The sequence below is a fragment of the Sphingobium fontiphilum genome, from assembly GCF_014196635.1.
GTDB lineage: Bacteria > Pseudomonadota > Alphaproteobacteria > Sphingomonadales > Sphingomonadaceae > Sphingobium > Sphingobium fontiphilum.
Window position 1 is genome coordinate 125,001 of record NZ_JACIEB010000005.1, and the last position, 55,402, is coordinate 180,402.

Annotated in this window: 59 protein-coding genes (2 of these 59 only partly in view); 32 read left to right on the forward strand and 27 right to left on the reverse strand. The window is 64.6% G+C overall.

Annotated elements, in window-relative coordinates; genetic code table 11:
• On the forward strand, positions 1–390 hold the 3' end of the coding sequence (locus GGR44_RS11425; protein WP_183955715.1) for a lipopolysaccharide biosynthesis protein. 1,098 nt of this gene lie to the left of the window's left edge; 390 of the gene's 1,488 nt are visible here — the last part of the coding sequence; its start codon lies beyond the left edge, outside the window; the stop codon is at positions 388–390.
• A gap of 19 nt (positions 391–409) precedes the next feature.
• On the opposite strand, the gene GGR44_RS11430 is transcribed toward GGR44_RS11425, so the two are convergent.
• Positions 410–838, reverse strand: coding sequence for a CBS domain-containing protein (locus GGR44_RS11430; RefSeq protein WP_183955716.1), 429 nt, complete (start codon positions 836–838; stop codon positions 410–412).
• Between the two features lie 77 nt (positions 839–915).
• Here GGR44_RS11430 and GGR44_RS11435 point away from each other — a divergent pair, with 77 nt between their 5' ends.
• Entirely contained in the window at positions 916–1,215 is a 300-nt protein-coding gene (locus tag GGR44_RS11435; protein ID WP_183955717.1) for a hypothetical protein, read from the forward strand.
• Complete coding sequence (locus tag GGR44_RS11440) at positions 1,205–1,591, forward strand: acyl-CoA thioesterase (protein WP_183955718.1); 387 nt, start codon at positions 1,205–1,207, stop codon at positions 1,589–1,591. Before GGR44_RS11435 ends, GGR44_RS11440 begins: the two co-directional genes overlap by 11 nt.
• A 3-nt stretch (positions 1,592–1,594) precedes the next feature.
• On the opposite strand, the gene GGR44_RS11445 is transcribed toward GGR44_RS11440, so the two are convergent.
• The 6 genes from GGR44_RS11445 to hisS all read right to left on the reverse strand — a co-directional run bounded on the left by GGR44_RS11445 (position 1,595) and on the right by hisS (position 9,029).
• On the reverse strand, positions 1,595–3,118 hold the full coding sequence (locus GGR44_RS11445; protein ID WP_221214363.1) for a DUF4139 domain-containing protein: 1,524 nt from the start codon (positions 3,116–3,118) through the stop codon (positions 1,595–1,597).
• Positions 3,119–3,161: 43 nt separating this feature from the next.
• Positions 3,162–4,547: a DUF4139 domain-containing protein gene (locus GGR44_RS11450; RefSeq protein ID WP_183955719.1), complete on the reverse strand. Its 1,386-nt coding sequence runs from the start codon at positions 4,545–4,547 to the stop codon at positions 3,162–3,164.
• Positions 4,548–4,688: 141 nt separating this feature from the next.
• A complete protein-coding gene (locus tag GGR44_RS11455) occupies positions 4,689–5,471 on the reverse strand; it encodes a DUF4167 domain-containing protein (protein ID WP_183955720.1) in 783 nt (260 codons plus the stop codon).
• Positions 5,472–5,791: 320 nt separating this feature from the next.
• Positions 5,792–6,622, reverse strand: a complete 831-nt coding sequence (gene prmC, locus GGR44_RS11460) for a peptide chain release factor N(5)-glutamine methyltransferase (RefSeq protein WP_425511319.1) — start codon at positions 6,620–6,622, stop codon at positions 5,792–5,794.
• A 2-nt stretch (positions 6,623–6,624) separates the two neighbouring features.
• Positions 6,625–7,716 (reverse strand): peptide chain release factor 1, encoded by a 1,092-nt coding sequence (gene prfA / locus GGR44_RS11465; protein WP_183955722.1) that lies wholly within the window; start codon positions 7,714–7,716, stop codon positions 6,625–6,627.
• On the reverse strand, positions 7,716–9,029 hold the full coding sequence (gene hisS / locus GGR44_RS11470; protein ID WP_183955723.1) for a histidine--tRNA ligase: 1,314 nt from the start codon (positions 9,027–9,029) through the stop codon (positions 7,716–7,718). Before hisS ends, prfA begins: the two co-directional genes overlap by 1 nt.
• 145 nt (positions 9,030–9,174) lie before the next feature.
• Here hisS and GGR44_RS11475 point away from each other — a divergent pair, with 145 nt between their 5' ends.
• The gene (locus tag GGR44_RS11475) at positions 9,175–11,106 is read left to right on the forward strand and encodes a M61 family metallopeptidase (RefSeq protein ID WP_183955724.1); all 1,932 of its coding nucleotides are present in this window, start codon (positions 9,175–9,177) and stop codon (positions 11,104–11,106) included.
• A 37-nt stretch (positions 11,107–11,143) separates the two neighbouring features.
• The gene (ppa, locus tag GGR44_RS11480; RefSeq protein WP_183955725.1) at positions 11,144–11,686 is read left to right on the forward strand and encodes an inorganic diphosphatase; all 543 of its coding nucleotides are present in this window, start codon (positions 11,144–11,146) and stop codon (positions 11,684–11,686) included.
• Between the two features lie 65 nt (positions 11,687–11,751).
• Here the strand turns inward: ppa and yczR are convergent, their stop codons facing one another.
• The 3 genes from yczR to GGR44_RS11495 form a co-directional block, all read right to left on the reverse strand.
• The gene (yczR, locus tag GGR44_RS11485) at positions 11,752–13,218 is read right to left on the reverse strand and encodes a MocR-like transcription factor YczR (RefSeq protein ID WP_183955726.1); all 1,467 of its coding nucleotides are present in this window, start codon (positions 13,216–13,218) and stop codon (positions 11,752–11,754) included.
• A 118-nt stretch (positions 13,219–13,336) separates the two neighbouring features.
• A complete protein-coding gene (locus GGR44_RS11490; protein WP_183955727.1) occupies positions 13,337–13,666 on the reverse strand; it encodes an antibiotic biosynthesis monooxygenase family protein in 330 nt (109 codons plus the stop codon).
• A gap of 61 nt (positions 13,667–13,727) precedes the next feature.
• Entirely contained in the window at positions 13,728–14,354 is a 627-nt protein-coding gene (locus tag GGR44_RS11495) for an ankyrin repeat domain-containing protein (RefSeq protein WP_183955904.1), read from the reverse strand.
• Between the two features lie 41 nt (positions 14,355–14,395).
• Between GGR44_RS11495 and GGR44_RS11500 the strand changes: the two genes are divergently transcribed.
• The 4 genes from GGR44_RS11500 to GGR44_RS11515 all read left to right on the forward strand — a co-directional run bounded on the left by GGR44_RS11500 (position 14,396) and on the right by GGR44_RS11515 (position 18,671).
• Positions 14,396–15,037 (forward strand): SCO family protein, encoded by a 642-nt coding sequence (locus tag GGR44_RS11500; RefSeq protein ID WP_183955728.1) that lies wholly within the window; start codon positions 14,396–14,398, stop codon positions 15,035–15,037.
• Entirely contained in the window at positions 15,034–15,459 is a 426-nt protein-coding gene (locus GGR44_RS11505; protein ID WP_183955905.1) for a YcgN family cysteine cluster protein, read from the forward strand. Before GGR44_RS11500 ends, GGR44_RS11505 begins: the two co-directional genes overlap by 4 nt.
• Positions 15,460–15,547: 88 nt before the next feature.
• On the forward strand, positions 15,548–16,207 hold the full coding sequence (locus GGR44_RS11510; protein WP_183955906.1) for a M48 family metallopeptidase: 660 nt from the start codon (positions 15,548–15,550) through the stop codon (positions 16,205–16,207).
• A gap of 52 nt (positions 16,208–16,259) precedes the next feature.
• A complete protein-coding gene (locus GGR44_RS11515; protein ID WP_183955729.1) occupies positions 16,260–18,671 on the forward strand; it encodes a ligase-associated DNA damage response DEXH box helicase in 2,412 nt (803 codons plus the stop codon).
• Positions 18,672–18,712: 41 nt separating this feature from the next.
• On the opposite strand, the gene GGR44_RS11520 is transcribed toward GGR44_RS11515, so the two are convergent.
• Both GGR44_RS11520 and pdeM read right to left on the reverse strand, forming a co-directional pair.
• The gene (locus GGR44_RS11520; RefSeq protein WP_183955730.1) at positions 18,713–21,517 is read right to left on the reverse strand and encodes a TonB-dependent receptor; all 2,805 of its coding nucleotides are present in this window, start codon (positions 21,515–21,517) and stop codon (positions 18,713–18,715) included.
• 149 nt (positions 21,518–21,666) lie between these two features.
• Complete coding sequence (gene pdeM, locus GGR44_RS11525) at positions 21,667–22,365, reverse strand: ligase-associated DNA damage response endonuclease PdeM (RefSeq protein WP_183955731.1); 699 nt, start codon at positions 22,363–22,365, stop codon at positions 21,667–21,669.
• Positions 22,366–22,430: 65 nt separating this feature from the next.
• Here pdeM and trhO point away from each other — a divergent pair, with 65 nt between their 5' ends.
• On the forward strand, positions 22,431–23,285 hold the full coding sequence (trhO, locus tag GGR44_RS11530) for an oxygen-dependent tRNA uridine(34) hydroxylase TrhO (protein WP_183955732.1): 855 nt from the start codon (positions 22,431–22,433) through the stop codon (positions 23,283–23,285).
• On the opposite strand, the gene GGR44_RS11535 is transcribed toward trhO, so the two are convergent.
• Entirely contained in the window at positions 23,246–24,232 is a 987-nt protein-coding gene (locus tag GGR44_RS11535; protein WP_183955733.1) for an aspartyl protease family protein, read from the reverse strand. The genes trhO and GGR44_RS11535 overlap by 40 nt on opposite strands.
• Before the next feature lie 229 nt (positions 24,233–24,461).
• Here GGR44_RS11535 and rho point away from each other — a divergent pair, with 229 nt between their 5' ends.
• The 3 genes from rho to GGR44_RS11550 are packed head-to-tail and all read left to right on the forward strand — an operon-like array spanning position 24,462 to position 26,735.
• Positions 24,462–25,718 (forward strand): transcription termination factor Rho, encoded by a 1,257-nt coding sequence (rho, locus tag GGR44_RS11540; protein ID WP_183955734.1) that lies wholly within the window; start codon positions 24,462–24,464, stop codon positions 25,716–25,718.
• Between the two features lie 7 nt (positions 25,719–25,725).
• A complete protein-coding gene (locus GGR44_RS11545; protein WP_183955735.1) occupies positions 25,726–26,016 on the forward strand; it encodes an antibiotic biosynthesis monooxygenase family protein in 291 nt (96 codons plus the stop codon).
• A complete protein-coding gene (locus GGR44_RS11550) occupies positions 26,013–26,735 on the forward strand; it encodes a YjbE family putative metal transport protein (protein WP_183955736.1) in 723 nt (240 codons plus the stop codon). The genes GGR44_RS11545 and GGR44_RS11550 overlap by 4 nt, the downstream gene beginning before the upstream one ends.
• Before the next feature lie 86 nt (positions 26,736–26,821).
• Here GGR44_RS11550 and GGR44_RS11555 read toward each other — a convergent pair whose 3' ends face one another.
• Entirely contained in the window at positions 26,822–27,772 is a 951-nt protein-coding gene (locus GGR44_RS11555; protein WP_183955907.1) for a quinone oxidoreductase family protein, read from the reverse strand.
• A 14-nt stretch (positions 27,773–27,786) separates the two neighbouring features.
• The gene (locus tag GGR44_RS11560; RefSeq protein ID WP_183955737.1) at positions 27,787–28,485 is read right to left on the reverse strand and encodes a dienelactone hydrolase family protein; all 699 of its coding nucleotides are present in this window, start codon (positions 28,483–28,485) and stop codon (positions 27,787–27,789) included.
• 144 nt (positions 28,486–28,629) lie between these two features.
• Between GGR44_RS11560 and GGR44_RS11565 the strand changes: the two genes are divergently transcribed.
• From GGR44_RS11565 to GGR44_RS11630, 14 genes are all read left to right on the forward strand, one after another.
• Entirely contained in the window at positions 28,630–28,881 is a 252-nt protein-coding gene (locus GGR44_RS11565) for a DUF6489 family protein (RefSeq protein ID WP_183955738.1), read from the forward strand.
• 31 nt (positions 28,882–28,912) lie between these two features.
• Positions 28,913–30,196, forward strand: a complete 1,284-nt coding sequence (mnmE, locus tag GGR44_RS11570) for a tRNA uridine-5-carboxymethylaminomethyl(34) synthesis GTPase MnmE (protein WP_183955739.1) — start codon at positions 28,913–28,915, stop codon at positions 30,194–30,196.
• A gap of 70 nt (positions 30,197–30,266) precedes the next feature.
• The gene (gene mnmG, locus GGR44_RS11575) at positions 30,267–32,117 is read left to right on the forward strand and encodes a tRNA uridine-5-carboxymethylaminomethyl(34) synthesis enzyme MnmG (protein ID WP_183955740.1); all 1,851 of its coding nucleotides are present in this window, start codon (positions 30,267–30,269) and stop codon (positions 32,115–32,117) included.
• Positions 32,114–32,746 carry a 16S rRNA (guanine(527)-N(7))-methyltransferase RsmG gene (gene rsmG, locus GGR44_RS11580; protein WP_183955741.1) on the forward strand — a complete coding sequence of 211 codons (633 nt, stop codon included), beginning with the start codon at positions 32,114–32,116 and terminating at the stop codon, positions 32,744–32,746. The genes mnmG and rsmG overlap by 4 nt, the downstream gene beginning before the upstream one ends.
• Positions 32,743–33,525 (forward strand): ParA family protein, encoded by a 783-nt coding sequence (locus GGR44_RS11585; protein WP_183955742.1) that lies wholly within the window; start codon positions 32,743–32,745, stop codon positions 33,523–33,525. Before rsmG ends, GGR44_RS11585 begins: the two co-directional genes overlap by 4 nt.
• Entirely contained in the window at positions 33,522–34,460 is a 939-nt protein-coding gene (locus GGR44_RS11590) for a ParB/RepB/Spo0J family partition protein (protein WP_183955743.1), read from the forward strand. Before GGR44_RS11585 ends, GGR44_RS11590 begins: the two co-directional genes overlap by 4 nt.
• Positions 34,461–34,509: 49 nt before the next feature.
• Positions 34,510–37,110 carry an aminopeptidase N gene (pepN, locus tag GGR44_RS11595; protein ID WP_183955744.1) on the forward strand — a complete coding sequence of 867 codons (2,601 nt, stop codon included), beginning with the start codon at positions 34,510–34,512 and terminating at the stop codon, positions 37,108–37,110.
• 52 nt (positions 37,111–37,162) lie between these two features.
• Positions 37,163–38,605, forward strand: a complete 1,443-nt coding sequence (gene tldD / locus GGR44_RS11600; RefSeq protein ID WP_183955745.1) for a metalloprotease TldD — start codon at positions 37,163–37,165, stop codon at positions 38,603–38,605.
• Between the two features lie 40 nt (positions 38,606–38,645).
• Positions 38,646–39,209: a DUF924 family protein gene (locus tag GGR44_RS11605; RefSeq protein ID WP_246344579.1), complete on the forward strand. Its 564-nt coding sequence runs from the start codon at positions 38,646–38,648 to the stop codon at positions 39,207–39,209.
• 165 nt (positions 39,210–39,374) lie between these two features.
• Positions 39,375–39,713 (forward strand): P-II family nitrogen regulator, encoded by a 339-nt coding sequence (locus GGR44_RS11610; RefSeq protein WP_183955747.1) that lies wholly within the window; start codon positions 39,375–39,377, stop codon positions 39,711–39,713.
• 13 nt (positions 39,714–39,726) lie between these two features.
• The gene (locus GGR44_RS11615) at positions 39,727–41,160 is read left to right on the forward strand and encodes an ammonium transporter (protein WP_183955748.1); all 1,434 of its coding nucleotides are present in this window, start codon (positions 39,727–39,729) and stop codon (positions 41,158–41,160) included.
• Positions 41,161–41,366: 206 nt separating this feature from the next.
• On the forward strand, positions 41,367–42,032 hold the full coding sequence (locus GGR44_RS11620; RefSeq protein ID WP_183955749.1) for a pyrimidine 5'-nucleotidase: 666 nt from the start codon (positions 41,367–41,369) through the stop codon (positions 42,030–42,032).
• A gap of 2 nt (positions 42,033–42,034) precedes the next feature.
• Positions 42,035–42,874 (forward strand): 2,3,4,5-tetrahydropyridine-2,6-dicarboxylate N-succinyltransferase, encoded by an 840-nt coding sequence (dapD, locus tag GGR44_RS11625; RefSeq protein ID WP_183955750.1) that lies wholly within the window; start codon positions 42,035–42,037, stop codon positions 42,872–42,874.
• Positions 42,875–43,204: 330 nt separating this feature from the next.
• Positions 43,205–43,585, forward strand: coding sequence for a hypothetical protein (locus GGR44_RS11630; RefSeq protein WP_183955751.1), 381 nt, complete (start codon positions 43,205–43,207; stop codon positions 43,583–43,585).
• 71 nt (positions 43,586–43,656) lie between these two features.
• Here the strand turns inward: GGR44_RS11630 and GGR44_RS11635 are convergent, their stop codons facing one another.
• The 11 genes from GGR44_RS11635 to GGR44_RS11685 all read right to left on the reverse strand — a co-directional run bounded on the left by GGR44_RS11635 (position 43,657) and on the right by GGR44_RS11685 (position 50,710).
• Positions 43,657–44,136 carry an MmcB family DNA repair protein gene (locus tag GGR44_RS11635; protein ID WP_183955752.1) on the reverse strand — a complete coding sequence of 160 codons (480 nt, stop codon included), beginning with the start codon at positions 44,134–44,136 and terminating at the stop codon, positions 43,657–43,659.
• Between the two features lie 93 nt (positions 44,137–44,229).
• Positions 44,230–44,892, reverse strand: coding sequence for a cell wall hydrolase (locus GGR44_RS11640; protein WP_183955753.1), 663 nt, complete (start codon positions 44,890–44,892; stop codon positions 44,230–44,232).
• Positions 44,893–45,071: 179 nt separating this feature from the next.
• Entirely contained in the window at positions 45,072–45,404 is a 333-nt protein-coding gene (locus tag GGR44_RS11645) for a DUF1491 family protein (RefSeq protein WP_246344580.1), read from the reverse strand.
• Complete coding sequence (locus tag GGR44_RS11650; RefSeq protein WP_183955754.1) at positions 45,397–45,903, reverse strand: PaaI family thioesterase; 507 nt, start codon at positions 45,901–45,903, stop codon at positions 45,397–45,399. The genes GGR44_RS11645 and GGR44_RS11650 overlap by 8 nt, the downstream gene beginning before the upstream one ends.
• The gene (locus GGR44_RS11655) at positions 45,863–46,327 is read right to left on the reverse strand and encodes a PTS sugar transporter subunit IIA (RefSeq protein WP_246344581.1); all 465 of its coding nucleotides are present in this window, start codon (positions 46,325–46,327) and stop codon (positions 45,863–45,865) included. Before GGR44_RS11655 ends, GGR44_RS11650 begins: the two co-directional genes overlap by 41 nt.
• A 151-nt stretch (positions 46,328–46,478) precedes the next feature.
• Complete coding sequence (gene hpf, locus GGR44_RS11660) at positions 46,479–47,072, reverse strand: ribosome hibernation-promoting factor, HPF/YfiA family (RefSeq protein WP_183955756.1); 594 nt, start codon at positions 47,070–47,072, stop codon at positions 46,479–46,481.
• Positions 47,073–47,143: 71 nt separating this feature from the next.
• Positions 47,144–47,845, reverse strand: coding sequence for a DNA polymerase III subunit epsilon (gene dnaQ, locus GGR44_RS11665; protein ID WP_183955757.1), 702 nt, complete (start codon positions 47,843–47,845; stop codon positions 47,144–47,146).
• 29 nt (positions 47,846–47,874) lie between these two features.
• Complete coding sequence (coaE, locus tag GGR44_RS11670) at positions 47,875–48,468, reverse strand: dephospho-CoA kinase (protein ID WP_183955758.1); 594 nt, start codon at positions 48,466–48,468, stop codon at positions 47,875–47,877.
• 3 nt (positions 48,469–48,471) lie between these two features.
• Complete coding sequence (gene aroE / locus GGR44_RS11675) at positions 48,472–49,293, reverse strand: shikimate dehydrogenase (RefSeq protein WP_183955759.1); 822 nt, start codon at positions 49,291–49,293, stop codon at positions 48,472–48,474.
• Positions 49,290–49,886, reverse strand: a complete 597-nt coding sequence (locus GGR44_RS11680; RefSeq protein WP_183955760.1) for a Maf family protein — start codon at positions 49,884–49,886, stop codon at positions 49,290–49,292. The genes aroE and GGR44_RS11680 overlap by 4 nt, the downstream gene beginning before the upstream one ends.
• Positions 49,883–50,710, reverse strand: coding sequence for a pyruvate, water dikinase regulatory protein (locus tag GGR44_RS11685; protein WP_183955761.1), 828 nt, complete (start codon positions 50,708–50,710; stop codon positions 49,883–49,885). The genes GGR44_RS11680 and GGR44_RS11685 overlap by 4 nt, the downstream gene beginning before the upstream one ends.
• Before the next feature lie 287 nt (positions 50,711–50,997).
• Between GGR44_RS11685 and hemE the strand changes: the two genes are divergently transcribed.
• Together hemE and GGR44_RS11695 are read left to right on the forward strand one after the other, a co-directional pair.
• A complete protein-coding gene (hemE, locus tag GGR44_RS11690; RefSeq protein ID WP_183955762.1) occupies positions 50,998–52,038 on the forward strand; it encodes a uroporphyrinogen decarboxylase in 1,041 nt (346 codons plus the stop codon).
• Positions 52,038–52,478: a CopD family protein gene (locus GGR44_RS11695; RefSeq protein WP_183955909.1), complete on the forward strand. Its 441-nt coding sequence runs from the start codon at positions 52,038–52,040 to the stop codon at positions 52,476–52,478. Before hemE ends, GGR44_RS11695 begins: the two co-directional genes overlap by 1 nt.
• Here GGR44_RS11695 and panC read toward each other — a convergent pair whose 3' ends face one another.
• Entirely contained in the window at positions 52,479–53,342 is an 864-nt protein-coding gene (gene panC, locus GGR44_RS11700) for a pantoate--beta-alanine ligase (protein ID WP_183955763.1), read from the reverse strand.
• 110 nt (positions 53,343–53,452) lie between these two features.
• On the opposite strand from panC, the gene GGR44_RS11705 reads away from it, so the two are divergent.
• The 3 genes in view from GGR44_RS11705 to pgmG are tightly spaced (at most 34 nt apart) and all read left to right on the forward strand, a layout consistent with a single transcriptional unit that may run on beyond the window.
• Complete coding sequence (locus GGR44_RS11705) at positions 53,453–54,256, forward strand: division plane positioning ATPase MipZ (RefSeq protein ID WP_183955764.1); 804 nt, start codon at positions 53,453–53,455, stop codon at positions 54,254–54,256.
• On the forward strand, positions 54,256–54,708 hold the full coding sequence (locus GGR44_RS11710; protein WP_183955765.1) for a J domain-containing protein: 453 nt from the start codon (positions 54,256–54,258) through the stop codon (positions 54,706–54,708). The genes GGR44_RS11705 and GGR44_RS11710 overlap by 1 nt, the downstream gene beginning before the upstream one ends.
• A 34-nt stretch (positions 54,709–54,742) precedes the next feature.
• Positions 54,743–55,402: the 5' end (the start) of a phosphoglucomutase/phosphomannomutase PgmG gene (pgmG, locus tag GGR44_RS11715; protein WP_183955766.1), read on the forward strand. The gene runs 723 nt beyond the window's last position; 660 of the gene's 1,383 nt are visible here — the first part of the coding sequence; its start codon is at positions 54,743–54,745; its stop codon lies beyond the right edge, outside the window.

Genomic DNA, 55,402 nt, shown 5'->3' on the forward strand with positions numbered 1-55,402 from the left:
ATCTCCGCCATCGGCGCGATCTTGATGCCGCTGTCTTTCCTGATCGGGATTCAGTTCGGCGCGATCGGCCTCGCCTGGGCGTGGCTCGGCGCCTTTCCGCTGCTCACCCTGGCGACGGCGCGCCTGGCTGGCGCACCCATGGGTCTTGGCCTGCTGGACCTCGTTCGTGCAGCCGCGCCGGGCATCATTTGCTCGGTGCTGATGTCGTTCGGCGTGATGGCGCTCGATTCGCAGCTTCCGCCCCTGCCCGCCCCGGTCCGGCTAGGCGTTCTGGTGCCGGCGGGCGGCCTGTTCTTTCTGGCCGCGCTGATGATCGTGGCGCGCGAATCGCTGGCGGAACTGTTCCGTCTGGTGATTCGGCGCGCCCCGCCGGAGCAGGCGCCCGCCTGATCGGCCCGCGCCCGCCTTTTCAGACGCTCTGGATGTAGGTGCGCAGCGATTCAGCTTCCGATTCGATGCGTTCGATCCGGTATTTCACCAGATCGCCGATCGAAACGAGGCCGACCAGCCTTTCGTCAACGACCACCGGCAGATGGCGGATGCGGCGCTTCGTCATCATCGAAAGGCCGTGCAGCACCGGCGTTTCGGGCGAAATCGTGATGGCAGGCGCGGTCATCAGAGCGCTGACCGGACGATCCAGCACAGCGGCCCCTTCGCTCGCCACGCGATAGACAAGGTCGCGTTCCGAAAAAATGCCGACCACCCGATCATTATCGACCACTGGCACGCAACCGATGCGCCGTTCCGCCAGCAGGCGGACGACCGAATGAACGCTTTCATGGGCGTGGACATGGACAACCTCGTCGCCCTTGCCTTTCAAAATCTCAGCTATGGTCATGGGCATCCTCCTTTGGATTTTGTGGACATTTTGTCTCTGTCCTTGATGATCCCACTTTCGCACCCCAAAGAAAAGAGATGACTCGCAAATTTGCCCTCGACGATCCGCAGATTGCGGCGACCGCCTGGCGGCGCTTCCGCCGGCTGATGGGATGGATGGCGCTGGGCGGCACGGTCTGCGTCGGCGCGGCCTTGCTGGCGCTTTGGATATGGGCGGGGCCGCTGCCCATCCACATGATCATCGCGACGACTCTGGGCGTCTGGCTGACCTTCATGCTGGGCACCGGATTGATGGCGCTCGCCTTCCTGTCGGCGGGCACGGGACATGATGAGCAGGTAATGGACCGGCTGAAAGAAGAGGTGCCGCTTGACGATTGATAACGTGAAGGGGCGGGAGCCCATCTTGCGGGTCGTGCCGCAACCGCGCGACATCAATGCCAACGGTCACATCTTCGGCGGCTGGATATTGAGCCAGATGGACATTGCCAGCGGCATCGTCGCCCAGCGGGAGGCGCGGGGCGCGGTGGCGACGGTCGCTGTCGACCGCATGGAGTTTATCGCGCCGATGCTGCTGCAGGATCTGGTGTCGGTTTACGCCTGGGTCGAACGGCGCGGGCGCACGTCGCTGGCCATTCGAATCGCCGTCATCGCGACTCGCGGCGTGGATGAGGAAAAGATACCGCTGACCGAGGGTCTCTTCACTTTCGTTGCGCTGGACGAGAATCACCGGCCCCGGCCGCTTCCCGAAAAATAGGGTTCAGGGCCGCAATTTCCGGCTAAAACTGTAAGCGGCCGTGCCGTTGGCCGGGACGTCGAGCCGCAATATCCAGTTGTTGCCGCGCCGTTCCATCCCTTCGGGCTCCGGGGTGATGTCCGGAAGCAATGTGATTTCCGCGACAACCGGGAAGGGGCGGGCGTTGCTGACCTCAATGCTCCAGTCGGCCCGCTTGTCTGATTGAACGATTCGACGCGAGGTGATCTGCACGTCGTTGCTTTGGCCGATGTCATAATCGACGCGCTCGCCCACCGCCTTGTCGCCGATATCGGCTTCTCCGACATAGAGGCGCGCGTCGCCAACCCGTTCGAACACAGCCGCGCTGCCCGATGGCAGCGGCAGGCCGAGCCCGTCCTCCTTCCGGTTCTGCACCCGCAGGCGGATCGTCATCGGCCGCGAGCCGTCGCCATCATCGAGGCGATCGGCATAGAGCGTCTCCACCTTCACCCCGGACTGGCTGAGCAAGGTCACCTGTTTCTGCGCCTGCGCCGATATGTTGACGCGCACCGGCACGCGATAGAATTTGAGATCGCCCAGATCCTCCTGCACCGCCATCACCGGAGGCGGCGGCGGGGGTGGCGGAGGTGGTGCCATGGCATAGGCGCGCGACCTCCGTTGCGCCGTGACGATGATTTCCTGCGCGCCATCCGCCATCATCGGCTCGGGCAGATTGGGCGGCACCAGCCCCCAGGCCGGATGGGTGCTGGTGATGTCCATCGGCCAGCAACTCAGATGCAGCGGCTTGATCTCCGCGCGCGTGTCGAAAGCGCGCGGCGCGCGATGGGGCTGCCCGGCGATGACATTGAGCTGCGCGTCGGGAAAGCCCGTCACCCCGCCATTGGCGACCGTCAGCCAGGCCATCAGGTCCATCCGCCCCGGATCGCTGCCCCGGTCGGCCACATAGTTGGCGGACCAGTCGAATCCTTCGGCCAGATAAGTGAGTTCCACCCGCGCCTTGCGCGCCCGGTCGCTGCGGATGATGGCCGACAATGTCGGGCGCGGCGACAGGTCGACCGGCACTTCCTTATACAGCATCCGTTCGGGCAGGCCGCTGCACCCCAGCGCCTCATAACCCTGCGCGGTCTGGACGATGACGCCGCCGGTCGGCCCGGCGCTGATGATCGCGTCCTGCTGCGTCACCTTGCCGGTCGCGCGATCGGTGCGGCGCAGGGTGACGCTGCGTTTCAGATAGGCGTCGACCAGCCCGCCAGGCGACAGCAGCCGGGCGTCGCGATTCTTTTCCCGCACCCCGCCGGGCATGCCGGAGAGGACGGCGGTTTCGGGCAACAGTCCCTCGGCCACGCCTTCAAACCGCACCACCGATTCGCCCTGCGGCAGGTAGACCGTTCGGATTTCATGGATCAGCGCATAGCCCTGCGGCCAGTTCCGGTTGATCGGCCCCTTGCCGCGCCATGGCGCGCGATAGACGGTGACCGACACCGAATCGATCTTTTCCGATCGCACGGTTCCGCCCCGCGCCGGGGCCGCCAGCCCCGCCGCCAGCATCAGGATAAGAAGGATCAGCCGCCGCACGTTCGCGCCCGCGCGATCAGTAACGCGATTCAAATGTGACGATCAGGTCGGTCGATCCGTTGGCGGCCACCGGCACGCTCCATTCCATCCGGTCGGCCGACACCCGCTTGCCCTCCAGGCTTTGCGCCAGCACACGGACATCGCCCCACAGCCCGTCCTGCGCCAGGTCGACGCTCACCGTTTCGGGCCGGGCGTTGGTGATGGTGTAGCGCATGCGCGTTTCCCAGCGCGAACCACCCTTCTTCGTGCGCTGCTCGACGGTAGCCCGCACCTTCACGTCAAAGGCGTCGCCCGTCCGCAGCGCCATGGACGACCCCATGGGCGTATGATCGATCCGGTTTTCACCGATGAACTGGGGGTCGCCGCGCGCATCGCGCATATAGACGCGGATGGTGCCTGCGGGCAGTTGATCGCCCAGGCCGCCATTTTTCGAGGTGGAGAATTTGAGCACGCTCGCCGCGCTCATCGGATCATTGGAACTCGCCAGCCAGCCATTTACATATTCATAGGTCGCGCGCGCGGGCGCGCCCTTCACGTCGAGGAAGCTAACCTGTTTCTGCTGCGCGTTGGCGATGGTCGTGCGGTCAGGCAGGGGATAGAGATAATAGTCGCCCAACCGCTCGCGCGGGCCGCTCTCCGTTCCCGCCGCGTCCATCGCCCCGCTGGGGAATTGCCAGCTTGTGCGCCCGCCGCCGCGCGCGGGATTGCCCGCGACCAGCAAGGTGCGGGCATCGGCGAATGTCGTGCCGGTGTTGTTGGTCAGCGTGACCCAGCCCTGCATGTCCATCGCGCCCTTCGCCGCGTCGAACAGCGCGACATAATCTGCGGTCCACCCCATGTTCGGCGTCAGATAGGAAAGGCGCGCGGGCACCGGGCCGCCGCGCGCGGCGTTGACCGTCACCGACAATGTGGGGCGCGCGCGCAAATTGGGCGGCACCCGGTCGAACACGACGCGCACGGGCAGGCCATCGTCGCGCAGCACCTCGATACGCTCGCCGATCTGCATGACGATGCCGCCATTGGCGGCCAATATTCGCGCGCGCTCCCGCGTTTCAGCGCCGGTCGCGGGATTGGTGCGGATCAGGGTGACATCCTGCCCGACCGCCTTGTCCATCAGCTTGTCGGGCGACAGCAGGTCATAATCGAAATTCTGTTCGACGATCGACAGGCCGGGGCCGGACAGAGTGACCGTTTCGGGCCGAATCTGCGCCGACACATCGGGAAATTCGATACGGCTCGTCCCGGCCGGGACGGAAAGGGGCCGGACATCCTCCACCATCGACAGGCCGTTATTATAGATGGTGACGGCGACCGCGCCCTGCGCTGATCCGCCTGTCTGGGCGACGGCGATACCGGACGACGGGGCCAAGGCAGCCACAACCCACAGAAAAGCGCGCTTCATCGGTCGTCCTCTCATCATCATCGTCCGACACTTCTTGTGGCGCAGCATTGTGATGTTGAAAAGACATGAAAAAAGGGGCGCTCCACAAAGAAGGCCCCCTTTTCATTCCATGGCGTCCAATCACTTGGCCCGCCTGCGCCTTCATTCGGCGGCTTCGGTGGCCTCGCTTGCCGCCGCGCGGGGACGACGGGTGCGCTTGCGCGGCGCAGGTTCGGCTTCCACCTCATCCTTTTCCGCGCGGGCGATGGAAGGCGGCAGCACGGCGAGGTCAAGGCCGGTCGCTTCGCCGTCGTCAGTGCTTACCGACGCGGCGGCCTTGCGCGGGCGACCACGACGCGGGCGGGGAGCTTCCTCAGCATGCGGCGCGGGTTCGGCGGGCACCTGCGCGTTTACCGGCGCGTCATCGGCCTGCTCCTCCGCCGCAACCGGACGGTCCTGTTGCCGGTCGGGACGCTGGCGATCATTGCGGTCGCTCCGTTCCCGGCGGTCCTGCCGATCCTGGCGGTCGCCACGGTCCTGACGGAGACGATTGCCACGATCCTCGCCACGATCCTGACGCTCGACGCGGTTGTCGCGGCCCTCATCGCCCTGATCGTCCATGACATCGAAATCGTCGGCATCATCGTCGAAATTGTCGCCGGCCGGGCGATAGCGCTGCTGCTGTTCTTCCTGCCGGGCGCGATTGTCGGCCAGCACGCGGAAATAATGGTCAGCGAACTGCAGATAATATTCGGCGTTCACCCGGTCGCCCGCCATCTGGGCATCGCGCGCCATATTCTTGTATTTTTCCAGAAGCTGCGCGGCGTTGCCCCGGGCGCGGTTGTCGATCCGGTTGCCATTGTCGCCACCGCCCCGGCCAGTATTGTTGGGGCGTCCGTTGTTCCGGCCGCGATTGCGGCGGCCGGCCTGCCTGTTGTTGATCAAGACGTCGTCCTTGTCTTCACTGAAGCCCTGTTCACTGGAACATCATGTTCAGTCGTCTTCCCCAAACACGGCCATATCGGCCGCGTGCACGGCTCCGCCGGTCAGGTTGGCGGCGACAAGCGCACCAACCATGCCCATTGCTGCCAGAGGCGCCGGACAGCAGCGCCGTCATGACTTTCAGGAGCTTGAAACAATGGTTCTTACAGGCGGCGGCCAAAGCAACCCTTCACGCGCGAAACCATTGTTCAATTCTCATTTAGACGCTTGCGCCCCATAAACCAAGCGATTTTCGCTTGCACGCGGAAAAGCCGCACCAAAGTTCACGCCGGGTCCGCCGCCAGCCGCGCGATCAGGCAGCGCACATGCCCGCCAAGGTCGCGGCGCATGGCGACCGACAGGCCCTGCGCCGCCAGCAGGGCGCCAACGCTCTCGCTCTGGTCATAACCGATCTCTATCGCGGCCATGCCGCCGGGCGTCAGCAGGCGGGGCAGGGCAGGGGCGATGCGGCGATAATTGTCGAGCCCGTCCGCCCCGGCGAACAGCGCGCCATGGGGTTCATGGTCGATCACATCGCGGGCCAGGACCGCGTCCGCGACGATATAGGGCGGGTTGGCGAGGATCAGGTCGAACCGCTCCTCTATCCCCGCCGCCCAGTCGCCGGTCCGCATGTCGGCGCGATCCGCCATGCCCAGCGCCACAGCATTGGCGCGCGCGACACCCAGCGCCGCGTCCGACATGTCGACGCCGATGCCGGTCGCGACGGGCCACTGGTCGAGCGCCGCGAGCAGCAATGCGCCCGACCCCACACCCAAATCCAATATGCGCGACGGCCCGGCCGTGCCCGCGAAATGATCGACCGCCGCCTCGATCAGCGTTTCGCTGTCGGGGCGCGGGATCAGCACGGCGGGGGTGACCGCCAGGGTGATCGTCCAGAAATCGCGGCTACCGGTGATATAGGCCAGCGGCTCCCCGCCCGCGCGCCGCTCCACCAGCGCGGCGAAACCATCGGGCGGATCAAGATCGCGCTGGCGCATCAGCATGTCGGCCCGGCCGATGCCCAGCGCATGGGCCATCAGCAGTTCAGCGTCCAGCCGCGCCGTATCGCTGCCGCCCGACAACCGCGCGGCGGCTTCGCGCAGCAGATCAGGGATGTTCACCCCACCCCGTCCAGTTGCGCCAGACGCGCGGCTTCATCCTCGGCCACCAGCGCGTCGATGACTTCGGCGAGGCCCGGCCCTTCCAATATTTCGGGCAGGCGGTGGAGGGTCAGGTTGATGCGGTGGTCGGTCACGCGCCCTTGCGGGAAATTATAGGTTCGGATGCGTTCGGACCGGTCGCCCGATCCCACCATGGCCCGCCTCGCGCCCGCCTGTTCGCTGTGGGCGCGTTCGCGCTCCGCCTCATAGAGGCGCGCGCGCAGCACCTGCATCGCCTTCGCCTTGTTCTTGTGCTGCGAGCGTTCGTCCTGCTGCGTCACCACGATGCCGCTGGGCAAATGGGTGATGCGCACCGCGCTGTCGGTGGTGTTGACATGCTGCCCGCCCGCGCCCGAGGCGCGGTAGATGTCGATCTTGAGGTCGGAGTCGGCGATCTGGACATCGACTTCCTCCGGTTCGGGCAGCACCGCGACGGTCGCGGCGCTGGTGTGGATTCGCCCGCCGCTTTCGGTGACGGGCACGCGCTGCACCCGGTGGACGCCGCTTTCGAACTTCAGCTTCGCGAACACGCCCACGCCGTTGATGCTGGCGACGATTTCCTTGTAGCCGCCCTGTTCCGACGCATTGGCGGAGATCAGCTCCATCTTCCAGCCCTGGGCGTCGGCATAGCGTTGATACATGCGGAACAGGTCGCCCGCGAACAGGGCCGCTTCGTCGCCGCCGGTCCCCGCGCGGATTTCCAGCATGGCGGGCCGGGCATCGGCAGCGTCGCGGGGCAGCAATTGCAGCGCCAGCGCCCGCTCTGCGGCGGGAAGCTGGGCTTTGAGGAGCTGCATCTCCTCCTGCGCCATGGCGCGCATGGCGGCGTCGGCATCGGGATCATCGCCCCCGGCCATGGTCTCCAGCGCCATCAGCTCCTGCCGCAAGCGCCGCACTTCATGCGCGGCGCGGGCGACCGGTTCGATTTCCGCATATTCCTTCGACAGCCGTACAAACGCATCGGGGGCAAGGTCGGCGCGCGTCATCGACGCCTGCACCTCATCCTTGCGCGCCTCGATCTGCGCGATGCGTTCGGCGGAAATGTGCATTAGAACTTTCTGACCAGCGTAAACTCGCGCGTTTCAGCATTCTCAGTCCACGAAAATGCAGAGTCTAAGGCTGTACGCAGCCTTTTGCGAACGGGCGGCGCTCCTGCTTTCAAATCCCGCAACCTTATGACAGCGAACGCCTCGGTGTCAGCAGAGCTAATCGTCAGACCGCGATATGCTGAACTTCGCTTTGCCTTGTCGTAACGCTTCTTGGACGAACCGCTAAACGCCATATCGCATCGAAGGCCTGCCCGCCTCAGAACCGACTGAATAAATATGGCTGCGTGCACATCCTCGTCGGAGTCTGGTAGCATGACCAACTCCGTGGCCTCTATCTCCAGAACCTCCACCAGCATCGCCAGCCGCTCGATCCCCGCCGCCCAGCCGACAGCGGGCGTGCTCGGCCCGCCCAGATTCTCGATCAGGCCATCATAGCGCCCGCCGCCCAGCACCGTGCCCTGCGCGCCAAGCCGATCGGTCACGAATTCGAACGCGGTGTGGCGATAATAGTCGAGGCCGCGCACCAGCCGGGGGTTGCGTTCCCACGCGACGCCCGCCGCGTCGAGGCCCGCCGTCACCTTCTCGAAAAAGCCGCGCGCCTCGTCAGTCAGATAGGCGTCGATGTCCGGCGCGCTGTCGGCGACCGGGCGGTCGCGCGGGTCTTTGCTGTCCAATATGCGCAGCGGGTTGCGCGCCAGCCGGTCAACGCTTTCCTCCGACAACTGGTCGCGATGGCCCATGAAATGGGCGACCAGCGCCGCGCGCCAGGCTTCGCGGCTTTCCGCGTCGCCCAGCGTATTGAGCGTCAGGGTCACGCCTTCGCTGATGCCCAGTTCCTTCAGCAACTGGTCGGCCATCACCAGCAATTCCACGTCCGCGCCCGGCTCGGCCGCGCCGATGATTTCGGCGTCGAGCTGGTGGAACTGGCGGAACCGGCCCTTTTGCGGCCGTTCATAGCGGAACAGCGGGCCGTGGGTCGCGACCTTCAGCGGCGCATATTGCTGCCAGCCTTCGGTGATATAGGCGCGGCTGATCCCGGCGGTGAATTCGGGGCGCAGGGTGATGCTGTCGCCGCCGCGATCCGTAAACGTGTACATTTCCTTCGACACGACGTCGGTGCTTTCACCCAGCGACCGGGCGAACACCGCCGTCTGTTCGAACACAGGCACTTCCACCCGTTGGAAACCGTAGAGGCGGCGCACCCGGTCGAATGTCGCGACGACATGGGCGAAGCGTTCCGCAAAGGCTTCAGGCGTGCCGCCCAGCATATCCTGTGTGCCGCGCACCGGCCGCGGCGTTTCGATTTTTGCCATGGGACAGCGCCTTTAGCGGCAATTCCACCTTAAGGAAACGCGCTTTTTGGTCGGGGTCCAAGGGGGGTGGACGGGCGCGATCCGCGCCGCCATCTTATGACGCATATGGCCGTCCGGCCGACACCGTCTTTCGGAGAAACAGCCCATGATCCGCAGCCTTGCTGCCGCCCTTATCCTTTCGACCGCCATCGCCGGCCCGCTCGCCGCGCAGGAGGCGATCCGGTCGAAGCCGACCGCCCTGCCAGTGAACGACGCCACCCCCGCGCCGAAGGACGCGCCCTATCCGGGCGGCACCATCCGGCTGGAGGTCGACGCAACCGACATGGTGCAGCGCATCCTGCGCGTGAAGGAAACCATCCCCGTGGCGCAAGCCGGGCCGATGACCCTGCTGATGCCGCAATGGCTGCCGGGCAATCATGCGCCGCGCGGGCAGATCGAAAAGCTCGCTGGCCTCACCATCACCGCCGACGGCAAGCCGGTCAGCTGGGTCCGCGATCCGTTGAACGTCTATGCCTTCAACATCGACGTGCCGCAGGGCGCGACCAGCATCGTCGCCCAGTTCCAGTTCCTGTCCGCCACCCAGCCCAATCAGGGTCGCGTGGTGGTGACGCCCAAGATGCTGAACATCCAGTGGGAATCGGTCTCGCTTTATCCGGCCGGCTATTACACCCGGCAGATCCCCGTCCAGGCGACCGTCAAATATCCCGCCGGTTGGCAGGCGGCGACAGCGCTGCGCGGCGCCCGCACCGGCGACAGCGTCGCCTATGAGGTCATCGATTATGAAGCGTTGCAGGACTCGCCCGTCTTTGCCGGCGCCCATTTCAAGGCGGTGGACCTGGGCGGCAACGTAACGCTGAACATCGTGGCGGACGATGCCGACGAACTGGATTTCAAGCCCGACCAGATGGCGAAGCACAGGAAGCTGGTGGCCGAAGCGGGCAAGCTGTTTGCCGCCTATCATTTCGACCATTATGATTTCCTGCTCGCCATCACCGACGAAATGGGCGGTATTGGCCTGGAACATCATCGGTCTTCCGAAAATCAGGTGGAGCCGGGCTATTTCAAAAGCTGGGACAAGGGCGATGCGCTGCTCGACCGCAACCTTCTTCCGCATGAATTCACCCATAGCTGGGACGGCAAGTTCCGCCGCCCGAACCTTTTGTGGACGCCCGATTTCCGCACGCCGATGCAGGACAATCTGCTGTGGGTCTATGAAGGGCAGACGCAATTCTGGGGCTATGTGCTGGGCGCGCGGTCGGGCCTGTTCACCAAACAGGAGACGCTGGACGCCTATGCGCATATCGCCGCGCGGCTCGACACCGCCAAGGGCCGCGAATGGCGGCCGCTGGAGGACACCACCCATGATCCCATCATTTCCGCCCGCCGGCCCAAGGGTTGGACCAGCTGGCAGCGGTCGGAGGATTATTATAACGAAGGGCTGATGATGTGGCTGGAGGCCGACGCCATCATCGGCAAGGCGACGCGCGGCACGAAAGGCCTCGACGATTTCGCCAGGGCCTTCTTCGGCATCAAGCCGGGCGACTGGGGCCAGGTGACCTATGATCGCAAGGAACTGATCGACACGCTGAACGGCGTCGCTCCCTACGACTGGGCGGGCTTCTTCCACAAATATGTCGACACGCCGACGCGCGAAACGCCCAAGGGCGGCTTGACCCTGGGCGGATACAGCCTGGTCTATCGCGAAGAACCCGGCGCCATCACCAAGGCGGCCGAAGGCGCACAGAAGATGGTCGACCAGAGTTTCGGCGTCGGCCTGATCGTCAAGAATGACGGCGAGATCAGCAGCGTGATCTGGGACAGCGCAGCGTTCAAGGCGGGGCTGGCCACGGGCACGAAGATCATCGCGGTGAATAGAGACGAATATTCGGGCGACGTGCTCAAGGCCGCGATCACCGCGGCGAAAGATCCCGCCAGGCCGGTTCAGCTCATCCTAAAGCAGGACAAATATTACCGCACTTTGACCCTCGATTATTCGGGTGGGCTGCGCTATCCGCGCCTCGAAAAGACAGGAGAGGGCGAAGGCAGCCTGGACCGGTTGCTGAAACCGAGAACATGAACCACCCGCGCAACAACGCATTTTAAAGGGCCCATCCATGAACATCGAACTGATCCCGGTCGGCGACGATCCGCCCAACAGCCTGAACGTCATCATCGAAGTGCCGGTCGGCGGCGAGCCGGTGAAATATGAATTCGACAAGGCGTCGGGCGCCCTGTTCGTGGACCGCATCCTGCACACGCCGATGCGCTATCCGGCGAACTATGGCTTTGTGCCGCACACGCTGTCGCCCGATGGCGATCCGCTGGACGCGCTGGTCATCGCCCGGTCGCCCTTCGTGCCCGGTTCGGTCGTGCGCGCCCGCCCGATCGCGGTGCTCAATCTGGAAGACGAAGCGGGCGGCGACGAAAAGCTGGTCTGCGTGCCCGACAACAAGACCTTCCCCTATTATTCCGATGTGGACGAGAAGGACGACCTGCCCGGCATCGTGATGGAGCAGATCGAACATTTCTTCACCCACTATAAGGATCTGGAAAAGACCAAGTGGGTGCGCATCGGCACCTGGGGCGGGGCGGAAGACGCCAAGCGCATCACGATGGAAGCCATCGACCGCTACAAGGCGGGAAAGAAGGCGGCGTAAGGCGCGCTTTGCAGAACAGGGAAAAAGGGCCGTCCGGTTGGTTCCGGGCGGCCTTTTTTTCATCCTCAGATCAATCGGTCGGCCTCCAGCGCCAGCGCCAGCGGATCGCGCGCGCGCGGCCGCCGCACATGCAGGCGCGCGTCGGCCTCCGCCAGTCGCTCGACCGCGCCGGTCAGCATCGCTTCGGAAAGTGTGAAAGGCAGGCGCAGGAAGCGTTCGAACGCGCCGTTGACGCCGAATCGCGGCCCCGGCGCGATGCGCACGCCATGGCTTTCGGCCAGCGCCGCCAGCGCCGTCGCCTCCGGCCGGGGCAGTTGCGCCCATAGCGACAGGCCGCCGACGGGCGCCTCCACCCGCCAATGGGGCAGTTGCCGCTCCAGTTCCGCCATCAGGTGATCGCGCCGGTTGCGCAGCATCAGCGCCCGGTCGCCCAGCCCCACGCCGTCCATCATCAGCCGAGCGACGACCAGCTGGTCGAGCACGGGGCTCGCCATATCCAGCGTGGTGCGAATGCGGCCCAGCGCGGCGATGGTCTGCGGATCGGCGCGAATCCAGCCGACGCGCAATCCGCCCCAATAGATTTTACTGGCCGATCCCAGTGTGATGACATTGCGCCCCTGTGGATCGTGCACGGCGACGGGCGGCGGAGCGACGCCCTCCAGCCCCATCGCGACCATGGTTTCGTCGACGATCAGCGGTGTGTGGTTGCGCTGCGACGCCGCGACCAGTGCGCGCCGCGTCGCCGGATCCATGCAGCGCCCGGTGGGATTGTGGAAATCGGCGATGACATAGGCAAAGCGCGGCGAGGTCTGGCGGAACGCCGCCTCCATCGCGTCGACATCCCATCCCCGCACCGGCAGACCCACGGGCACCGGCACGACATGGGCGCGCTGCAAAGCCAGTATCGCATTATGATAGGTCGGATGGTCGATCACCGCCCGGTCGCCCGGCCCGGCCAGCAGCCGCAGCAGCAACGAAAAGCCATGCTGCGCCCCGTTGGTCACCATGACCTGATTCGGCCCGGTCGGGCATCCCCGGCGGGTGAAATGGTCGGCCACCGCCTGACGCAGCGGCATCAGGCCCAGCGGCTCATAGCCAATGTCGCCGAACCAGCCGGGCAGTTCCGCCAGCGCCGCCTGATAGGCGCCGCCGACCGCGTCCGCCGCGGGCAGCGCGGCATGGGTCCAGTTCAGCACATTGTCGCCGACCGGTCCGTCCGGCTCGGTCGCATCGGGGCGCGTGCCGCCGGGGGGCATGCGGGTGACGCTGCCCGATCCCTGGCGGCTTTCCAGATAGCCTTCATCGCGAAGCCGGTCGAAGGCGGCGGCGATGGTGGTGCGGCTGAGCCCCAGCGCGGCGGCCAGTTCCCGTTCGCCGGGCAGCCGGACGTTGAGCGCGATCCGCCCGTCGAGCACCAGCATCCGCAGCGCCTGCGCCAGCTGGCGATAGGCGGGTTCGCCGCTGTCGGCGGCGCGCCATGCGCCGAGCAGGCGGATGAGCGAAGGCGGGCGCAGGGCAGAGGTGGTGGACATGGCGGCATTCCCGATCTTGGGTGGCTGTGCAGTCCACTTATCGAAGCTGCAGGCCCATGTCACAGGAGAACAAGGCCATTTGCCAGTCCAATATCACCAAAAAGGCATCAGCCGTCGCTCAACCGGTCCGATCCAGCATATCCTCCGCCACTTCCATCAGCAACAGCGGCTCGGGCGGGCTGTCTTCGATGGCATCGACAAAGGCGGCGCGGGTGGCCGGTTCGTCATAGACCATTTTGGCGTCGAAAGCGGCCTGCCATGCGGCCCTGTCCGGCCATTCGGCGACACCGATGAAGCGGATGCGGCCATCGCTGCGCTCTTCGCGGTGCAGGCGCGAGCCAAGACTGCCATAACGGGCGCGGATCAGTTCCGTGCCCCGGCGCCAGGCGGCGCGAAACTGCGCTTCCTTGCCCGGATGCACGAACCAGCCATAAACGGCGACAAACATGATGCTTCTCCCGCCAGCGACAACGCGGCGGGCTGGGGAAAGGTCCGGCGGCGGCCGAAAGTCAGAACACCGGGCCTTGCACCGGCCCCTTGGGCGCGGCGGGCTTGGCCGCGCTCAGCGCCTCGACCAGGCCGGGCGTGCGGCCGTCGCGCTGGGCATAATCGCGGGCCGACATGCCCGCGATGGTGTCGCGCTTGTCGGGATTGGCCCCTTTCGCCACCAGCAGGCGGACGAGGCCGACATCGCGTAACTGCACTGCGCGGATCAGCGGCGTTTCGCCGCTGTCATTGGTCTTGTCGACCTGTGCGCCGACGCTCAGCAAAAGGGTGACGCCATCTTCGAACCGGCCCTGCACTGCGCGCATCAGCGGCGTATTGCCGCTATTGTCAGTGAGGTTGGGATTGGCGCCCTTGCTCAGAAGGAAGCTGAGCCAGGTCGCATCACGCCGGGCGATCACCAGATGCAGGGCATTTTCGCCAGTGGTGATGTCGCGGCTGTTGATGACGGTCGAACCGGGCTTTTGGAGCAGCGTAGTCGCTTTCTCGCCGTCGCGATCCTTGACCGCCTTCAGGAAATTATAGGCATCGGAAAACTGCGCCATCGCCGGCGCAGGCAACGCCATGGCGGGAACCGTCATCGCCGCCAGCAGCGCCGCACGCACCAAAGCCGAAAACCGTCCCTGCTTCATCATTCGCCCCGTTATATTTGCAAATCGGCCTTTAGCAGGGCATGGCTGGATGCGCCATGAACAAAGCCCTTTTTTCCGCCATCCTGCCGGTCCTTGCCCTGCTTTCCGCCTGCAATATGGGGGCGGGCGGCGACGCATCAAGCCAGCAGGGCGATCTGGCCGGCGCCCGCATCGGCGGCCCCTTCACCCTGACGAATCAGGATGGCAAAACCCGTCGCTGGAACGATTTCAAGGGCCAGTATCGACTTGTCTATTTTGGTTACACCTATTGCCCCGACATCTGCCCGACCGACCTCAACAGGATCATGCAGGGCTTTGCCCGGTTCGAAAAGGCGAGCCCCGCGCTCGCCGCCAGGGTGCAACCGATGCTGATCAGCGTCGACCCGGAACGCGATTCGCCGGCCGTCCTCAAAACCTATGTCGCAGCCTTCCACCCGCGCCTCATCGGCCTGACCGGAACGCCCGACGCCATCGCCACGGTGGCGAAGGATTTCGCCGTCCTTTACGGCAAAGAGGAGAGCAAGGGCGCGAGCGGCTATCTCGTCAACCACAGCCGCACGCCTTATCTGTTCGGGCCCGATGGCCTGCCGATCGCGCTGGTGCCGGTCGACGATCCGGGGACGCCGCAGGACGATGGCGCGCCCGATCAGGTCGCCGCCTTTCTGGCGAAATGGGTGAAATGAATTTCTGGGAACAGCCGCTCGATACGCTGAACCGCCAACAGTGGGAGGCGCTCTGCGACGGTTGCGGCAAATGCTGCCTGCACAAGGCCGAGGATGAGGATACCGGCCGCATCTATCCCACCAATGTCGCCTGCCGTCTGCTCGACCGGCAAAGCGGGCGCTGCACCAATTATCGCAAGCGGCGTAATTTCGTGCCCGATTGCGTACAACTGACGCCCGAAAAGACGCGCAGCATCACCTGGCTGCCGCGCACCTGCGCTTATCGCCTGCGCGCGGCGGGGGAACCGTTGCCCGACTGGCATTATCTGGTGAGCGGCGACCGCGAAGCCGTTCACCGCGCCGGCCAGTCGGTCCGCGGCTGGACCGTGGCGGAGACGGACGCCGGCGATTGGGAACATCATCTTGTCGACCGGGAAATCTGAACCCGGCGGCTTTGCCCGGCTGGCGCGCGCGCTGAGGCGCGGCGGAACAGCTGAACAGACGCCCCTGTTGACCATCGACGGCGCCGCCATGCCGGTGCGGGTGCGCCGGTCGGCCCGGGCGCGCAGCTATCGCCTGTCGGTCGACCATGCGCGCGGCGAATTGCGCCTGTCACTGCCCACCCGCGCCTCGCTGGCCAAGGCGCTGGCGTGGGCAGGGCAGCATGAAGCCTGGGTCCGCGAACAGATGGCCGCCCGCCCGGCGGGCGTGGTGCTGGCCGATGGCGCGGTCTTTCCATTGGAAGGCAGGGACGTGCGCATCATCTGGCGCGCCGACGCGCCACGCCAGATGATGCTGGACGCGGACAGGCTGATCGTCGGCGGGGCGGCCGAGTCGGTCGGCCCACGCGTGCTGCGCTGGTTGAAGGCGCGCGCGCTGGCTGCGCTGGAGGCGGACACGCGCGACCTTGCCGCCCGCCATGGCCTGGCCGTCGCGCGAATCGGCATTGGCGACCCGCGTTCGCGCTGGGGCAGCTGCTCGTCGGACGGGTCCATCCGCTACAGCTGGCGGCTGATCCTCGCCCCGCCCGACATACGCCGGTCGACCGTGGCGCATGAACTCGCGCACCTGCTCCACATGGATCACAGCCCCGCCTTCCACGCCGCCCATGCCCGCATATTGGGCGCTGACCCGAGGCCGGCGCGCGCCTGGCTGAAGGCGCACGGCGCGGCGCTGCATCGCATCGGGTGAGTTCCCACCACGCCCATGGCATCGCGGGATCACGCGCCCTAAATGAAGGACCGTGACCGCCCAACTTCCCCCGTCCATAACCGGCTGGTTCGCCGCCCGCGGATGGTCGCCGCGACGGCACCAGATGGCGATGCTGGCGGCGGCGCGGGCCGGCCGCCATGCGCTGCTGGTCGCGCCAACCGGGGCGGGCAAGACACTGGCCGGGTTCCTGCCGACTCTGACCGACCTGATCGAACGACCGACCGACGGGCTGCACACCCTCTATGTCTCGCCCTTGAAGGCGCTGGCCGTCGACGTGCGGCGCAACCTGCTCGACCCCATCGCCCAGATGAGCCTGCCCATCCGCGTCGAAACCCGCACCGGCGACACCCCTGCCGATCGCAAGGCACGCCAACGTGTGCGTCCGCCGCAGATATTGCTCACCACGCCCGAATCGCTGTCGCTGTTGCTATCGCATGAAGACAGTTTCCTGCTGTTCGCCGATCTGCGGACCATCATCATTGATGAAGTCCATGCCTTCGCCACGCAGAAGCGGGGCGACCTGCTGGCACTGTCGATGGCGCGGTTGCAGGCCATCAACCCCGGCCTGCGCCGCGTCGCCCTCTCAGCAACGGTCGCCGATGCCGACGCCTATCGCGCCTGGCTGGCCCCCCATGCCGCCATCGAATCGGTGGAGGCGGTGATGGGGGAGGCGGGGGCCGATCCCAATGTCGCAATATTGATCCCAGAAGGCCGGGTGCCATGGTCAGGCCATTCGGGCAAATATGCCGCAGGCCAGGTGATGGCCGAGATCGCGCGGCGGCGCACGACCCTGGTCTTCTGCAACACGCGGGGGCTGGCTGAACTCATCTTTCAGGAACTCTGGTCGGTCAACGACGCCAACCTGCCCATCGCCATCCATCATGGCAGCCTGTCGGTGGAGGCGCGACGCAAGGTCGAGGGAGCGATGGCGGAGGGGCGGCTGCGCGCGCTGGTCGCCACCGCTTCGCTGGACCTCGGCGTCGATTGGGGCGATGTCGACTGCGTCATCCAGATGGGGGCGCCCAAGGGCAGCTCGCGCCTGTTGCAGCGGATCGGCCGCGCCAATCACCGGCTCGACATGCCGAGCGAGGCGATCCTGATTCCCGGCAACCGCTTCGAATATCTGGAGGCGCGCGCCGCTTTGGATGCCGTCGAGGCTGGGGAACGCGACGCCGACGATTTTCGCCCCGGCGGCCTCGACGTGCTGGCCCAGCATGTCATGGCCATGGCCTGCGCCGCGCCCTTCCACGAGGAGGACATGCTGGCCGAAATCCGTTCGGCTCTGCCCTATGCCGACCTCTCCGCCGAAGCCTTCGCCCATGTGGTGCAGTTCATCGCGGGCGGCGGCTATGCCCTGCGCGCCTATGACCGTTTCCAGCGGCTGACCCAGGAGGCGGACGGCGCATGGCGGGTCAGCCATCCGCGCTTCGTGCAGCAGCACCGGCTGAACGCGGGGATCATCGTCGATCAGCCCGCGCTCGCGGTGCGCTTCGCCAATGGGCGAAAACTGGGCACGGTGGAGGAGATGTTCGCCGCCACGCTGCGGCCGGGCGACTGCTTCTTCTTTTCCGGCATGGCGGTCGAAGTGGTACGGATGGACAGCGCCGACCTGACCGTGCGAGCGACCAGCCGGTCGGCGCGCATCCCCAGTTGGGGCGGCACGCGCATGGCGATGTCGACGCGGCTGGCCGACCGGGTGCGGCGTTTTCTGGCCGATCCCGGGCAATGGCGCCGCTTTCCCGACGATGTGCGCGAATGGCTCAACATGCAGCAATATCGGTCGGTGCTGCCGCAACCGGGGCAATTGCTGGTCGAAACCTTCCCCCATGAAGGGCGGCATTATATGGTCTGCTACAGTTTCGAAGGGTGGAACGCGCACCAGTCGCTGGGCATGCTGCTGACCCGGCGGATGAATGCGCAGGGGTTGATGCCCATGGGCTTCGTGTCGAACGACTATGCGCTCGCCATTTACGGCCTCAAGCCCGTGACCGATCCGGCCAGCCTGTTCACGCCCGACATATTGGACCATGAATTTGTCGAATGGGTGGAGGAATCAAGCCTGCTCAGGCGCGCCTTCCGCGACGTGGCGGTGATTTCCGGGCTGATCGAGCGGCAGCATCCCGGCAAGCGCAAGACCGGGCGGCAGGTGACCTTTTCCACCGACCTCATCTATGACGTGCTGCGCAAATATGAGCCGGGCCACATGCTGCTGAAGGCCGCATGGGCCGATGCGCGGGCGCGGATGACCGATGTCGGGCGTCTGGGTGACCTCATTGACCGGGCGGCGGGAACGATGGTGGTGAAGGCGCTGGACCGGGTCAGTCCGCTGGCCGTGCCCGTGCTGATCCTGATCGGGCGGGAACAGGTGGCGCAGCATGATGTCGACGACGCGCTGCTGATCGAGGCGGAGGCGCTGATCGCGCAGGCGATGCGCGCCGATTGATCCGCGCCGGCTTTTGCCCCCCCGGCGCGGATCGGATCAGGTCAGAACTGGCCGCGCAGGGTGATGCCCCATGTGCGCGGCTCCGCCAGATAGGCGGAGATGAGCTGGTTCGCCATCGGCGCGCCGCCAGCGAACTGGCCAGTCGTCGATGTCGACGGGCTGCTCGACTGGAGCGGGCTGGAGAAGGCGACCTGGGTATAATCCTGGTTGAAGATATTCTGCCCCCACAGCTCGATCGCCCAGCGCTGATCCTTGCCGCGGATACCGACGCGGGCGTTGACCACGGCATAGCCGTCCTGCACCTTTTCGGGGAACAGGTCCGAACCTGTATTATAATCGCCGGTCATGCGGCCATCGACATAGAAGAGAGCGGACAGGCCCGAAGACCCGATTTCCGGCGTCCAGGCGAAGCTGGCGGTGGTCACCACCTGCGGCGCGTTGGAGTTAATGGAGCCGGGCAGCAGGAACAGGGCCGGATCAAGCGGCACGCTGCCGTCGCCGCTGCCCACCAGCCGATTGGCGAATTTGGCGCGGGCATAGGTGAAGCCGCCCGACACCCGCACATTGCGCGCGGGCGATGCGGTCAGCTCCAGTTCCACGCCCTGGCTGATGAGGCCGGGGCCGACATCGCCGCTGGCGCAGGCGCGGGTCGCCGACAGAGCGCTGTCGCAACCATTGATATTCTGAACGATAAAGCTGGTGCCGTTGAAGGTGTTGAGCTGGAAATTGCTGAATTCCTGACGGAAGGCGGCGATGTTCGCGCTCCATTTGGGCTGGGTGTATTTCAGGCCCACTTCAAAGGCGTCGACGGTTTCCGCCGCGAACCGCAGGGATGCGACATCGGCATTGCTGCGCGGCGAGAATACGGAGGGGATGGCGTTGAGGCCGGTATTGCCAAGCTGGAAGCGATCGAGATTATAGCCGCCCGCCTTATAGCCGCGCGAATAGCTGCCATAGACGAGCAGGCTGTTGATCGGCTTCCACGACACCACCGCCGTGCCGGAAAATTCGCCGTCGCCAACCTTGTCGTTAAGGTCGAGCGCGTTGAGCGTGGTCGACCCGTTGCCAAGGCAGCCCAGCGTCAGGATGCCGCCCGCCAGCGCCGCGGCGCTGCCCAGTTGCGGGTTGGTGGCGAGGCCGGGCAGGGCGGAGGACTGCAACGCCGCGCAGGTCGCGTTATTGTTATTGAGGTCGGCGGAAAACCGCTTGCTTTCATGGGTGTAGCGCAGGCCCAGCGTGACATCGAGCGTGTCGGTGACATGCACGATATTATGGGTGAAGAGCGCCCAGTTCTTGCTGGTCTGATAATAGCGCGAGCCGACATCCCCCGTGCCCGACGGGATCGCCGCCAGCGCGGTCAGGCCATTGCCCAGCCCTGTGGAGATCGCCCCCGCCTGCGCCGCCGCGACGGGTGCGGGCAATCCGGCGCCCAGGAAGGCGGCGTTCAGCGCGGCGTTCAGCCTTGCCTGCGTCCCCGCGATCAGCGGCGCGGTGGCGAGGCCATTGCCGCAGGCGGCCAGTTGCGCCTGGGTGAAATTGCTGGTCGCGGCCGAACCCGCCATCAGGCGGCAGGCGGCGAAACGGCCATAATCGGCGCCGAAGCGGATATTATCCTGCAAGGTCAGCTTTTCATGGGCGAAATAGCCGCCCACCAGCCAGTCAAGCATATTGTTGAAGGCCGACCCCTGCACACGCAATTCCTGCGTGAAGGTGCGGAACTGGCGGAACGTGCCGGGATCGCGATAGAGCAGGTCGGCGGCATTATAGTCATAATCGCCATAGTCGCGGGATTTGTAATCGCGATAGGCGGTGATGCTGGTCAGCTTCGCGCCGCCCAGATCATAGTTGATCTCGCCCGAAACGCCCCAGTCGCGCAGCTTCGACACATAGTCGCGGCCCGGCGTGATCCGCAATTCGCGGTCATAGGGATCGGCGGGGATCGGGCCAGCCTGTCCGGCCATGATCGCGGCGATGCGGTTGAAAGAAGCGGTCGTATAAGCGCCGGCGCCGTTGGGCAGCCGCTCGCGCGTTTCGATATAGGCCGCGCCGCAACAGCTTTCGTCGCGCTTGGTATAGTCGGCGATCAGGCGGATCGACAGCGCGTCGCTCGGCTCGAACAAGGTCTGGCCGCGCAGGAACAGGCGGTCGCGATCATTGGTATCGCCGACCTTTTCGCCTGCCGCATCGACAAGGTCGAAGAAGCCGTCGCGCCTGGACCAGACGCCGTCCAGGCTCATCGCGATGCTTTCGGAGAGCGGACCGGTCACACGGCCCGCCAGCCGCCAATAGTCATAATTGCCGTAGGTAACTTCCCCCTTGGCGCCAAAGGTGAATTCCGGCTTCTTGCTGACGATGTTGAGCAGGCCCGCAGAGGCGTTGCGGCCGAACAAGGTGCCCTGCGGACCGCGCAGCACCTCTACCCGCTCGATCTCGCCCAGTTCGTTGAGGCCAGCGCCCGTGCGCGAACGATAGACGCCGTCGATGAACACCGCGACCGAGCTTTCGAGGCCCGGATTGTCGCCGACCGTGCCGATGCCGCGAATGCGGGCCGACCCGTTGGCTTCAGAGCCGGTGGACGACACCAGCAGCGAAGGCGCAAGCTGGTTGAGGGTGCGGATGTCGCTTGCGCCGCTATTCTGCATCGACTGGGCGGTCACCGCAGAGACCGCGATCGGCACGTCCGACAGCGGGCTGGCGCGGCGCGTGGCGGTGATGATGATGACGTCGTCTTCAGCCGGAGCCTGCTCTGCGCCCTGGGGCGCTGCGTCCTGCGCCATGGTGGGCGTCGCCGCTCCAGCCAGGATGAAAGCGCACACGGAAGCCAGCAAAATCGGTTTGTTGGTCATGGACTGTCCTCTCCTGCCGCGTGATATTTTTTCACGTCGGTCTAGCGATGCATGTTTATGATGCCACACCCGCGAAATGGCAAGAGAAGCTAGGAAATCTGCGGAACAGAGCATGGCGACGACCCCCCTTTTTGTCGCGCTGTGCTAAATCAGCAACTCTTAAATTGCCGTTTCCGTAACGTCTCCTGCTGGAGAGGAAATTGCAAGAGTTTCTCGCCGGCGACCACCAAAGCGCGCGCATCCGGGCCGACGGCGGCGGCGATGGCCGTATCGGCGGCATCCAGCCCCCCGGTCATGGCGCCAAAAGCGGGCAGAATCAGCTTGCTCCGCCCCCGCACGAAACAGCGTCGCGCCACCGGGCGTCCCCGCACCGACAGCCGAAATTTGGGATGGAAATGCCCTGAAATTTCGGGCCTGGCGTCGTCCGCCCGCGCCTCGTGGCGCAATTGGATGCCATCGACCAGCATTGCTTCGACCGCCATGCCGCCGGGCAGGCCGCCCGCCAGCATGGCGTCGTGATTGCCCGAAATCCAAGTCCAATCGACCCGCTTCATCAGCGCGGCCAACCCTTCGCGCACGGGCCGCGCCAGTCGTTCGGCCGCACCGGAGTCGTGAAAGGCGTCGCCCAGCGAAAAAACCGCACGCGCGCCCGTCCGCTCGATCAACCCGATCAACGCATCCAGCGTCGCCTGGCTATCATGCGGCGGCAGGAACTGGCCGAAGCGCGCATACCAGCTCGCCTTTTCGAAATGCAGGTCGGCGACCAGCAAAGCCCGCCGCGCTGGCCAGTAGAGCGCCGCTTCGGACAGCGCCAGAAAGGATTGATCCGCGAACGAAAGGGGAACCATGGCTTCCCCTATGGGCGCGACGCCCGACGCTGGCAAGAGTGCGCCGGGGGGCGTATAGGCGCGCCATGACGCTCCCGGACCAGACCACCGACCTGACCATCGCCGCGCTTTACTGCTTCGCCGCGTTCGACGCGCCGGAGGATGTCGCCGAGCGATTGCGCGCCCGATGCGACGATCTGGCGATCAAAGGCACGCTGATCCTTGCCAGCGAAGGGATCAATGGCACGGTCGCGGGATCGGCGGCGGGCATCGACGCACTGATTGCGGCGATCCGCGCGCTGCCGGGATGCGCCGACATGGACGTCAAATATGCCCATGCGCCCACCATGCCCTTTGGCCGGATGAAGGTGAAGGTGAAGGCGGAGATCGTCACATTGGGCGCGGGCGATCTCGATCCCGCAAGGCGCGCCGGGTTTCACGTGGAACCATCGGAATGGAACGCGCTGATCGCCGATCCCGATGTGGTGGTGATCGACACCCGTAATGACTATGAGGTTGCGATCGGCAGTTTCGAGCGCGCGCTCGACCCCGGCACGCGCCGCTTTCGCGACTTTCCCGCCTGGTTCGACGCACAGGCGGAACAATGGACGGCGCAGGGGCGGCGGCCTAAGATCGCCATGTTCTGCACCGGCGGCATACGCTGCGAAAAATCGACCGCCCTGGTCAAGGCGCGCGGTTTCGAACAGGTCTATCACCTGAAAGGCGGCATATTGCGCTATCTGGAGGACATGCCGCCAGCCGACAGCCTGTGGCGCGGCGATTGCTTCGTGTTTGACGAAAGGGTCGCGGTCACCCACGGGCTGGCCCCGGGCCGCCATCGCATGTGCGCGGGCTGCGGCCATCCCTATGCCGTGGACGGGCCGCATCAATGCGCCGCCGGTCAGGACGGCGGCGGCGCCCCCGGCACGGCGACCAGTTGAACATCGCCGCGCGCGCCCTGATCGGGCAGCAGGAAATCGACCCTGCCCCGCCCGAAATCAATCGCCACCCGGTCGAATACGCGCAGCGCGCTGATGCCCAGCAGCAGGGCGGGTTTGTCGTCCAGTTTCAGCTCCTTGAACGGGCGTGCGTCGGCAAACAGCACCGGCAGATCGCGCAGGGTGACGCTCCCCATGCGCATCTTGCGGATACGCCCGACAAGGCCGTGCAAGGGATCGCCGGTCACGCTGGTCAAGGTCGCCGGGATGAGGGTGGGGGCCCGGCCGCGCTTCGTCAACTTTTCGAACAGCGCCATGTTGCCGACACTGAAATCGGTGCCGGTGTCCAGAATGATGTTGACGCTCATCCCCTCCACCTGGGAATTGAGCAGGATCAACTGGCCGTTGCGTCGTCTCGCTTCGACCACGATCGTGTCGGGATCATTGTAGATCTGCTTGCGGCTGGAGCTGATCGTCATCCGTCCGACCCGGAAATCCATCAACAAACGCTTGGATTGAAGCCCGTCCAGACCCAGCAGCCCCGGCGCCCCCAGATGCTCCTCATCCAGAACCGGCGCCTGAATATCCTTGATGGGCCCCGCGCCAAAGGCGATGGGCGGCAACTCGACGCTGTCCACCTGCGCCCTGCCCGCCATGGACAGCACCGTCACCGTCTGATTGGGGCGCAAGGTCAGCCGGTCGACCAGCGCACGGGATACAACCGTGCGCTGCGAGCCGGTGTCGATGATGAAATGCCAGGGGCCATGATCGCCGATCTGCACGGGGATGGTCACCCGCTGCTGCGCCGGCGGGCCAGTGCGAACGACCGAAGCGGCTTCCTCTTCGTCATGAACAGCGGCATCGACCTGCCCGGCCTGCGCCATGGGCTGGGCGGAGGCGGTCGCAGCCCCCGCCAGAAGGGCTGTCAGCAAGGTTCCGACCCAACGCATGGCGCACCTCCCCAAATATCGCTTTGGCGGCGTTCATAGCATGAACCGACCTATGCGGTCCATCGCGGGGCGCGCGCGCCACGGCGGATCGGGAACGCCGCCTTGACTTGCCATCATCCTGCGTTATGGGGAAATCCTTCCCCTTGCCGCCCGGCGCGGGACTTTCCTTTTCCTTCGACGCCCGGGCCACAATCCCCTATTGTCATTCCTACCCACCGGACACGCACCCATGCATCTCAAGGACCTCAAGAAAAAAGCGCCCGCCGACCTCGTCACCATGGCCGAAGAGCTGGGTGTGGAAGGCGCATCGACCCTGCGCAAACAGGATCTGATGTTCGCGATCCTGAAGGCCGAGGCTGAAAATGGCGAGCAGATCATGGGTGAGGGCACGATAGAGGTGCTGCCCGACGGCTTTGGCTTCCTGCGCAGCCCGCAAGCCAATTATCTGGCTGGTCCCGACGATATTTATGTGTCGCCCAATCAGGTCCGCAAATTCGGCCTGCGCACCGGCGATACGGTGGAAGGCGAAATTCGCGCGCCCAAGGACGGCGAACGCTATTTCGCGCTGACCAAGCTGATTTCCGTCAATTTCGATGATCCCGACGTGGTGCGCCATCGCGTCAATTTCGACAATCTGACGCCGCTCTATCCCGATGAGAAGCTGAGCCTCGACACGCTTGACCCGACCGTCAAGGACAAGTCGGCCCGCGTCATCGACATCATCTCGCCGCAGGGCAAGGGCCAGCGCACGCTGATCGTCGCGCCGCCCCGCGTCGGCAAGACGGTGATGCTTCAGAACATCGCCAAGGCCATTACCGACAATCATCCCGAAGTCTTCCTCCTGGTGCTGCTGATCGACGAGCGGCCGGAGGAAGTCACCGACATGCAGCGCAGCGTGAAGGGCGAGGTCGTGTCCTCCACCTTCGACGAACCCGCCACCCGTCACGTCCAGGTCGCCGAAATGGTGATCGAGAAGGCCAAGCGGCTGGTCGAGCACAAGAAGGATGTCGTCATCCTGCTCGACTCCATCACCCGCCTCGGCCGCGCCTACAACACCGTGGTGCCTTCGTCGGGCAAGGTGCTGACCGGCGGCGTCGACGCCAATGCGCTCCAGCGGCCCAAGCGATTCTTCGGCGCGGCGCGCAATATTGAAGAGGGCGGTTCGCTGTCCATCATCGCCACCGCGCTGATCGACACCGGCAGCCGCATGGACGAAGTCATCTTCGAAGAGTTCAAGGGCACCGGAAACTCGGAAATCGTGCTCGACCGCAAGGTCGCGGACAAGCGCATCTTCCCGGCGCTGGATGTCGGCAAGTCGGGCACCCGCAAGGAAGAATTGCTGGTCGACAAGGCCAAGCTGTCCAAGATGTGGGTGCTGCGTCGCATCCTGATGCAAATGGGCACCATCGACGCGATGGAATTCCTGCTCGACAAGATGAAGGATTCCAAGACCAACGAGGACTTCTTCGATTCGATGAATCAATAAGGGCGCCATGGTCCTGGAACAGGCGCTGCTGCATGTCCGTGACGGGCAGGACGCCGCCTTTCGCGCCGCCATGGAACAGACCCGGCCGCTGATCGCGGCGTCGCCCGGTTTTCTGGGAATGGAATTGCGCCCGGCGATCGAGGAACCGGGCGTCTATCTGTTGCTTGTGCAATGGGCGTCGATTGCCGATCATCGTGATGGATTTCGGCGGTCGGATCGCTATCAACAGTGGCGCGCCTTGCTGCACGGTTTTTATGATCCGATGCCGCATGTTCGCTATTTCGGAGACCCGCTTTGATCGACCTGTTCACCGCCGCTGCGGCCGCAACCCAGGGACTTGGCTCGCCTGCCGAGATCTGGGGCCATATCGTCAATGATTTCAGCAATATAGGATCACCATCCGCACTGGCGGCCTTTGGCCAGGTGCTGATGATCGACGTGCTGCTGGCGGGCGACAACGCCATCGTCGTCGGCGCGCTGGCCGCCGGGCTGCCTGCGGCGCAGCGCAAGAAGGTCATCCTGATCGGCATCATCGCGGCGCTGGTGTTGCGCATCGGCTTTGCGCTGGTGGTCAGCCAGTTGATGCAGATTGTCGGCCTGATCCTGGCGGGTGGTCTGCTGTTGCTGTGGGTCAGCTGGAAAATGTGGCGCGAGCTTCATCCGGCGCGTGGTGGCGATACGCCAGACGATCCGAGCGATGATGATATTTCCGGCCTGCGCCCGGCGAAAAGCTTCGCCGCCGCCGCCTGGGCCGTGGCCGTGGCGGACGTATCCATGAGCCTGGACAATGTGCTCGCGGTGGCAGGGGCGGCGCGCGATCACCCCGGCATCCTGATTATCGGCCTGATCCTGTCGGTCGCGCTGATGGGCATCGCCGCCAATATCATCGCCAAATATATCGAACGCTTCCGCTGGATCGCCTATCTGGGCCTGGCCGTCATCGTCTATGTCGCGGTCAAGATGATCTACGAGGGCGTTGTCGACCATAATGTCGGAATTTTGACGCTGTTCGTTTGACCCGAGCGCGTTTGAAAGGACGAAAAAATGGGCGGGGCCAATTGGCTCCGCGCATTTTTGATGCGTCGCGAAGACGGCGTGCGGGTTCAGGGTAGCAAAATGGTCGATCCCGTGGTCGCCCGCGACTCCAGCGCGCGATGCGCATCAGCGGCATCCGCCAAGGCAAAACGCTGGCCGATCGCGGCCTTCACAACGCCGCGCTGCATATGGTCGAACAGCCTTTGAGCGGTATGGGTCAGTTCCGATGGCGTCGCAATATAGTCGAACAGGGTAGGGCGGGTTACGTAGAGCGAACCGCCCCGGCTAAGTTCCAGCAGGCTGACCGGCGGCACCGCCCCCGATGCATTGCCGAAACTGACCATCAACCCGCGCCGCTTCAGGCAGGCGAGCGAGGCGCTCCAGCTGTCCTTGCCGACGCCGTCATAGACGACATCGACGCCCCTGCCCCCGGTCAGCGCCCGCACCTGTTCGGGCAGGGCGTCGAAAGCGCCGGTCAGGCGGTGATCCGCATCGACGCCGGCGGCCTTTGCGGCCGTGCCCGCATGAGCGATCACGACCACGCCCTTGTCCCGCAGCCATGGCGCCAACACCGATCCGACGCCCCCGGCCGCCGCATGGACCAGCGCGACCTGCCCCGCTTCCAGAGCGACGCTGTCTTCGGCCAGATAGCAGGCGGTCATGCCTTTCAACATCATGGCCGCGGCCTCATCGCACCCGATGGCGTCGGGAATGCGCACGAGTTGACCGGCCGGCACAATCCGGTGGCTGGCATAGCTGCCCTGCCCACTGACGCAGCCGACCTTGTCGCCGACGCTGAAATCGGTCACCCCTTCGCCCACGGCGACGACATGGCCTGCCCCTTCCGATCCCAATGTCAACGGCAGATCGGCGGGATAGAGCCCGGATCGATAATAGGTGTCGATGAAGTTGAGCCCGACGGCCTCCTGCGCGATCAGCACTTCGCCCGGCCCCGGTGGGCCGGGATCGAAGGCTTCGCGCTCGATCACCTCCGGCCCGCCATGGCGGCGGGCGATCATGCGCCAGGCATGCATCAGGCCAGATGCTCCGCGAAGAAAGCAGCCGTGCGGCCATCGGCCAGCGTCGCGGCCTCCTCATTTCGGCGCGCGCCCATTTCGGCGGCAAAACCATGGTCGAGCCCTTCATAATCATAAAGGGTCACATGGCGATTGTCGCTCAGCCCCTCATGCATCGCCTTCTGCGTTTCGGCGGGTACGAAGCCGTCGGCGGTCGGAATATGCAGCAGAACCGGCTTACCAATGGCATGTTGTTCGTTCAGCAGTCCGTCGATGCCGACGCCATAATAGCCGACAAAGGCGTCGCCATCGGTGCGGCAGGCGGACATGAACGCCAACCGCCCGCCCAGACAATAGCCGACCAGCCCGACCTTCCCGCCGCCCATATCGGCACGCGCGGCCTTGATCGTCGCTTCGATGTCGGCGATCCCCGCATCCTGATCGAACTGGCCGAACAGGCCAAAGGCCTCCTGCAACTCTTCAGGAACATCAGCGTCCAGTTCGATATGCGGGCGAAGACGCCAGAACAGGTCGGGCGCATAAGCGAGATATCCGGCGGCGGCCCAGGCATCGCATTTGCGGCGAATGCCTTCGTTCACACCGAATATTTCCTGTATGATGATGATCGCCGCCTTGGGCGTGCCATCGGGGCGAGCGACATAGGCGTCGAAGCTGCCCGAGCCATCCAGCGTCGCGATCGATTCAAATTCCGCCATGGGTTCATCCTTTCCTGAAAGATCGTTGACCATATTGGCCCGGCGATCAAAGAGCGCAACCATCGAGAGCCCTTCAAAAAATTGGCATTTTCATCACAAATGCGTCATGACGGTTTTCAGACGATTGCGACAAGGGAAGACAGCATGAAAGTATCTGTCGACGTGGACTGCACACCAGCCGAAGCCCGCGCCTTTCTGGGCCTGCCCGATGTAACGCCCCTGCACGACAGATATGTGAAGACCGTGCTTGATGCCTGGGAAGGGGCGGGCAGCCTGGAACAGATGGAAACCATGCTGAAAAGTGTGTCGCCCATCGGCGATGCGGGCATGCGGCTGTTCAAGCAAATGATGGATCTTGGCCTCGCCTCAGGCGGGCTCGGCAACAAGGATAAATAAACGGCTCGGGCCATCCATCAGGCCACGACCAGTGACCGACACCATATTCGCCCTGTCGAGCGGCGCGCCACCGGCTGGCATCGCGATCCTAAGGATCAGCGGTCCGCTTGCCGGGACGACGCTGGCATCGCTGGGGGGCCCCTTGCCCCAACCGCGCCGCGCAAGCCTGCGCCTGTTGACCGATCCCGACGACGGATCGCCGCTGGACCGCGCGCTGCTGCTCTGGCTGCCCGGACCGAACACCGCCACGGGCGAGGATCTGGCTGAACTTCATTGCCATGGCGGCCGCGCCATCGTGCGCGCGGTGGAGAATGTGCTTGGCCGAATCGCTGGTCTGCGTCCGGCACAGGCAGGGGAGTTCACCCGCCGCGCTTTCGACAATGGGCGGCTGGACCTTAACGCGGTCGAAGGTCTGGCTGACTTGCTGTCCGCGGAAACCGAACACCAACGCCGTGCCGCTTTGGCCATGGCGGAGGGGCATTTTTCACGCCGCGTCGACCGGTGGCGGGATGAACTGCTGACCCTGTCCGCCATGGTGGAGGCCGCGCTCGACTTTTCCGACGAAGATGATGTTCCCGCCGACGATATCGAGGCGCGGATCGGCCATGGCATATCCGCGCTCGCCAGCGATGTGGGCGCGGCGCTGGCGGCGCCATCGGCGGAGCGGCTGCGCGACGGCGTTCGGGTGGTGCTGGCCGGGCCGCCCAATGCCGGCAAGTCGACATTGCTCAACGCGCTGGTCGGGCGGGACGCCGCCATCGTTTCCGATGTGGCGGGCACGACGCGCGACCGGATAGAGGCGCCAGCCGCCTGGGGTGGGACGCCGTTTCTGCTGACCGACACGGCGGGCCTGCGTGAAGAAGCGGGGGATGCGATCGAGGCCATCGGCATCGACCGCGCCCGCGCCGCTGTCGATGCCGCCGATATCCTATTGTGGCTGGGCGACCCGGCCACGCCGCCGCGCGCCGACGCCATCCTTGTCGCCGCGCAATGCGACCGCCTGCCCGATGATGGCCGCCACGATATCCGCCTGTCGGCAGTGACGGGGGAGGGGATGGACAGGCTGCGCGCCATGCTGCTCGAACGCGCCGCGCAATTGCTGCCCGGGGAGGGCGACTATGCGCTGCACATGCGCCAGCGCACCCATGGCGAGACCATCGCCCGCCATCTTGCATCGGCGCTTTCCACAACCGACATGCTGATCGTCGCGGAAGAACTGCGCGGCGCGCGCGGCGCCATAGATCGGCTGACGGGCAGGGCGGGGACGGAGGATATGCTCGACCGGCTGTTCGGCGGCTTCTGCATCGGCAAATAGCCGCTGGCCACCATTGTTCCACGTGGAACAGGCTTTTGACGATGACCGCCAAAAAGGGTAAGTCGCGCCCATGCAGAAACGCTATGATGTGATCGTGGTCGGTGGCGGCCATGCCGGATGCGAAGCGGCCGCCGCGGCGGCGCGCAAGGGTGCGCGCGTCGCCTTGCTGACCTTTGAGCGGGCGACCGTCGGCGCCATGTCCTGCAACCCCGCTATTGGCGGCCTGGGCAAGGGCCATCTGGTCCGCGAAGTCGACGCCTTTGACGGGCTGATCGCCCGCGCCGCCGATGCCGCCGCCATCCATTACCGGATGCTGAACAGCAGCAAGGGCGCGGCGGTGCAAGGCCCCCGTATCCAGGCCGACCGCAAACGCTATCGCGCCGCCATTCAGCAGATGCTGGCAGACCAGTCGGGACTGGAGCTGGTGGAGGGTGAAGCCGTCGGCATTCGCCTGAAGCATGGGGCTGTAGCCGGCCTTGATCTCGCCGATGGTTCCCATATTGACGCGCCCGCCATCGTTCTGGCCACAGGCACCTTCCTGGGCGGCAAGCTGTTCAGGGGCGAGGAACGAATGACCGGCGGCCGCACGGGTGAACGCGCCGCCACCGCGCTGGGCATCCAGTTGCGTGAGCTCGGCCTGCCCATCGCTCGCCTCAAAACCGGCACGCCGCCGCGCATCAACGGGCGCACCATCGATTGGGCAGCGCTGGAGGCGCAACCGTCCGACAAGGCGGGCTGGACCATGTCGCCGCTGTCCGATGGCCGACCCTTGCCCCAACTGGCCTGCGCGATCACGCGCACCAATGAACGAACCCATGCGATCATCCGCGATGGGCTGAACCGCTCGCCCTTGTTCAGCGGCGCGATCGAAGGGCGGGGGCCGCGTTATTGCCCGTCGATCGAGGACAAAATCCTGCGTTTCGGCGACCGCGATGGACACCAGATATTTCTGGAGCCGGAGGGGCTGGACGACCATCTCGTCTATCCGAACGGCATCAGCACTTCGCTTCCCACCGATGTCCAGGTGGCCATGGTCCGATCCATGGCCGGACTCGAACAGGCGGAGATTGTCGTGCCCGGTTATGCGGTCGAATATGATCATGTCGACCCGCGGGCGCTGACTGCCTCGCTCGAACTGCGTGCGGTGGCGGGCCTGTTTTGCGCCGGGCAGATCAACGGCACCACCGGCTATGAGGAAGCCGCCGCACAAGGGCTGGTGGCGGGCGTCAACGCCGCCGCCTTCGCCCGCGATGAAGCGCCCATGATCCTTGACCGCTCCAGCAGCTATATTGGGGTGATGATCGACGATCTGGTGCTGCAGGGCGTAACCGAGCCCTATCGAATGCTGACGGCGCGCGCCGAATATCGCCTGCGCCTGCGCGCCGACAATGCCGTAACGCGGCTTACTCCTATTGGCCTCGCCCACGGCGTCATCGGGGCAGAACGGGCGGGCCGTTTCGCGGAACGCCAGGCGCAACGCGCTGCGGTTGAGGCCGAACTGGCCATCGAACGCACGTCGAGCGAGATGGCGAAGGCCGGCGCCGCAGTCCGTCAGGACGGCGCCCGGCAGAGCCTGTTCGCATGGGCGCGCTTCCCTGAAGTCGGCTCGGGCCTGCTGATGGCGATGGCCCCCACGCTCGCAACCATCCCCATCGACTTGCGCGACGAGATATTGGAGGACGCCCACTACGCCCCCTATCTTGAGCGGCAGGAGGCGGAGGTCGTCGAACTGCGCCGCAATGAGCGCGTCGTTATCCCAGCCGATTTCGATTTCGTCAGCATCGGCGGACTCTCCAGCGAGATGCGCGAACGGCTGGGCGCCGCACGGCCCGAGACGCTTGCCGCCGCCAGCCGGGTGCGCGGCATAACGCCCGCCGCGCTCGCCGCCATCCTCGTCCACATCAGGCGACGCGCCGCATGACCGAGGACGAGGCGCGCAGTTGGATTGCCGCGCAATGGGATGTTCCACGTGAAACATGGGCAAAGCTGGAACGCTATATCGCCCTGTTGCTCGCCGGGATGGCGCACCAAAATCTGATCGCGGAATCCACCCGCGATCAGATGTGGGCCCGCCATATCGTCGATTCGGCTCAATTATTGCCCTTCGCGAAAGATGCCACGGATGGCTCCTGGATCGATCTAGGGTCAGGCGCGGGACTGCCCGGCATCGTCGTCGCGATCTTGTCCGGCCGGCCGGTGGTGCTGGTCGAATCCCGACGCAAGCGCATCAACTTTCTCTCCGAGGTCGCCGCTGATCTCCGCCTCGGCCATGTGAGCGTGTTTGGCGGTCGTGTCGAAACCGTGCCGACCGCGCGGGCCGCCATCATCAGCGCCCGCGCTTATGCGCCGCTGCCCCGCCTGCTCGACTCCGCCATCCATCTATCCACAGAAAAGACACTCTGGCTGCTGCCAAAGGGCCGAAATGCCGAAAATGAACTGGAGGCGGTGCGTCCAACATGGCAGGGTGCGTTTCACGTGGAACGCAGCGTCACCGATCCCGAAAGCGCGATCGTCGTGGCGCACTCCGTCAAGAGGAAGGGCCGCCGATGATCCGTATCGCCATCGCCAATCAGAAAGGCGGCGTGGGCAAAACCACCACCGCCATCAATCTGGCCACGGGTCTGGCGGCGACCGGCCTGCGCGTGCTGTTGGTTGATCTCGATCCTCAGGGCAACGCCTCGACCGGCCTTGGCATAGGCCGCACCCAGCGCGACCAGTCCAGCTATGAATTGCTGATGGGCGGTTGCGCACTCGACGAAGCGGTGATCCGCACCGCTGTGCCCAAGCTGGACCTGATCCCCGCGACGCAGGATCTGTCGGGTGCGGAGATCGAACTGATCGACTATGAGGAGCGCACCCACCGACTCCAGCGCGTGCTGGATGAGGCGCAGCCAGGCCGCTGGGACATTTGCCTGATCGACTGTCCGCCCTCTCTCGGTCTGCTGACCATCAACGCACTTGTCGCGGCGCAATCGCTTTTGGTGCCGCTCCAGTGCGAGTTTTTCGCGTTGGAGGGCCTTTCGCAACTGCTCCAGACTGTCGACCGTATTCGTGGTCGCTTCAATCCCGACCTGTCGATCATGGGCGTCGCGCTGACCATGTATGACCGGCGCAACCGCCTGACCGATCAGGTCGCTGATGACGTGCGCGCGTGCCTGGGCGACCTCGTCTTTTCCACGGTCATTCCGCGCAACGTCCGCCTGTCGGAAGCGCCCAGCCATGGGATGCCCGCGCTCATCTACGATATCCGCTGTTCTGGATCGGAAGCCTATATGCGCCTTGCCCGCGAACTCATTGCCCGCCTGCCCCGGCAGGAGGTCGCTGCGTGAACGAACAGGCGAGCGAGAAGCCCAAGGCCGTCAAGCGCACGGGCCTCGGCCGTGGCCTGTCCGCGCTGCTGGGCGACGTGAATCAGGAAACTTCGATTTCAGCGCCAACGCCCGCCACCGGTTCGAGCCGGTCCGTGCAAAGCATCGAGATCGCACTCATTCATCCGCATCCTGAACAGCCGCGCCGCCATTTCGACGAAGGCGCTCTGCAAGAGCTGGCGGAGAGCATTGCGCAGCGCGGCGTCATCCAGCCGATCATCGTTCGCCCCCATGGCAATGGCTACCAGATTGTCGCGGGCGAACGCCGCTGGCGCGCGTCGCAACGGGCGCAGCTTCATCGCATCCCCGCCATTGTCCGCGAATTCGACGAAGCCGAAACGCTGGAAATCGCCCTTGTCGAAAATATCCAGCGCGAGGAGCTGAACCCCATCGAAGAAGCGGAGGCCTATCGCAAGCTGATCGGCGAATTCGGCCATAGCCAGGAGGCGCTGGGCCGCCTCGTCGGCAAATCGCGCAGCCATATCGCCAATCTCATGCGCCTGCTCGACTTGCCGCGCACCGTGCAATCGGCGGTGATGGAATCGCGCATCTCCATGGGCCATGCCCGCGCGCTGATCGGCGCGCCCGATTGCGAGGCGCTGGCCCGCCGCATCGAGGACAAGGGCCTGTCGGTGCGCGACACCGAAAAGCTGGTGCGGCAGGTGAAGAAGGGCGACGATGCCAGGCCGTCGGCGCGATCGTCCGGCGGTGCGACAGCCGGCAAGGATGCCGACATCGCGGCACTGGAACATCATCTGGCCGACATATTGGGGCTGAAGGTCGAAATCGCCCATGGCGATGGCAAGGGCGGGCAGGGCGGCCTGTTGTCGCTGCGCTATTCATCGCTCGACCAGCTCGACATGCTCTGCCAGCGCTTGTCGGGTGAGCGGATTTAAGTCCTTTCCGCCACTGGCGTTTTGCGTCCGGCCTGCCTAGTTTGCGGGCATGGCCGACATGCAATCCACCGGCGGCGCCGCGCCCGCCATCATCCGTCGCAGCGATTATCGGGCACCCGACTGGCTGGTCCCCGACCTCGCGCTCGATTTTGACCTTGACGCCGCGCACACCCGCGTCCACGCAACGCTCAGCGTCGCCCGCAACGGCGCGCACGGCCGGCCGCTCAGGCTGGACGGCGACGGGCTGGTGCCGCTGCTGGTCCGGGTCGACGGGCAGGAGCTGACGCCCGAAGGCTGGTCGATGGAGGGTGGCGCGCTCATCATTCCCCTGACTGGCGACGCGCACAGCGTCGAAACGCTGGTCGACATCGCGCCGGCCAGCAACAGCAAGCTGATGGGCCTTTACGCCAGCGGCGGCCTGCTCTGCACCCAGTGCGAAGCGGAAGGATTTCGCCGCATCACCTTCTTCCCCGACCGTCCCGATGTGCTCTCGCGCTACCATGTGCGAATGACAGCGGACAAGGCGCTCTATCCGGTGCTGCTGTCCAATGGCGATCCGGTGGGGCAGGGCGAAGGCGCTGACGGCCGCCACTGGGCGGAGTGGCGCGATCCCTTCCCCAAACCATGCTATCTCTTCGCGCTGGTCGCGGGCGACCTGGCCTGCAACGCCGACAGCTTCGTGACGATGAGCGGGCGCGAAGTGCGGCTCGGCATATGGGTGTGCGAGGCCGACCTGCCGCGCACGGCCCATGCCATGAAGGCGCTGAAGGACAGCATGGCCTGGGACGAGCGAGTCTATGGCCGCGAATATGATCTGGACGTGTTCAACATCGTCGCCGTTGCCGATTTCAATTTCGGCGCAATGGAGAACAAGGGTCTCAACATCTTCAATTCGCGCTACATATTGGCCGACCCGGAAACCGCGACCGACATGGACTATGACGGAGTGGAGGGGGTGGTCGCCCACGAATATTTCCACAACTGGTCGGGCAACCGAGTCACGTGCCGCGACTGGTTCCAGCTCAGCCTGAAAGAGGGCTTCACGGTTTTCCGCGACCAGAATTTCTCGGCCGACATGGGCAGCCATGCGGTCAAGCGGATAGAGGATGTCCGCATCCTGCGCGCAGCCCAGTTTCAGGAGGATGCCGGGCCGCTGGCGCACCCGATACGTCCTGAATCCTATATGGAAATCAGTAACTTCTACACTTCGACCGTCTATAACAAGGGCGCGGAGATCATTCGCATGATGGCCCTGATGCTGGGGCCGGAACGGTTCCGCGCGGGCGCAGACCTCTATTTCGACCGGCATGACGGGCAGGCCGCCACTTGCGAGGATTTTGTCCGCGCGATGGAGGAGGGCGGTGCAATCGACCTCACCCAGTTCCGCCGCTGGTACGAACAGGCGGGCACCCCGCGCGTCGCCGCCCGGTTGGCGCATGATCCGGTCACCGGCGCCGCCACGCTGACGCTGGCGCAGGCCGTGCCGCCCACGCCCGGCCAGCCCGACAAGCAGCCGATGGTCATTCCGCTGCGCACCGCCCTGTTCGACCCGGCCACCGGCAGCCATAGCGGCGAGCAATTGCTGATGCTGACGCAGGCGGAACAGAGCTTCACCTTCGAAGGCTTCGCGCAATCGCCCCTCCTGTCGATCAATCGCGGCTTTTCCAGCCCGGTCATCATCGAAAGCGAACGGTCCCAGGCGGATCTCGCTTTCCTGTCCGCCCATGACGACGATCCCTTCGCCCGTTATGAGGCGATGCAGCAATTGATGGTCAATGTGCTGGTCGGCACGGTTGCGGGCCAGCCGGTGGATGAAAGCACCGTGATTGCCGCCATCCGCCAGACCGCGACCAACCCCGCGCTCGACCCCGCCTTCATCGCCGAAGCCATCCGCCTGCCCGCCGAAGCCTATCTGGGCGACCAGATGGCGATGGTCGATCCCGATGCGATTCACGCCGCGCGCGATGCGTTACAACAGCGGATCGGGGTGGAACTGGAACCGTTGTGGCGCGACATTCATGCACGGACACAGGCCAATGGCTTTGCCCTCTCGCCCGCCGCCAAGGGCGCGCGCGCCCTGCGCAATGTCGCGCTCACCTATCTGGTGGCGTCGGGGGCGGAGGATGGCCCAGCCATCGCCTTCACCCAGTTCGACCGTGCCGACAATATGACCGAACGGCAATCGGCGCTGGCGACATTGGCCAGCGGCAGGAGCAATGAACGCGAAGCGGCGCTGGACATCTTCTATCATCGCTACAGCGATGACCCGCTGGTGCTGGACAAATGGTTCCAGACGCAGGCGCTGGCCTTCCACCCCGACACCGTCGACCTGGTCGAGGAACTGGGGCGGCACAAGGCTTTCACCCTGTCCAATCCTAATCGGGTGCGCGCGCTCTATGGCGCCTTTGCCGCCAATCAATGGGCGTTCCATCATGCATCGGGCAAGGGGTACAGGCTGGTCGCCGACTGCATCATGGCGCTTGACCGATTGAATCCGCAGACCGCCGCCCGGCTGGCGCCGCCGCTCGGCCGGTGGAAGCGGTTTGACGCCAGCCGCGCCGCGATGATGCGGGCCGAGCTGGAGCGAATCTTGGCCCAGCCTGGCCTGTCGAAGGATGTGACGGAGCAGGCGAGCAAGAGCCTGGAATAAGGGCGCGCGCTTTTCGATTGGGCTTGGCGCGCGCGCGTCCTATATCGAGCATATGACCGACATCGCTTCCCAGTTCACCGACGCCCGCGGCCTCCTCTATCGTCCCGGCCTGCTTGACCCCGATGGCGCGCGCCGATTGACCGCTGATGCGTTGCGGGCGTGCGACGATGGCGAACTTTACCTGCAATATCGGGCGAGCGAGGCCTTTGGCTTCGATGACGGGCGACTGAAAACCGCCGATTATTCGACCGACGCGGGCTTTGGCCTGCGCGGCGTGTCGGGCGAAATGACCGGCTTTGCCCATGCCAATGACATTAGCGAGCGCGCCATCCGCAAGGCGGCCGAGACGCTGACCCTGCTCGATCCGGCAAAGGGCCAGCCTGCGCCGCCGCCGCAGCATACCAATCGCCACCTCTATACCGACGCCAATCCGCTCGAAATCGTGCCCTTCGCCGAGAAGGTCGCTTTATGCGCCGCCATCGACGCCGCCGCCCGCGGCCGCGACCCGCGCGTCGCGCAGGTTTCGGTCAGCCTGGCGGGAAGCTGGTCGGTGTTGGAAATCGTGCGCGCCGATGGTTTCACGGCGACCGACGTCCGCCCGCTGGTCCGGCTCAACATCTCCATCATCCTGGAGGACAATGGCCGCCGCGAAACCGGCTCCTTCGGCATTGGCGGCCGCTATCTCTATGACCGGGTGATGGACGAGGGCATATGGAACCGCGCCATTGACGAGGCGCTGGCCCAGGCGCGCACCAATATGCGCTCCGTCGCGGCCCCCGCGGGCGAAATGACCGTGCTGCTCGGCCCCGGCTGGCCCGGCGTGCTGGTGCACGAAGCCATTGGCCACGGGCTGGAGGGCGATTTCAACCGCAAGGGGACCAGCGCCTTTTCCGGCCGCCTGGGTCAGCGCGTCGCGGCATCCGGCGTGACCGTGGTCGACGATGGCGGCATCATGGACCGGCGCGGATCGCTCAGCATCGATGATGAGGGCACGCCGACGCAGGAAAATATCCTGATCGAGGACGGCATCTTGCGCGGTTATATGCAGGATCGGCTCAATGCCCGGCTTATGGGCGTCGCGCCCACAGGCAATGGTCGCCGCGAAAGCTATGCTCATGCCCCCATGCCGCGCATGACTAACACCTTTATCAAGGGCGGTCAGGACGACCCGGCAGAGTTGCTGTCGCGCATGAAAAGCGGCATTTTCGCGAAAAGCTTTGGCGGCGGACAGGTCGACATCGTGTCGGGCAAGTTCGTCTTTTCCTGCACGGAGGCCTATAAGGTCGAAAATGGCAGGCTGGGCGACCCAATAAAGGGCGCGACGCTGATCGGCGACGGGCCGACCGCGCTGACCAGGGTCATCGGCATCGGCAATGACTGGGCGCTCGACGAAGGCATCGGCATGTGCGGCAAGGGCGGCCAGAGTGTGCCTGCGGGCGTGGGCCAGCCGACCTTGCTGATGGAGGGGCTGACCGTCGGCGGCACGGCGGCCTGATCCCCATGGAACCGCTGGCGACGCCATGCGTCTCCCCGGGATGACCGATTCTACCGCTCCCATCCCTGATTGGGTCGCGTCCCTGCTCCATTTCTGGTTCGCGGAGGTGGGCGAGCAGGGATGGTGGGGCCATGACCCGGCGATCGATGCGCTGTGCGCCGATCGCTGGCTTGCCCTGTGGGCGGAAAAACGCAGCCAGCCAGCCGAGACCTTTCTGGCGCGAGCGGACGCAGCGCTGGCCGCGATTATCCTGTTCGACCAGATGCCCCGCAACATGTTCCGCGGCGCTGCACAGGCCTTCGCCACCGATCCGCTGGCCCGCGCCATAGCCCATGGCGCCGTCGCGCTGGGGTTCGACATCCAGATCGGCGGCGCGGGTCAGGCCTTTTTCTACATGCCCTTCATGCACAGCGAGGCGTTGGAGGATCAGGCCCTGTCCGTTCGCTTGTTCGATGCACTGGGCGATGCCCGTTCACTGGATTTCGCGCGGCGGCACCATGACATCATCGCCCGTCATGGCCGCTTCCCGCATCGCAATGCCGTACTGCGGCGGGAAAGCCGCCCGGGAGAACAGGATGCCGTAGAGGCAGGCGCTGGCTGGTAAATCAGGCGCCCGCACTGCCTAAAAAATGGGCAACGAACCTTTGATGCCCATTTTTTTGGCGGAAAGACTCGGTTCGGCGGCCGCAAACCCCGCATTAACCCGGCTTTAAGAAACTGGCACGCCCCTTGCTTGCACTAAGGTCGCACACCAGAAACAGGGGGCGACATGAAACTTGTCATGGCTATCATCAAGCCGTTCAAGCTTGACGATGTCCGCGAGGCACTCTCCTCGCTCGGCATCGCCGGCATGACGGTCAGCGAGGTCAAGGGCTTCGGCCGTCAAAAGGGCCAGACCGAAATCTATCGCGGCGCGGAATATTCGACCAACATGGTTCCCAAGATCAAGGTCGAGGTGGTCTGCGACGACGACCTTGCGCCGCGCGTGGTCGAAGGGATTCAGGCCGCCGCCAATTCGGGCGCCATCGGCGATGGCAAGATCTTCGTCCTGGAAGTCGGTCAGGCCGTGCGCATCCGCACTGGCGAAACCGGCGAAACCGCGCTGTAAGAAGGGGGAAATAATGACCTTTTCCAAGAAACTTTGCGGTGTGGCGGGGGCCATCGGCCTTTCCCTGCTCGCCGCTGCGCCAGCCCTGGCGCAGGCGCCTGTGAAGGCGCCGGACGCCGCCTCCATGGCCGCCATGGTCAATAAGGGCGACGTCGCCTGGATGCTGGTTTCCGCCGCTCTGGTATTGATGATGTCCGTTCCCGGCCTTGCCCTGTTCTACGGCGGTCTGGTTCGCACCAAGAACATGCTGTCGATCCTGATGCAGGTGTTCATGATCGTGTCCGTCGCCGGGCTGGTCTGGTGCTGCTGGGGCTATTCCATGGCCTTCACCTCGACCGGCACGCCGGTTCCGTGGCTCGTCGGCGGCCTCGACAAGGCGATGCTGATGAACGTGTCCAGCGCCACCTTCGCAGCGACGTTCAGCAACAACATCTATCTGCCCGAACTGGTGTTCGTCGTCTTCCAGATGACCTTCGCCATGATCACCCCGGCGCTGATCGTGGGCGCTTTCGCCGAACGCGTGAAGTTCTCCGCGCTGATCGTGTTTGTCGTCCTGTGGCTGACCATCGTCTATTTCCCGATGGCGCACATGGTCTGGTACTGGGCAGGCCCGGACTTCCTGGCCGATGCGCCGACCGACGCCGGTCTGCTGTGGGGCTGGGGCGCGCTCGACTTCGCTGGCGGCACCGTGGTGCACATCAATGCCGGTATCGCGGGTCTCGTGGGCTGCCTCATCATCGGCAAGCGCACCGGTTATCCCAAGGAGCCCATGCCGCCGCACTCGCTGACCATGACCATGATCGGCGCTTCGCTGCTGTGGGTTGGCTGGTTCGGCTTCAACGCCGGTTCCAACCTGGAAGCCAATGCCGTCACCGGCGTCGCCTTCATCAACACCATGGTCGCCACTTGCGCGGCGGCGGTCAGTTGGGCGCTGGTTGAACAGTTCCACCATGGCAAGCCCTCGCTTCTGGGCGCCGTCACCGGCGCAGTCGCCGGCCTCGTCGCGATCACCCCGGCCGCTGGCCTGGGCGCGCCGATGACGTCGATCCTGCTTGGTCTGGTTGTCTCGCCGGTCTGCTACCTGTTCGTCGCCTTCGCCAAGCCGAAGTTCGGCTATGACGACAGCCTCGACGTATTCGGCGTGCACTGCATCGGCGGTATCGTTGGCGCCATCGCCACCGGCATCGTCGCGGCTCCTTCGCTCGGCGGCCAGGGCGTGTTCGACTATACCGTCTTCCCGGCGGGCTTCGACGCGGACAGCTACTCGATCGCAACCCAGGTCGTCACCCAGATCAAGGCTGTGGCCTTCACGCTGGTCTACTCGGGTGTGCTGAGCGCCGTGCTCTTCTTCGTCATCGACAAGACCATGGGCCTGCGTCCCAGCGTCGACGCCGAGCAGGAAGGCATGGACCTCTCCAGCCATGGCGAGCGCGCCTACAACTATTGAGACAAGGCAGGGCGGGCCGCGCCACCGGCGAAAGGGCCCGCCCGCCAACCGATGTTCCTCCTGCGAACATGCCTCGGGGTCGACACGAAAGTGTCGGCCCCTTTTTTTGCCTTGTCGCCAAAGGGCAAGGGCGCAGCGCACCGGCCGCGCCCGGCCGGGCCGCTATTCGCCTTGCGATGAGCGGCGGGGCGCATTATCGCCCGGCCATGCGCGCCGATCTTGCCCATGTCGATTGCTGGATCTTCGATCTCGACAATACGCTCTATCCGGCGAAGGCGGACCTGTTCGGCCTGATCGACATCAAGATGGGCGAATTCATCCAGGGGTTGCTAGGCTGCGACCCCGTGGAGGCGCGCACCGTCCAGAAACGCTATTTCATGGAGCATGGCACGACGCTGGCCGGGCTGATGCGCTATCATGGTACGGACCCGCGCGCCTTCCTCGACTATGTCCATGACATTTCGATGGAGCGGCTCAGCGTCGACCCGGCGCTCAACGCCCATATCGCGGCGCTGCCGGGCCGCCGGCTGATCTTCACCAATGGCGATGAAGCCTATGCTGGCCGGGTGCTGGACAGGCTGGGCCTTTCCGGCGCGTTCGAGCTGATCCACGACATCCACGCCTGCCAATATGTGCCAAAGCCCGACCCGGCCGGTTATCGCAGCCTGTGCGAGATCCATGGCGTCGACCCGACCCGCGCCGCCTTTTTCGAGGATATGGCCCGCAACCTCAAACCCGCCAAGGCCATCGGCATGACGACCATCTGGGTCGACAATGGCTCCGAAGCGGGCAATCACGACCATCATCCCGATTTTATCGACTACGAAACCGACCATCTCGCGCCCTTTCTGGCCGCCATCACCGGGGAATGACCATGACCACCAACCTCATCGCCACCATCGACGCCGCCTGGGAAGACCGGGCCACTATCAGCCTGACGACGCAGGGGCCGGTGCGCCAGGCGGTGGACCATGCGCTCAGCCTGCTCGACAGCGGCGCGGCCCGCGTCGCCGAACCCTTGGCCGACGGCTGGCAGGTCAACCAGTGGCTGAAGAAAGCGGTGCTGCTGTCCTTCCGCCTGAACGACAATATGATGATCGAAAATGGCCCCGGCGCGGGCCATTGGTGGGACAAGGTGCCGAGCAAGTTTGCCGGCTGGGACGAGGCCGCCTTCCGCGCCGCCGGTTTCCGCGCCGTGCCCGGCGCCTTCGCCCGCGCGGGCGCGCATGTGGCCAAGAACGTCATCCTGATGCCCAGCTTCGTCAACATCGGCGCCTTCGTCGACGAAGGCACGATGGTCGACACCTGGGTGACGGTGGGCAGTTGCGCCCAGATCGGCAAGAATGTCCACCTGTCGGGCGGCGTCGGCATTGGCGGCGTGCTGGAACCGCTTCAGGCCGATCCGGTCATCATCGAGGATGACTGCTTCATCGGCGCCCGGTCCGAAGTGGTGGAGGGCGTCCGCATCGGCAAGGGTTCGGTGCTGTCGATGGGCGTCTTCATCGGCCAGTCGACCAAGATCATCGACCGCGCCACCGGCGAAATCTTCATGGGCGAAGTGCCGCCCTATTCGGTGGTCGTCCCCGGATCGCTGCCGGGCAAGCCCCTGCCCGACGGCGCCCCCGGCCCCAGCCTCTATTGCGCCGTCATCGTCAAGCGCGTCGACGCCCAGACCCGTTCGAAGACCGGCATCAACGAACTGCTGCGCGATTGATGGTCGGATGGGGGTGGCTGTAGCGATCCCTTCCCAGAGCCATTCTGGGGGCCAAGGGGAGGGGTCCAGATGGTCTGCCAGCGACCAGAATCGTTCGATCACCAGCGCAACGGTCAATCCCAGAGCCGATCTTCTAAATCGCCATCCCGGACTTGATCCGGGATCCATTGGCGCAACGGTCACGATCCTACGAAAAGTTGAGCCAATGGATCCTGACTTCCGTCAGGATGACGGCAGGAGTGATATGGCAGGTAGCGACCATTTTTTTGTCGTTATTCAAGCTGCTCTACGTCCCCAAAACCTGCCATTGCAGAAGTTGCTCGAAAGCCTATGATCGGCAAGCGCTCGGTCCGAGGGAAAATGATGTTTGTTTTTTGGTGGATAGGTCGAGGCTATGTCACCGCGCTAACCATATTTGGCACAATGATGGTTTTTGCGCTCATGCTTCAAATTGCGCAGCCTCTACTATCAGATCAACGATGGTATTGGGGACTGTCGCTAATTGCAGCGGCTATAGTGAACTGGAAAGTGGGAAGCTATTTTAATCGGAAGCATTTGGCGAAGACACCTAAAAGAAATTTGAAGGAGCGACTACTTTATAAAGCTCCAAATCGCTTTATGTCTGTCCCAATGGAGACGTTTTCAATCGCAATATTTGCCGCTGGTCTAGCCTTGACGATCTATGGTGCCCTATATCCAGACGTCGGCTAACCATTCTGCGTTGCCCGAAAGACGACATTCCGCTTCCCTACCCAACCCGGTCGACCCATCGCAACCCAACCTCAAACCCCCAGCACCGGGTCCGACAGCGCCGACAGGCGGCGGGCGGCGCGGCGGGCGAAGCGGAGGGTTTCGGCCTTACGACGGGCGGCGGCCAGCGGCTCCACCGGGGCGGGGCGCACCAGTTCGGCGTCATATTGGTCCGCGACGATCAGGCCCGTCCGCCCCGGCCACAATATCTCGCCGTCAAAGGGCGACAGGTCGAACCCCGCGGGCACGGCCCAGAAAAAGCGGTCGCAATAGTCGAAATAGTCCGGCCATTTCGCGTCGCCCAGCAAATCGGCGCGCGAACATTTGATTTCCACAATGATGATCCGGCCATTGCCGTCGATCGCCATGATGTCGGCGCGGCGGCCATTGGGCAGCGGCACTTCCAATATCCCGGCCATGTCGTGCCGCGCGAACAGCCGCAACGTGCCCCGCGCCACCGCCAGCGCCGTGCCATCGGTCAATGGCGGACAGGATAAGCTTTCATCCATCATGATGCGAGAGATAGAACATGCCATGAACAAATGAAAGGGCCCGGAATCGGCTTTCCGACTCCGGGCCTTGTCAATGCGTCGGCGAAAGGCCGATCAGCGATAGAAAATATGATTGTCGATCACAGCCAGGCGCGTCTTGCCCCAACCGGGCGCAACGCGGCGGGCGTGGAAGAACAGCGCGCCTTCGGCCAGGCTGTCCCAGCTGTCGTTCAGGGCGATCTGCGCAATGGCGACGGCTTCGCGCCAGTCGCGGCTGTCGGCGCGGACCGGCGGAATGTCGCCGCCACGCACGAAGCTGAACTGGCCGCGCTGGAACACCACGCCGCACAGGCTGCTGGCGAAGCGGCCCGAACGGGCGCGGTTGATGATGACGCGGGCGACGGCCAACTGGCCTTCCAGGCTTTCGCCCTTGGATTCGAAATAGACCGCGCCAGCCAGGCAACGCAGGTCGCCGTCAACCGGGTCGGCATCCCCCTGGGCCTCGACCAGCGCGGCAAGGCTGGTTGCGGGCGTTTCGGGGTGGGAAGGGGGGGTGTGCGTTTCGAGCGGTTGCGCCACTTCGCTGGGTGCCGCGAAACGAACAGCCGTCTGAACGCCGGACGTGGAACCTTGCGTTCCTTCGGGAATTATCACCGGAACAACGCCGGTGGTCGACTGGATCGCGGGACCCGCGATCGACATGTCGGTTGCCGTGACCGCAGCGATGGCGGACAGGGCGAGGGCTGCAATCGTCGCAACCTTCAAACGAAAGCTCATAATCAATTCATATTGTGCGGTTCTTGGCCTTGGGCGCTGGCTTTTTGTAACCCGATATTTTGCCAGTGCCGGGCCGCCCCCCGTCTGCGTGTTTACCGTCGGCCCCCCTGGCCCGCACGGCAACCTGCGCGTTGGAACGTCCGCGCGCCTATGTCGAGCGCGGCCTCATCTGTCAACAATCAGCAGATCGTTTCAGCGGCGAACTGTTCTGCATTCGGGACATCAAGCTCGATTATCCACAGATCCCGGTCGTTCCTGCGCCGCCGTTCCAGATAGTCGGCGCGCGCGGCCGGGTCCGCCCCGCCGCACGGAATCAGGCGATAACCGCCCTTTTCATAATCGGGGATTCGCTCGAACAGGCCGGATTCGACCCCGCGCTCGGCGGTCTGGATCAGGATGACCCCGCTGGTCGGATCGCCCTTCGCCAGCACCATGGCGAAACCGCCCTGCGCCTGCGCCCGGCGGATCAACAGCCCCACCAGCATGGCGCTGGTCAGCCGCGCGTCATCCATTGGCGGCGCGATAGCCGGGCAACGAAGACAGCGGGAATTGCGACCGCATGAAAGTGCCGGTGCCGCGCCCCACCTCTTCCCCGTCCTGATCGATCAGGCTGGCCTCGGCGACATAGACTCGCCGCTTGCCGCTGATCCAGCGCCCCTCGGCGCGGAGACGGCCCGGCCCGATTGGCCGGGTGAACAACAGGTTGAAGGCGGTGGTCAGCAGGAATCGATCCGTCACCAGGCTGTTGGCGGCGTAAAAGGCGGCATCGTCCAGCATCTTGAAATAGACTGTGCCATGCACAGCGCCCGCCGCATGAAACTGGCTTTCGTCGACATCGAAATCAATGATCGAATGGCCAGCGCTGGGAATGGTCAGCCGCGACCGGAACAGCCGGTTGATCGGCGCCGATCCATAGAGCTGCTCCAGCGCACGGAAATGCGCGCTTTCCCCGCTGGGCGGCGGCCCGGCCTCAAGCGGCGTCACGCGCCTCGCCACCCGCCAGCAGGGCATGGAGCGCGCCATCGGAATGGGCCCCGCGCAGCCGCGCGACCTGATTTTCATTGCGCAGGAAGCGCGAGACGCGGGCCAGCGTCTTCAAATGATCGGCGCCGCTGTCGACAGGCGACAACAGGGCGAAGACGATGTCCACCGGCGCTTCATCGACCGCGTCAAAGGCGATCGGCGGATCGAGTTGAACCACCAGCCCGCGCATCCGGTCCAGATCGGGCAATTTGGCGTGCGGAATGGCGACTCCGCCGCCAAAACCGGTCGAACCCAACCGCTCGCGCTCCATCAGCGCTTCGGTCACCTGCCCCGCGTCGAGACCATAGACCGCCGCCGCCATTTCGCCCAGTTTCTGGAAAAGCGCCTTCTTGCCGTTCACCGACAGGCCGGTGGCCAGCGCTGTAGCTGAAACGATATCGTCGAATTGCATGGTGCCCAACTTGGAAAATCCCGACCTGCGGCATTTTCCTCCCATTGGAGGCAAGGGAGATCCGACCGCCCGGTTTCTTAAAGTCCCGCGCCATAGGCCGCCTGCGCCCGAAGGTCAACCGGCGACCCATGGCCCGAAAGGCGCAGGCGCGTCAGACGCGCGGTTCGACCCAGCCGATGGTCCCGTCATGGCGGCGATAGACCATGTTATAGGCCGATGTGCCCGCATTGACGAACAGCAGCGCGTTGGTGTTGCGCAGGTCGAGCATCATCACCGCGTCCGACACGCTGGCCTGCGGAATGTCGACGCGGGTTTCCGCAATGATCGGCGGCGCTTCGGCCGGTTCATCCTCCTGATCGAAAGAGGCGAATACGGTATAGCCCGCGCCGTCGATCGTTTCGAAGGAGAAGCCGTTGGCCCGCTCGGCCTCGGCGGCGGCGGCCTGAACATGGCGATCCTTCAGGCGGCGCATATAGCGGCGCAACTGCTTTTCGATCTTGTCGGCGGCGAGATCGAAACATTGGTGGGCGTCCTGCGCCTCGCCCGCACCCTTCAGGATCAGGCCGGACATGACATGGCACATGATGTCGCAGTGAAAAGCGCCATGCGGCGCGGGACGGAACGTGACCTGGGCGGATATGGTGCGTGAAAAATATTTCTCGGCAACGGCCTCCAAACGGGTCCACACATGCTCCTTCAGAGCGTCGCCAGTGTCGACCTGATGCCCGGAAACACGAATATCCATAAGTCTTCTCCTTCTTATTGCCCGGCCGATCAGGGGGAAAGACCGGGTTCGAACGAGCCGGGTCCGACCGTTCAGGCCGGGTCCGACCCCGCAAGCCAGAGCGGGTTGGAAAGCGTTGCGACGAACGCCCTGTGCCGCTCCAGCTCCTCCGCGCTGGGCGCAAAGACCCGCGCGGGATGAACAGGGCGAACCAAGGCCGCAGCCTGTGGTTCCGCCCGAAAGACCACTGATTCCACCTCCTGTGCCAGACCCAGGCCAATCTGACGGCCGCCGGTCAGTTCGATGTAGAGCTGCGCCAGCAATTCGGCGTCGAGCAAGGCGCCGTGCTTGACCCGATGGCTGCGGTCGATGCCGTATCGGGTGCACAGGGCGTCGAGCGAATGTTTTGCGCCCGGATGCATCTGGCGGGCAATCGCGACAGTGTCGATCATCCGGTCCATCGACACTTCCGGGCGACCGCACAGGCGCAGCTCGTGATTGAGGAAGCCAAAGTCGAACCTGGCGTTGTGCGCGACCAGCGGGCTGTCCTCCAGGAAGGCCAGAAGCGCGTCGGCGCCGCCCGCAAACAGGGGCTTGTCGGACAGGAAAATGTCGGACAGGCCATGCACCGCCTCCGCCGCCGCGGGCATCGACCGCTGGGGATTGTAATAGGCGTGAAATGTCCGGCCTGTAGGAACGCGGTTGACCAGTTCGATGCAGCCGATTTCAACCAGCCGGTCGCCCGACGCCGGATCGAATCCTGTCGTTTCGGTGTCGAAGATGATTTCGCGCATCGCCCTTCCGACCGACTCTTGGGAAACCCTTATCCGCCTGTCTTGCGGCCAAGGCAAGCGACCAAAGCGCGCACCTGACCCCTGGTGCGCCCAAATGTGGTTCCGGTGTGGATGATATGGTCGGCGCGGCGCCGTTTTTCCGCGTCAGGCGTCTGCAAATGCACGATCCGGCGAAATTTCGCCATCGTCATCCCCGGTCGCGCAAGCACTCGCTTGCGCTGCTTCCATGCCGGCGCGGTCACGACGATGACGCCCGCCAATCGCCGGTGACCATGGGTCTCGAACAACAGCGGAATGTCGAGGATCACAAAGGTGCGGCTGCGGTTGCGACGAAGGAATGCTTTGCGCGATTGCGCAACAGCCGGATGAACGATGGCCTCCAGCGCCCGCAGTTCATGGGGATGACCCAGCACCGCCGCGCCAAGCTTTGCACGATTGACGCCGTCCGGGCCAGTGGCGCCGGGAAAGCGCGCCTCTATCGCGGGAATCAGCGCGCCGCCCGGCCCCTGCAACCTGTGGACTTCCGCGTCGGCGTCGAAAACGGGCACGCCTTCACGCCGGAACATGGCGGCGACGGCGGATTTCCCCATGCCGATCGACCCAGTCAGGCCATAGATTTTCATGTGTCACCGAGTGGCCAGCAACGCGCGCAATTCCGCATCGCGATCGCGCGGCGCCTGCGCATCGAAAAATATGTCGAAGGCGAGCGCCGCCTGACCGATCAGCATTTCCAGCCCGTCGATGGCTTTCAGACCGCGTTCCCGTGCGGCCTTCAGCAGGCCGGTTTCCAGCGGCGCATAAACGATGTCATAAACCGTTGCGCCAGCGGGCAAGGGCGACAGGTCGAGATCCAGCGGCGGTTGCCCGACCATGCCGAGCGGGCTGGTGTTGACCAGCAGGTCGACGGGCGGCACCGCCTCTTCCATCCCGATGACCCGGCCGTCCACGCCGGCTCGGTCCAGCAGAGCCTGCCCTTTGGCCGGATCACGCGCCATGATGGTGATGTCGGGCACGCCCAGGCTGGTGAGCGCGAACAATATCGCCCGCGCCGCGCCGCCCGCCCCGACCAGCAGCGCGCTGCGCCCCTGCCATTTGTCGCGCAACAAAGGTTGCAGAAAACCGCCGGCATCGGTGTTGGTGCCCACCAGCGGCCCGCCGGTTTCGCAGGCGATGGTGTTCATCGCGCCGATCCGGTCGCGCACGCCGCCCGGATCGTCGGTATAATCCATCACCGCAATCTTGTGGGGAATGGTGACATTGCACCCCAGCCAGTCCGGATCGGCCCGGCGCGACAGGAAATAGGCGGCCAGATCCTCCGGCTTCACCAATGTCTTGCGATATTCCGCCTCAATCCCCAGCACTTCCAGCCAGAAATTATGGATGACGGGCGATTTGCTGTGCGCGATCGGATCGCCGATCACTTCGGCATAGGGCAGTTTGTCGGTCATGCCGCCAGAACGCCCCGCACGCGCAGAAAGTCAAGCAGCGGAAGCAGCGGAAGCCCCTGAATCGCAAACTGGCTGCCCTCCACCCGGCTGAACAGTTGTGCGCCCGGCCCCTCGATCCGGTAGCAGCCCACACACCATCGGCATTGCTCCCAATCGCTGTCGAGATAGGATTGGATGAAGGCGTCGGACAGGGGCCGCACCGTCATTCGCACCTTTTCGACATGTCGCCAGATCGCCTCGCCCTGAAAGGCGATTACCGCCGCGCTGTGGAGAAAATGCACGCGGCCCGACAGCGCGCGCAAGATGGATTCCGCGTCCGCCCGGTCGACCGCCTTGTCGATCATCGGCCCGTCGTCGACCGCCAATGTCTGGTCGCATCCCAGCACCAGCGCGCGCGGCGCCCGGCGCGACACGCGCAACGCCTTCAGTTCTGCCAGTGCGTCGGCCAGGGCGCGCGGCGACAGGCCATCGGCGCGCAGGGCGTCCCTGGCGGCTTCCTCGTCGACGCCGGGGGCCAGCGCCTCGAACGAGACTCCCGCTGCGGTCAGCATGGCGCGGCGGCTTGCGCTGGTAGAGGCTAGGATGATGGTCATCCCTGCTGCTCCGCCGCCAGCACCCGGTCGTTGAACAGGTTGATGATGGCGGCGGCCGCCTCCTCGATGGAACGGCGGGTCATGTCGATCACCGGCCAGCCATTGTCGGCGAACATGCGGCGGGAAAAGGCCAGTTCCTCCTGCACCTTGTCCAGATCGACATAGGCGGTTTCGGGCGTCTGGTTGAGCGACAACAACCGGTTGCGCCGGATCTGGATCAGCCGGTCGGGGCTGACCGTCAATCCCACCACCATGGGATGGCGCAGCGTAAAGAGGTTGCGCGGCGGCGGCGATTCGCGGACCAGCGGAATATTCGCCGTCTTGTACCCGCGATTGGCGAGATAGATGGACGTCGGCGTTTTCGACGCGCGCGACACGCCCGCCAGGATGATGTCGGCCTCTTCCCAATTTTCGTGGCCGACGCCATCATCATGGGCGATGGTGAACTGGATCGCCTCGATCCGCGCAAAATAGGCTTCGTCCAATATATGTTTGCGACCCGGCCGGTTGCGGGTTTCCTGCCCCAATATGTTCGACAGCGCGTCGGTGACATTGTCGAGCGGCGCGACATAGGGCAGGCCCAGCGCCCGGCAGCGCCCCTCCAGCCGCCGCCGCAACTGATGGTTGGTCAGGGTGAAGAGCACAAGCCCGGGATTGGCGGCGATATCCTCCATGATCCTGTCGAGATGGACTTCGGACCGCACCATCGGCCAGAAATGGCGAACCGCCTCCACATTTTCGAACAGGCCGATGGCGGCCTTGGCCACATTCTCCAGCGTTTCGCCGGTAGAGTCGGACAGAAGGTGAAGATGGATGCGCGCCATCGCTTATCTGTGTGGAAGGGCTGTGGATAAAGCAAGGGAGTGTTTGGGAGGGAAATGGCGGATAATTTTCGATCCCCGCTGCCCGATATCTTATCCACAACCCTCCCACAGGGCACAGATTTCGTCCACAGCCTGTGGATAACAGGGATAAGGTTCCGGACTCATCGGGTCATCATCCACCACGGGGAGTCAAGCTGTTGGCAAATCGGGGCGCAACGCATAAACCCCGCTGCCAACGCCCCAACAAACATCATCATCCCTTAAGAATCTTAAAAATTAGGATTAGTATGACCGGGTCCGACGCCAAGCCGCTTCTTTCCGTCCTGCGCGGCGCCATGCCCGATGTGCCGCCCATGTGGCTGATGCGCCAGGCGGGCCGTTACCTGCCCGAATATCGCGCCCTGCGCGCACAAAAGGGCGGTTTCCTCGAGCTTGTCTATGACAGCGAAGCCGCCGCCGAAGTGACCATCCAGCCGCTGCGCCGGTTCGCTTTTGACGGGGCGATCCTGTTTTCCGACATTTTGATCGTACCCTATGCCATGGGTCAGGATCTGTGGTTCGAAGCGGGCGAAGGCCCGCGCCTTGCCCCGATATTGGCGCAAACCGACCTGTCGGCGCTCACGCCCGACTTCACCCGCTTCGACGCTGTTTATGAAACGGTGCGCCAGGTGAAGGCGGCGCTGGACCCGTCCGTCACATTCCTCGGCTTTGCGGGCAGTCCCTGGACCATCGCCACCTATATGGTCGCGGGACAGGGCAGCAAGGATCAGGGCGCGGCCCGTCGCATGGCCTATGCCGATCCGACACGCTTCGGCGCGCTGATCGACGCGATCATCGACGCGACTGTCATCTATCTTTCCGGCCAGATCGCGGCGGGCGTGGAAGCGGTGCAATTGTTCGACAGTTGGGCCGGCAGCCTGGCGCCGTTGCAGTTCGACCGCTGGGTTATCGAACCCAATGCCCGGATCGTGGAGAAGCTAAAGGCGCTTCACCCCGATATTCCCGTGATCGGCTTTCCCAAGGGCGCTGGCGCGAAACTCGCCGCCTATGCGCGCGGCACTGGTGTCAATGCGGTTGGCGTCGACGAAACGGTCGATCCGCACTGGGCGAACCGCGAATTGCCTGCCGGGCTGCCGGTGCAGGGCAATCTCGACCCGCTGGCGCTGATCGCGGGGGGAGCGGCGGTGCGCGAGGCGGTCGACAATATCCGCGCCGCTTTCGCCGGGCGGCCCCATATCTTCAACCTGGGCCATGGCATTTTGCCGGATACCCCCATTGATCATGTCGAAGCGCTGATTAGCTATGTGCGGGAAAAGGAGACAAGGTGATGGCCTATCTCGGCGCAGCCTATCTGTGGGTGAAGGCGGCCCATGTCATCTTCGTCATCTTCCTGATGGCGGGGCTGTTCATGATGCCGCGTTTCTTCATCTATCACCAGCAATGCGCCGTCGGATCGGATGAGGATGTCAAATGGATCGAGCGGGAACGCCGGTTGCTGCGGATCATCCTCAATCCGTCCATCATATTGGTATGGGTTTTCGGCCTGATGCTGATGGTGGAGATCGGCGCCTGGCATTTCGGCTGGTTCCATCTCAAACTGCTCGTCGTGCTGGGCCTGTCCGCCTATCATGGCTGGATCGCGGGTTATTCGAAAAAGCTCGCCAAAGGGCTGCGGCCGATGACCGACCGTCAGCTTCGCCTGCTCAACGAAGTGCCTGGCGTCGCCGCCGCCATCGTCGTCATCGCGGTGATCGTGAAGCCCTTCTGATCAGGCTGTTTCGAGCGGCAGCACCGCGATATTGTCGATCAGGCGGGTCTTGCCCAGCTTCGCCGCGCCCAGCAGCCGCGCCGGACGGTCAAGCACCGTCATCGGCGCCAGCGTTGCGGCGTCGCACAATGTCACATAGTCGATGGTGCCAAAGCCATGGCTCGCCAGCATGGCGATGGCCTTGGCAATGGCGCTTTCCACGGTCGCGCCCTTTTCCATCTGGCGCTTGGCTTCCCCCAGCGCGCGGGGCAGGGCCAGCGCGGCCTTGCGCTCCTCATCGGTCAGATAGGCGTTGCGGGAAGAAAGGGCGAGGCCGTCCTCGGCCCGCTGGGTGGGCATGCCGACAATGTCGATACCCATGTCGAGATCTGCGACCATGCGGCGGATGACGGCGAGTTGCTGATAATCCTTCTCGCCGAATATCGCGATGTCGGGCCGCACCTGGTTGAACAATTTGGTCACGACCGTGGCGACGCCATCGAAATGGCCGGGCCGCGCGGCGCCGTCCAGCCCCTCGCTGACGCCGGAAACCACAATATTGCTGGCGAAACCGGCGGGATACATGACATCGACGGTCGGCATCCAGAGGATGTCGACGCCCGCCGCCTGCAACATGGAACTGTCCTTCGCCTCGCGCCGTGGATAGGCTTCGAGATCCTCATTGGGCCCGAACTGGCGAGGATTGACAAAGATCGACACGGCGACGCGCCCGGCATGGCCAACCAGCCGTCTGGCTTCCTCCACCAATGCCATATGCCCGTCATGCAGGGCGCCCATGGTGGGGACAAGCGCCAGCTTGCCGCCATCGCCGCGCAATTCGGAAAGGGCGACGCGCAGGGTGGGCAGATCACGCAGGGTTTGCACGGGACGAACGGCTCCGATAAGGGCGGTGGGAAGATTGGGCCGTCCTGCTAGGCACCCGCAGGGCCGCCGGTCAAGAAACAATGCGATCATCAACGGGGTAAACAGGGGCAATGGCGAACGGCCAACCGCACATCATCGTCTTCGCCAATGAAAAGGGCGGCACCGGAAAGTCGACGACAGCGGTGCATACCGCCATCGCGCTGGCGGCGCTGGGCCACAGCGTCGGCATGATCGACCTTGATCCGCGCCAGCGCACCGTCACCCGCTATATGGAAAATCGGGCCGAAACCATGCGTCGGCGCGGCATCGCCCTGCCCATGCCCGATTATACGGTGCTGCGCGGCGACACCATCGACGCGCTGGAGGAAGAGACCGCAATGGTCGGCGCGGGCAAGGATTTCCTGATCATCGACACGCCCGGCCGCGACGATGTCTTCGCCCGCCATATCGCCGCCTATGCCAATACGCTGGTCACGCCGATGAACGACAGTTTCGTCGATTTCGACCTGATCGGTCAGGTCGACAGCGAGACGTTCAAGGTCAAGCGCCTGTCCTTTTATGCCGACCTGATGTTCGAAACGCGCAAGGCCCGCGCCAAGGTCGACGGCGTGTCGATCGACTGGGTGGTGCTGCGCAACCGCGTCCAGCACCATGACGCGCGCAACAAGAAGCGCGTGGGCGAGGCGCTGATGGAATTGTCGCGCCGCGTCGGCTTTCGCGTCATCCCCGGCCTGTCGGAACGGGTCGTATTCCGCGAACTCTTCCCTTCCGGCCTCACCCTGCTCGACAAGGGGCATCTGGGCGATCTGGGCATCAGCCATATCGCCGCGCGGCAGGAATTGCGCGAAATGGTCGCCGGTTTCGCTTTGCCCATGGTGGCCGACAGCGACGCGGAGCCGAAGGACGTGGCCTGATGGGTCTGTTCGCCATCCTTGTCATCGCCCTCGCGGGCTGGTTGTTGTGGACCGGCCGGTTGCAGCGGATGACGGCCAGGGATGGCATGGCTCTGGGCATCGCCATTGTCGGCGCGGTCATGGCGGCGAAGGGCAAGCCGCTGCTGGGCGCGATCCCGCTCATCGCCTCGACCGCATTTTTCTTCTGGCGTTCCACCAGTCGCACGCCACAGCGCAAACCCGCAAAAAAATCGCTGTCTGCTATCGAACCAGGCGATGTCGCCCAGGCCCGCGCGCTGCTGGGCCTGCCCGTCGACAGCGACGAACAGATGATCCGCAACGCGCATCGTCGCCTCATCGCGTCGGTTCATCCCGATCGCGGCGGCACAGAGGCGCTGGCGGCCCAGATTAATGCTGCGCGCGACCTTTTGCTGCGCTATCAGGCCGACCGAAACAGGTCGCGCCCCGATTAAACCATCCATCCGATTGAAAGGATAAGTCGAGCCCATGGCCCACCAGTTCCACCCCACGTCCCTGCGTGAATATGATATTCGCGGGATCATCGGCGAAACCCTGGGGGACGAAGACGCCTATGCCATCGGCCGGGGTTTCGGCACGCTGATCGGCCGGGCGGGCGGCGGCAAGGTCGCCGTGGGCTATGACGGTCGCGTCAGCTCGCCCATTCTGGAAGCGGCGCTGGTCAGGGGGCTGAACGACGCCGGCATCGGCGCGGTGCGTGTCGGCATGGGGCCGACGCCGATGCTATATTATGCCGAAGCGGTGCTGGATGTGGATGGCGGCATCCAGATTACCGGCAGCCACAATCCCGCCAATTACAATGGCTTCAAAATGGTGTTTCAGCATCGCCCCTTTTTCGGCGACGACATCCAGAAGCTGGGCAGCATGGCCGCGTCGGGCGACTGGGCGGAAGGGACGGCGGGCAATGAAAACGTCGACATCATCGACCGTTATGTCGCGCGGCTGCTGGAGGATTTCGACGGCGCGGCCTATCGCATCGGCTGGGACGCGGGCAATGGCGCGGCCGGGCCGGTGGTGGAAAAGCTGGTGAAGCTGATTCCGGGTGAACATTATACGTTGTTCACCGATGTAGACGGCAATTTCCCCAACCATCATCCCGATCCCACCGAAGAGAAGAATCTGGCCGAC

Excerpts from the sequence above, each read along its gene's own strand:
- prfA (WP_183955722.1), bottom strand. The coding sequence starts at position 7,716 with ATGCACATTTCCGCCGAACGCATCGCGCAGATCGAGGCGCGCAAGGAT.
- GGR44_RS11500 (WP_183955728.1), top strand. The coding sequence starts at position 14,396 with ATGGCTGGATGCGCCATGAACAAAGCCCTTTTTTCCGCCATCCTGCCG.
- GGR44_RS11695 (WP_183955909.1), top strand. The coding sequence starts at position 52,038 with ATGGCCTATCTCGGCGCAGCCTATCTGTGGGTGAAGGCGGCCCATGTC.
- ppa (WP_183955725.1), top strand. The coding sequence starts at position 11,144 with ATGAACATCGAACTGATCCCGGTCGGCGACGATCCGCCCAACAGCCTG.
- pdeM (WP_183955731.1), bottom strand. The coding sequence starts at position 22,365 with ATGGTTCCCCTTTCGTTCGCGGATCAATCCTTTCTGGCGCTGTCCGAA.
- mnmG (WP_183955740.1), top strand. The coding sequence starts at position 30,267 with ATGCAGAAACGCTATGATGTGATCGTGGTCGGTGGCGGCCATGCCGGA.
- GGR44_RS11490 (WP_183955727.1), bottom strand. The coding sequence starts at position 13,666 with ATGTTTGTCGCCGTTTATGGCTGGTTCGTGCATCCGGGCAAGGAAGCG.
- GGR44_RS11520 (WP_183955730.1), bottom strand. The coding sequence starts at position 21,517 with ATGACCAACAAACCGATTTTGCTGGCTTCCGTGTGCGCTTTCATCCTG.
- GGR44_RS11475 (WP_183955724.1), top strand. The coding sequence starts at position 9,175 with ATGATCCGCAGCCTTGCTGCCGCCCTTATCCTTTCGACCGCCATCGCC.
- GGR44_RS11705 (WP_183955764.1), top strand. The coding sequence starts at position 53,453 with ATGGCGAACGGCCAACCGCACATCATCGTCTTCGCCAATGAAAAGGGC.
- GGR44_RS11585 (WP_183955742.1), top strand. The coding sequence starts at position 32,743 with ATGATCCGTATCGCCATCGCCAATCAGAAAGGCGGCGTGGGCAAAACC.
- yczR (WP_183955726.1), bottom strand. The coding sequence starts at position 13,218 with ATGTCCACCACCTCTGCCCTGCGCCCGCCTTCGCTCATCCGCCTGCTC.
- GGR44_RS11680 (WP_183955760.1), bottom strand. The coding sequence starts at position 49,886 with ATGACCATCATCCTAGCCTCTACCAGCGCAAGCCGCCGCGCCATGCTG.
- GGR44_RS11510 (WP_183955906.1), top strand. The coding sequence starts at position 15,548 with ATGCCGGTGCGGGTGCGCCGGTCGGCCCGGGCGCGCAGCTATCGCCTG.
- GGR44_RS11560 (WP_183955737.1), bottom strand. The coding sequence starts at position 28,485 with ATGGCGGAATTTGAATCGATCGCGACGCTGGATGGCTCGGGCAGCTTC.
- GGR44_RS11685 (WP_183955761.1), bottom strand. The coding sequence starts at position 50,710 with ATGGCGCGCATCCATCTTCACCTTCTGTCCGACTCTACCGGCGAAACG.
- dapD (WP_183955750.1), top strand. The coding sequence starts at position 42,035 with ATGACCACCAACCTCATCGCCACCATCGACGCCGCCTGGGAAGACCGG.
- GGR44_RS11620 (WP_183955749.1), top strand. The coding sequence starts at position 41,367 with ATGCGCGCCGATCTTGCCCATGTCGATTGCTGGATCTTCGATCTCGAC.
- GGR44_RS11655 (WP_246344581.1), bottom strand. The coding sequence starts at position 46,327 with ATGCAATTCGACGATATCGTTTCAGCTACAGCGCTGGCCACCGGCCTG.
- GGR44_RS11565 (WP_183955738.1), top strand. The coding sequence starts at position 28,630 with ATGAAAGTATCTGTCGACGTGGACTGCACACCAGCCGAAGCCCGCGCC.
- GGR44_RS11645 (WP_246344580.1), bottom strand. The coding sequence starts at position 45,404 with ATGGATGACGCGCGGCTGACCAGCGCCATGCTGGTGGGGCTGTTGATC.
- GGR44_RS11650 (WP_183955754.1), bottom strand. The coding sequence starts at position 45,903 with ATGCCCTGCTGGCGGGTGGCGAGGCGCGTGACGCCGCTTGAGGCCGGG.
- rho (WP_183955734.1), top strand. The coding sequence starts at position 24,462 with ATGCATCTCAAGGACCTCAAGAAAAAAGCGCCCGCCGACCTCGTCACC.
- tldD (WP_183955745.1), top strand. The coding sequence starts at position 37,163 with ATGACCGACATCGCTTCCCAGTTCACCGACGCCCGCGGCCTCCTCTAT.
- GGR44_RS11430 (WP_183955716.1), bottom strand. The coding sequence starts at position 838 with ATGACCATAGCTGAGATTTTGAAAGGCAAGGGCGACGAGGTTGTCCAT.
- hpf (WP_183955756.1), bottom strand. The coding sequence starts at position 47,072 with ATGGATATTCGTGTTTCCGGGCATCAGGTCGACACTGGCGACGCTCTG.
- coaE (WP_183955758.1), bottom strand. The coding sequence starts at position 48,468 with ATGAAAATCTATGGCCTGACTGGGTCGATCGGCATGGGGAAATCCGCC.
- GGR44_RS11435 (WP_183955717.1), top strand. The coding sequence starts at position 916 with ATGACTCGCAAATTTGCCCTCGACGATCCGCAGATTGCGGCGACCGCC.
- GGR44_RS11630 (WP_183955751.1), top strand. The coding sequence starts at position 43,205 with ATGATCGGCAAGCGCTCGGTCCGAGGGAAAATGATGTTTGTTTTTTGG.
- GGR44_RS11710 (WP_183955765.1), top strand. The coding sequence starts at position 54,256 with ATGGGTCTGTTCGCCATCCTTGTCATCGCCCTCGCGGGCTGGTTGTTG.
- trhO (WP_183955732.1), top strand. The coding sequence starts at position 22,431 with ATGACGCTCCCGGACCAGACCACCGACCTGACCATCGCCGCGCTTTAC.
- GGR44_RS11495 (WP_183955904.1), bottom strand. The coding sequence starts at position 14,354 with ATGAAGCAGGGACGGTTTTCGGCTTTGGTGCGTGCGGCGCTGCTGGCG.
- GGR44_RS11445 (WP_221214363.1), bottom strand. The coding sequence starts at position 3,118 with ATGCTGGCGGCGGGGCTGGCGGCCCCGGCGCGGGGCGGAACCGTGCGA.
- GGR44_RS11635 (WP_183955752.1), bottom strand. The coding sequence starts at position 44,136 with ATGATGGATGAAAGCTTATCCTGTCCGCCATTGACCGATGGCACGGCG.
- GGR44_RS11555 (WP_183955907.1), bottom strand. The coding sequence starts at position 27,772 with ATGATCGCCCGCCGCCATGGCGGGCCGGAGGTGATCGAGCGCGAAGCC.
- GGR44_RS11535 (WP_183955733.1), bottom strand. The coding sequence starts at position 24,232 with ATGCGTTGGGTCGGAACCTTGCTGACAGCCCTTCTGGCGGGGGCTGCG.
- GGR44_RS11505 (WP_183955905.1), top strand. The coding sequence starts at position 15,034 with ATGAATTTCTGGGAACAGCCGCTCGATACGCTGAACCGCCAACAGTGG.
- rsmG (WP_183955741.1), top strand. The coding sequence starts at position 32,114 with ATGACCGAGGACGAGGCGCGCAGTTGGATTGCCGCGCAATGGGATGTT.
- pepN (WP_183955744.1), top strand. The coding sequence starts at position 34,510 with ATGGCCGACATGCAATCCACCGGCGGCGCCGCGCCCGCCATCATCCGT.
- GGR44_RS11615 (WP_183955748.1), top strand. The coding sequence starts at position 39,727 with ATGACCTTTTCCAAGAAACTTTGCGGTGTGGCGGGGGCCATCGGCCTT.
- GGR44_RS11545 (WP_183955735.1), top strand. The coding sequence starts at position 25,726 with ATGGTCCTGGAACAGGCGCTGCTGCATGTCCGTGACGGGCAGGACGCC.
- GGR44_RS11605 (WP_246344579.1), top strand. The coding sequence starts at position 38,646 with ATGACCGATTCTACCGCTCCCATCCCTGATTGGGTCGCGTCCCTGCTC.
- GGR44_RS11450 (WP_183955719.1), bottom strand. The coding sequence starts at position 4,547 with ATGAAGCGCGCTTTTCTGTGGGTTGTGGCTGCCTTGGCCCCGTCGTCC.
- GGR44_RS11610 (WP_183955747.1), top strand. The coding sequence starts at position 39,375 with ATGAAACTTGTCATGGCTATCATCAAGCCGTTCAAGCTTGACGATGTC.
- GGR44_RS11640 (WP_183955753.1), bottom strand. The coding sequence starts at position 44,892 with ATGAGCTTTCGTTTGAAGGTTGCGACGATTGCAGCCCTCGCCCTGTCC.
- dnaQ (WP_183955757.1), bottom strand. The coding sequence starts at position 47,845 with ATGCGCGAAATCATCTTCGACACCGAAACGACAGGATTCGATCCGGCG.
- aroE (WP_183955759.1), bottom strand. The coding sequence starts at position 49,293 with ATGACCGACAAACTGCCCTATGCCGAAGTGATCGGCGATCCGATCGCG.
- hisS (WP_183955723.1), bottom strand. The coding sequence starts at position 9,029 with ATGGCAAAAATCGAAACGCCGCGGCCGGTGCGCGGCACACAGGATATG.
- hemE (WP_183955762.1), top strand. The coding sequence starts at position 50,998 with ATGACCGGGTCCGACGCCAAGCCGCTTCTTTCCGTCCTGCGCGGCGCC.